The sequence below is a fragment of the Chloroflexus sp. genome (genome assembly GCF_034431535.1).
Classification (GTDB): Bacteria; Chloroflexota; Chloroflexia; order Chloroflexales; family Chloroflexaceae; genus Chloroflexus.
In genome coordinates, this window is record NZ_DAOUDC010000056.1 from 1 (window position 1) to 54,516 (window position 54,516).

The 54,516-nt window shown below is 58.6% G+C and carries 69 protein-coding genes (1 of these 69 only partly in view); 57 read left to right on the forward strand and 12 right to left on the reverse strand.

Annotation, left to right across the window (positions count from 1 at the left end):
• The 43 genes from U9R61_RS13950 to U9R61_RS14160 form a co-directional block, all read left to right on the forward strand.
• Window positions 1-92 (forward strand): hypothetical protein (locus U9R61_RS13950; RefSeq protein WP_322487988.1); only part of this gene is annotated, 92 nt, incomplete at its 5' end.
• A gap of 63 nt (window positions 93-155) precedes the next feature.
• Window positions 156-464 (forward strand): 30S ribosomal protein S10, encoded by a 309-nt coding sequence (rpsJ, locus tag U9R61_RS13955; protein ID WP_012258230.1) that lies wholly within the window; start codon window positions 156-158, stop codon window positions 462-464.
• A gap of 113 nt (window positions 465-577) precedes the next feature.
• On the forward strand, window positions 578-1,210 hold the full coding sequence (gene rplC, locus U9R61_RS13960) for a 50S ribosomal protein L3 (RefSeq protein ID WP_322489434.1): 633 nt from the start codon (window positions 578-580) through the stop codon (window positions 1,208-1,210).
• Between the two features lie 12 nt (window positions 1,211-1,222).
• Complete coding sequence (gene rplD, locus U9R61_RS13965) at window positions 1,223-1,891, forward strand: 50S ribosomal protein L4 (RefSeq protein ID WP_322489435.1); 669 nt, start codon at window positions 1,223-1,225, stop codon at window positions 1,889-1,891.
• A gap of 3 nt (window positions 1,892-1,894) precedes the next feature.
• Window positions 1,895-2,179, forward strand: a complete 285-nt coding sequence (gene rplW / locus U9R61_RS13970) for a 50S ribosomal protein L23 (RefSeq protein ID WP_298405814.1) — start codon at window positions 1,895-1,897, stop codon at window positions 2,177-2,179.
• A gap of 76 nt (window positions 2,180-2,255) precedes the next feature.
• Window positions 2,256-3,080, forward strand: a complete 825-nt coding sequence (gene rplB / locus U9R61_RS13975; protein ID WP_322489436.1) for a 50S ribosomal protein L2 — start codon at window positions 2,256-2,258, stop codon at window positions 3,078-3,080.
• 54 nt (window positions 3,081-3,134) lie between these two features.
• Window positions 3,135-3,422, forward strand: a complete 288-nt coding sequence (gene rpsS, locus U9R61_RS13980; protein ID WP_298405817.1) for a 30S ribosomal protein S19 — start codon at window positions 3,135-3,137, stop codon at window positions 3,420-3,422.
• Window positions 3,423-3,511: 89 nt separating this feature from the next.
• Entirely contained in the window at window positions 3,512-3,853 is a 342-nt protein-coding gene (rplV, locus tag U9R61_RS13985; RefSeq protein ID WP_066789237.1) for a 50S ribosomal protein L22, read from the forward strand.
• Window positions 3,854-3,868: 15 nt separating this feature from the next.
• The gene (rpsC, locus tag U9R61_RS13990) at window positions 3,869-4,597 is read left to right on the forward strand and encodes a 30S ribosomal protein S3 (RefSeq protein ID WP_322489437.1); all 729 of its coding nucleotides are present in this window, start codon (window positions 3,869-3,871) and stop codon (window positions 4,595-4,597) included.
• The gene (rplP, locus tag U9R61_RS13995) at window positions 4,584-5,039 is read left to right on the forward strand and encodes a 50S ribosomal protein L16 (RefSeq protein WP_322489438.1); all 456 of its coding nucleotides are present in this window, start codon (window positions 4,584-4,586) and stop codon (window positions 5,037-5,039) included. The genes rpsC and rplP overlap by 14 nt, the downstream gene beginning before the upstream one ends.
• Entirely contained in the window at window positions 5,026-5,232 is a 207-nt protein-coding gene (rpmC, locus tag U9R61_RS14000; protein WP_322489439.1) for a 50S ribosomal protein L29, read from the forward strand. The genes rplP and rpmC overlap by 14 nt, the downstream gene beginning before the upstream one ends.
• 18 nt (window positions 5,233-5,250) lie before the next feature.
• Window positions 5,251-5,520, forward strand: a complete 270-nt coding sequence (gene rpsQ / locus U9R61_RS14005; protein WP_416208855.1) for a 30S ribosomal protein S17 — start codon at window positions 5,251-5,253, stop codon at window positions 5,518-5,520.
• Between the two features lie 2 nt (window positions 5,521-5,522).
• The gene (gene rplN, locus U9R61_RS14010) at window positions 5,523-5,891 is read left to right on the forward strand and encodes a 50S ribosomal protein L14 (RefSeq protein ID WP_012258241.1); all 369 of its coding nucleotides are present in this window, start codon (window positions 5,523-5,525) and stop codon (window positions 5,889-5,891) included.
• The gene (rplX, locus tag U9R61_RS14015) at window positions 5,891-6,223 is read left to right on the forward strand and encodes a 50S ribosomal protein L24 (protein WP_322489440.1); all 333 of its coding nucleotides are present in this window, start codon (window positions 5,891-5,893) and stop codon (window positions 6,221-6,223) included. Before rplN ends, rplX begins: the two co-directional genes overlap by 1 nt.
• 56 nt (window positions 6,224-6,279) lie before the next feature.
• On the forward strand, window positions 6,280-6,822 hold the full coding sequence (gene rplE, locus U9R61_RS14020) for a 50S ribosomal protein L5 (RefSeq protein ID WP_066789250.1): 543 nt from the start codon (window positions 6,280-6,282) through the stop codon (window positions 6,820-6,822).
• 57 nt (window positions 6,823-6,879) lie between these two features.
• Entirely contained in the window at window positions 6,880-7,065 is a 186-nt protein-coding gene (locus tag U9R61_RS14025; protein WP_322489441.1) for a type Z 30S ribosomal protein S14, read from the forward strand.
• Window positions 7,066-7,120: 55 nt separating this feature from the next.
• On the forward strand, window positions 7,121-7,522 hold the full coding sequence (gene rpsH / locus U9R61_RS14030; protein WP_066789256.1) for a 30S ribosomal protein S8: 402 nt from the start codon (window positions 7,121-7,123) through the stop codon (window positions 7,520-7,522).
• An 18-nt stretch (window positions 7,523-7,540) separates the two neighbouring features.
• Window positions 7,541-8,104, forward strand: coding sequence for a 50S ribosomal protein L6 (gene rplF / locus U9R61_RS14035; RefSeq protein ID WP_322489442.1), 564 nt, complete (start codon window positions 7,541-7,543; stop codon window positions 8,102-8,104).
• Between the two features lie 194 nt (window positions 8,105-8,298).
• Entirely contained in the window at window positions 8,299-8,661 is a 363-nt protein-coding gene (gene rplR, locus U9R61_RS14040) for a 50S ribosomal protein L18 (RefSeq protein WP_066789261.1), read from the forward strand.
• A 29-nt stretch (window positions 8,662-8,690) separates the two neighbouring features.
• Window positions 8,691-9,227, forward strand: a complete 537-nt coding sequence (rpsE, locus tag U9R61_RS14045; RefSeq protein WP_066789264.1) for a 30S ribosomal protein S5 — start codon at window positions 8,691-8,693, stop codon at window positions 9,225-9,227.
• A complete protein-coding gene (gene rpmD, locus U9R61_RS14050) occupies window positions 9,227-9,424 on the forward strand; it encodes a 50S ribosomal protein L30 (protein ID WP_015941720.1) in 198 nt (65 codons plus the stop codon). Before rpsE ends, rpmD begins: the two co-directional genes overlap by 1 nt.
• A complete protein-coding gene (gene rplO, locus U9R61_RS14055; protein WP_322489443.1) occupies window positions 9,421-9,933 on the forward strand; it encodes a 50S ribosomal protein L15 in 513 nt (170 codons plus the stop codon). Before rpmD ends, rplO begins: the two co-directional genes overlap by 4 nt.
• A gap of 54 nt (window positions 9,934-9,987) precedes the next feature.
• On the forward strand, window positions 9,988-11,340 hold the full coding sequence (secY, locus tag U9R61_RS14060) for a preprotein translocase subunit SecY (RefSeq protein ID WP_322489444.1): 1,353 nt from the start codon (window positions 9,988-9,990) through the stop codon (window positions 11,338-11,340).
• 145 nt (window positions 11,341-11,485) lie between these two features.
• Complete coding sequence (locus tag U9R61_RS14065) at window positions 11,486-12,154, forward strand: adenylate kinase (RefSeq protein ID WP_066789272.1); 669 nt, start codon at window positions 11,486-11,488, stop codon at window positions 12,152-12,154.
• Between the two features lie 12 nt (window positions 12,155-12,166).
• On the forward strand, window positions 12,167-12,388 hold the full coding sequence (infA, locus tag U9R61_RS14070; protein ID WP_012258253.1) for a translation initiation factor IF-1: 222 nt from the start codon (window positions 12,167-12,169) through the stop codon (window positions 12,386-12,388).
• Between the two features lie 47 nt (window positions 12,389-12,435).
• Complete coding sequence (gene rpmJ, locus U9R61_RS14075; protein ID WP_012258254.1) at window positions 12,436-12,552, forward strand: 50S ribosomal protein L36; 117 nt, start codon at window positions 12,436-12,438, stop codon at window positions 12,550-12,552.
• Between the two features lie 95 nt (window positions 12,553-12,647).
• Window positions 12,648-13,028 (forward strand): 30S ribosomal protein S13, encoded by a 381-nt coding sequence (rpsM, locus tag U9R61_RS14080; protein ID WP_066789275.1) that lies wholly within the window; start codon window positions 12,648-12,650, stop codon window positions 13,026-13,028.
• 19 nt (window positions 13,029-13,047) lie between these two features.
• Window positions 13,048-13,461: a 30S ribosomal protein S11 gene (gene rpsK, locus U9R61_RS14085; protein WP_066789278.1), complete on the forward strand. Its 414-nt coding sequence runs from the start codon at window positions 13,048-13,050 to the stop codon at window positions 13,459-13,461.
• A gap of 207 nt (window positions 13,462-13,668) precedes the next feature.
• Window positions 13,669-14,289, forward strand: a complete 621-nt coding sequence (rpsD, locus tag U9R61_RS14090; protein WP_322489445.1) for a 30S ribosomal protein S4 — start codon at window positions 13,669-13,671, stop codon at window positions 14,287-14,289.
• Between the two features lie 44 nt (window positions 14,290-14,333).
• Window positions 14,334-15,287 carry a DNA-directed RNA polymerase subunit alpha gene (locus U9R61_RS14095; protein ID WP_322489446.1) on the forward strand — a complete coding sequence of 318 codons (954 nt, stop codon included), beginning with the start codon at window positions 14,334-14,336 and terminating at the stop codon, window positions 15,285-15,287.
• A 12-nt stretch (window positions 15,288-15,299) separates the two neighbouring features.
• Window positions 15,300-15,650: a 50S ribosomal protein L17 gene (rplQ, locus tag U9R61_RS14100; protein WP_322489447.1), complete on the forward strand. Its 351-nt coding sequence runs from the start codon at window positions 15,300-15,302 to the stop codon at window positions 15,648-15,650.
• Window positions 15,650-16,486: a tRNA pseudouridine(38-40) synthase TruA gene (gene truA / locus U9R61_RS14105; protein WP_322489448.1), complete on the forward strand. Its 837-nt coding sequence runs from the start codon at window positions 15,650-15,652 to the stop codon at window positions 16,484-16,486. Before rplQ ends, truA begins: the two co-directional genes overlap by 1 nt.
• Window positions 16,487-16,491: 5 nt before the next feature.
• The gene (rplM, locus tag U9R61_RS14110) at window positions 16,492-16,923 is read left to right on the forward strand and encodes a 50S ribosomal protein L13 (protein ID WP_066789289.1); all 432 of its coding nucleotides are present in this window, start codon (window positions 16,492-16,494) and stop codon (window positions 16,921-16,923) included.
• Window positions 16,924-17,015: 92 nt separating this feature from the next.
• Window positions 17,016-17,414, forward strand: a complete 399-nt coding sequence (rpsI, locus tag U9R61_RS14115) for a 30S ribosomal protein S9 (RefSeq protein ID WP_066789292.1) — start codon at window positions 17,016-17,018, stop codon at window positions 17,412-17,414.
• A gap of 93 nt (window positions 17,415-17,507) precedes the next feature.
• A complete protein-coding gene (gene rsmD, locus U9R61_RS14120) occupies window positions 17,508-18,086 on the forward strand; it encodes a 16S rRNA (guanine(966)-N(2))-methyltransferase RsmD (protein WP_322489449.1) in 579 nt (192 codons plus the stop codon).
• Between the two features lie 3 nt (window positions 18,087-18,089).
• A complete protein-coding gene (coaD, locus tag U9R61_RS14125) occupies window positions 18,090-18,575 on the forward strand; it encodes a pantetheine-phosphate adenylyltransferase (RefSeq protein WP_322489450.1) in 486 nt (161 codons plus the stop codon).
• Window positions 18,572-19,006, forward strand: coding sequence for a hypothetical protein (locus U9R61_RS14130; protein ID WP_322489451.1), 435 nt, complete (start codon window positions 18,572-18,574; stop codon window positions 19,004-19,006). Before coaD ends, U9R61_RS14130 begins: the two co-directional genes overlap by 4 nt.
• 70 nt (window positions 19,007-19,076) lie before the next feature.
• The gene (locus U9R61_RS14135) at window positions 19,077-19,610 is read left to right on the forward strand and encodes a DUF177 domain-containing protein (RefSeq protein ID WP_322489452.1); all 534 of its coding nucleotides are present in this window, start codon (window positions 19,077-19,079) and stop codon (window positions 19,608-19,610) included.
• 13 nt (window positions 19,611-19,623) lie between these two features.
• Window positions 19,624-19,809: a 50S ribosomal protein L32 gene (gene rpmF / locus U9R61_RS14140; RefSeq protein WP_322489453.1), complete on the forward strand. Its 186-nt coding sequence runs from the start codon at window positions 19,624-19,626 to the stop codon at window positions 19,807-19,809.
• Window positions 19,810-19,918: 109 nt separating this feature from the next.
• On the forward strand, window positions 19,919-20,923 hold the full coding sequence (locus tag U9R61_RS14145) for a beta-ketoacyl-ACP synthase III (protein ID WP_322489454.1): 1,005 nt from the start codon (window positions 19,919-19,921) through the stop codon (window positions 20,921-20,923).
• Between the two features lie 130 nt (window positions 20,924-21,053).
• A complete protein-coding gene (gene fabD, locus U9R61_RS14150; protein ID WP_322489455.1) occupies window positions 21,054-22,013 on the forward strand; it encodes an ACP S-malonyltransferase in 960 nt (319 codons plus the stop codon).
• Window positions 22,014-22,021: 8 nt separating this feature from the next.
• Window positions 22,022-22,768 (forward strand): 3-oxoacyl-ACP reductase family protein, encoded by a 747-nt coding sequence (locus U9R61_RS14155; RefSeq protein ID WP_322489456.1) that lies wholly within the window; start codon window positions 22,022-22,024, stop codon window positions 22,766-22,768.
• Between the two features lie 48 nt (window positions 22,769-22,816).
• Entirely contained in the window at window positions 22,817-23,566 is a 750-nt protein-coding gene (locus U9R61_RS14160; protein WP_322489457.1) for a 3-oxoacyl-ACP reductase family protein, read from the forward strand.
• 693 nt (window positions 23,567-24,259) lie between these two features.
• Here U9R61_RS14160 and U9R61_RS14165 read toward each other — a convergent pair.
• The 6 genes from U9R61_RS14165 to U9R61_RS14190 all read right to left on the reverse strand — a co-directional run bounded on the left by U9R61_RS14165 (window position 24,260) and on the right by U9R61_RS14190 (window position 31,743).
• Window positions 24,260-25,750 carry a phytoene desaturase family protein gene (locus U9R61_RS14165; RefSeq protein ID WP_322489458.1) on the reverse strand — a complete coding sequence of 497 codons (1,491 nt, stop codon included), beginning with the start codon at window positions 25,748-25,750 and terminating at the stop codon, window positions 24,260-24,262.
• 115 nt (window positions 25,751-25,865) lie between these two features.
• The gene (locus U9R61_RS14170; protein WP_322489459.1) at window positions 25,866-27,332 is read right to left on the reverse strand and encodes a CpaF family protein; all 1,467 of its coding nucleotides are present in this window, start codon (window positions 27,330-27,332) and stop codon (window positions 25,866-25,868) included.
• Between the two features lie 15 nt (window positions 27,333-27,347).
• Window positions 27,348-28,727: an AAA family ATPase gene (locus tag U9R61_RS14175; RefSeq protein WP_322489460.1), complete on the reverse strand. Its 1,380-nt coding sequence runs from the start codon at window positions 28,725-28,727 to the stop codon at window positions 27,348-27,350.
• Between the two features lie 161 nt (window positions 28,728-28,888).
• The gene (locus U9R61_RS14180) at window positions 28,889-29,710 is read right to left on the reverse strand and encodes a tetratricopeptide repeat protein (RefSeq protein WP_322489512.1); all 822 of its coding nucleotides are present in this window, start codon (window positions 29,708-29,710) and stop codon (window positions 28,889-28,891) included.
• Between the two features lie 50 nt (window positions 29,711-29,760).
• On the reverse strand, window positions 29,761-31,116 hold the full coding sequence (miaB, locus tag U9R61_RS14185; protein ID WP_322489461.1) for a tRNA (N6-isopentenyl adenosine(37)-C2)-methylthiotransferase MiaB: 1,356 nt from the start codon (window positions 31,114-31,116) through the stop codon (window positions 29,761-29,763).
• Between the two features lie 6 nt (window positions 31,117-31,122).
• Window positions 31,123-31,743 (reverse strand): hypothetical protein, encoded by a 621-nt coding sequence (locus U9R61_RS14190; protein WP_322489462.1) that lies wholly within the window; start codon window positions 31,741-31,743, stop codon window positions 31,123-31,125.
• A 236-nt stretch (window positions 31,744-31,979) separates the two neighbouring features.
• Here U9R61_RS14190 and U9R61_RS14195 point away from each other — a divergent pair, with 236 nt between their 5' ends.
• Window positions 31,980-33,236 carry a hypothetical protein gene (locus tag U9R61_RS14195; RefSeq protein ID WP_322489463.1) on the forward strand — a complete coding sequence of 419 codons (1,257 nt, stop codon included), beginning with the start codon at window positions 31,980-31,982 and terminating at the stop codon, window positions 33,234-33,236.
• Window positions 33,237-33,292: 56 nt separating this feature from the next.
• Here the strand turns inward: U9R61_RS14195 and U9R61_RS14200 are convergent, their stop codons facing one another.
• Window positions 33,293-33,622, reverse strand: coding sequence for a DUF4342 domain-containing protein (locus U9R61_RS14200; RefSeq protein ID WP_322489464.1), 330 nt, complete (start codon window positions 33,620-33,622; stop codon window positions 33,293-33,295).
• Window positions 33,623-33,994: 372 nt separating this feature from the next.
• Between U9R61_RS14200 and U9R61_RS14205 the strand changes: the two genes are divergently transcribed.
• From U9R61_RS14205 to holA, 3 genes are read left to right on the forward strand one after another with little or no spacing between them, the layout of a single operon-like run.
• Window positions 33,995-35,440 carry an NEW3 domain-containing protein gene (locus U9R61_RS14205; RefSeq protein ID WP_322489465.1) on the forward strand — a complete coding sequence of 482 codons (1,446 nt, stop codon included), beginning with the start codon at window positions 33,995-33,997 and terminating at the stop codon, window positions 35,438-35,440.
• A 16-nt stretch (window positions 35,441-35,456) separates the two neighbouring features.
• The gene (locus U9R61_RS14210; RefSeq protein ID WP_322489466.1) at window positions 35,457-36,602 is read left to right on the forward strand and encodes a hypothetical protein; all 1,146 of its coding nucleotides are present in this window, start codon (window positions 35,457-35,459) and stop codon (window positions 36,600-36,602) included.
• On the forward strand, window positions 36,574-37,533 hold the full coding sequence (gene holA / locus U9R61_RS14215) for a DNA polymerase III subunit delta (RefSeq protein ID WP_322489467.1): 960 nt from the start codon (window positions 36,574-36,576) through the stop codon (window positions 37,531-37,533). The genes U9R61_RS14210 and holA overlap by 29 nt, the downstream gene beginning before the upstream one ends.
• 72 nt (window positions 37,534-37,605) lie before the next feature.
• On the opposite strand, the gene rpsT is transcribed toward holA, so the two are convergent.
• Complete coding sequence (rpsT, locus tag U9R61_RS14220) at window positions 37,606-37,890, reverse strand: 30S ribosomal protein S20 (RefSeq protein WP_322489468.1); 285 nt, start codon at window positions 37,888-37,890, stop codon at window positions 37,606-37,608.
• A 102-nt stretch (window positions 37,891-37,992) separates the two neighbouring features.
• Between rpsT and murJ the strand changes: the two genes are divergently transcribed.
• Complete coding sequence (gene murJ, locus U9R61_RS14225) at window positions 37,993-39,564, forward strand: murein biosynthesis integral membrane protein MurJ (protein WP_322489469.1); 1,572 nt, start codon at window positions 37,993-37,995, stop codon at window positions 39,562-39,564.
• Between the two features lie 380 nt (window positions 39,565-39,944).
• On the opposite strand, the gene U9R61_RS14230 is transcribed toward murJ, so the two are convergent.
• Complete coding sequence (locus U9R61_RS14230) at window positions 39,945-41,426, reverse strand: phytoene desaturase (protein ID WP_322489470.1); 1,482 nt, start codon at window positions 41,424-41,426, stop codon at window positions 39,945-39,947.
• A 355-nt stretch (window positions 41,427-41,781) separates the two neighbouring features.
• Here U9R61_RS14230 and U9R61_RS14235 point away from each other — a divergent pair, with 355 nt between their 5' ends.
• The 6 genes from U9R61_RS14235 (at window position 41,782) to U9R61_RS14260 (ending at window position 47,218) form a co-directional block, all read left to right on the forward strand.
• A complete protein-coding gene (locus U9R61_RS14235) occupies window positions 41,782-42,516 on the forward strand; it encodes an SCO family protein (RefSeq protein WP_322489471.1) in 735 nt (244 codons plus the stop codon).
• A gap of 16 nt (window positions 42,517-42,532) precedes the next feature.
• A complete protein-coding gene (locus U9R61_RS14240) occupies window positions 42,533-42,694 on the forward strand; it encodes a hypothetical protein (protein WP_156525372.1) in 162 nt (53 codons plus the stop codon).
• Window positions 42,691-43,179, forward strand: a complete 489-nt coding sequence (locus tag U9R61_RS14245) for a cytochrome c oxidase subunit II (protein WP_322489472.1) — start codon at window positions 42,691-42,693, stop codon at window positions 43,177-43,179. The genes U9R61_RS14240 and U9R61_RS14245 overlap by 4 nt, the downstream gene beginning before the upstream one ends.
• 37 nt (window positions 43,180-43,216) lie before the next feature.
• Window positions 43,217-44,896 (forward strand): b(o/a)3-type cytochrome-c oxidase subunit 1, encoded by a 1,680-nt coding sequence (locus tag U9R61_RS14250; RefSeq protein WP_322489473.1) that lies wholly within the window; start codon window positions 43,217-43,219, stop codon window positions 44,894-44,896.
• 179 nt (window positions 44,897-45,075) lie between these two features.
• Complete coding sequence (locus tag U9R61_RS14255; RefSeq protein WP_322489474.1) at window positions 45,076-46,092, forward strand: ABC transporter ATP-binding protein; 1,017 nt, start codon at window positions 45,076-45,078, stop codon at window positions 46,090-46,092.
• A 16-nt stretch (window positions 46,093-46,108) separates the two neighbouring features.
• Window positions 46,109-47,218, forward strand: coding sequence for a dipeptide ABC transporter ATP-binding protein (locus U9R61_RS14260; protein ID WP_322489475.1), 1,110 nt, complete (start codon window positions 46,109-46,111; stop codon window positions 47,216-47,218).
• On the opposite strand, the gene U9R61_RS14265 is transcribed toward U9R61_RS14260, so the two are convergent.
• The 3 genes from U9R61_RS14265 to U9R61_RS14275 form a co-directional block, all read right to left on the reverse strand.
• Window positions 47,215-47,979, reverse strand: coding sequence for a protein kinase domain-containing protein (locus U9R61_RS14265; protein WP_322489476.1), 765 nt, complete (start codon window positions 47,977-47,979; stop codon window positions 47,215-47,217). The two genes, U9R61_RS14260 and U9R61_RS14265, sit on opposite strands and share 4 nt — an antisense overlap.
• 128 nt (window positions 47,980-48,107) lie before the next feature.
• Window positions 48,108-51,155, reverse strand: coding sequence for an ATP-binding protein (locus U9R61_RS14270; protein ID WP_322489477.1), 3,048 nt, complete (start codon window positions 51,153-51,155; stop codon window positions 48,108-48,110).
• The gene (locus U9R61_RS14275; protein ID WP_322489478.1) at window positions 51,152-51,841 is read right to left on the reverse strand and encodes a phosphoribosyltransferase; all 690 of its coding nucleotides are present in this window, start codon (window positions 51,839-51,841) and stop codon (window positions 51,152-51,154) included. Before U9R61_RS14275 ends, U9R61_RS14270 begins: the two co-directional genes overlap by 4 nt.
• Before the next feature lie 150 nt (window positions 51,842-51,991).
• Here U9R61_RS14275 and U9R61_RS14280 point away from each other — a divergent pair, with 150 nt between their 5' ends.
• From U9R61_RS14280 to U9R61_RS14290, 3 genes are all read left to right on the forward strand, one after another.
• Window positions 51,992-52,234, forward strand: coding sequence for a cyclic-di-AMP receptor (locus U9R61_RS14280; protein ID WP_322489479.1), 243 nt, complete (start codon window positions 51,992-51,994; stop codon window positions 52,232-52,234).
• A 6-nt stretch (window positions 52,235-52,240) separates the two neighbouring features.
• Entirely contained in the window at window positions 52,241-53,428 is a 1,188-nt protein-coding gene (locus U9R61_RS14285) for a glycosyltransferase family 4 protein (protein WP_322489480.1), read from the forward strand.
• 126 nt (window positions 53,429-53,554) lie between these two features.
• On the forward strand, window positions 53,555-54,516 hold the 5' portion of the coding sequence (locus U9R61_RS14290; protein ID WP_322489481.1) for an adenylate/guanylate cyclase domain-containing protein. The gene runs 310 nt beyond the window's last position; the window shows 962 of its 1,272 coding nt (coding positions 1-962); the start codon lies at window positions 53,555-53,557; the stop codon falls past the right edge of the window.

Sequence of the window (54,516 nt, forward strand, 5' to 3'; positions counted from 1 at the left end):
TGCCGGTGGCAATCGAAGAGGGTCTCCGCTTCGCCATCCGTGAGGGTGGTCGCACCGTCGGCGCCGGCGTCGTGACCAAGATCCTTGATTAGCAGAATGTGAACCGGAAACGGGGACGTGGTCTTTCCACGTCCCCGTCGATTGGAGAAAAAAAGATGGCTAAGCAAAAGGTTCGTATTCGCCTCAAGGCGTATGATCACAAGATCCTCGACCAATCTGCGCGCCAGATCGTCGAGGCAGCCGAGCGCACCGGCGCGCTGGTCGCCGGCCCGGTGCCGCTGCCGACCAAGATCGAGCGCTATAGCGTGATCCGGTCGGGGTTCATCGATAAAGACTCGCAGGAGCAGTTTGAGATTCGCACGCACAAACGATTAATCGATGTGCTCGATCCGAGCCAGCAAACGATTAATGCCCTGATGAAGCTCAATCTGCCGGCTGGTGTCGATATTGAGATTAAGCTGTAGAAGAAAAGCAGGCGTTGCGTGCCGCTGACGACGGCTTCGTTCTTGGTCAACGGCGGTGGCGCGCGCCGGAAAGGCAGCCGCTGCGCGAATGACGCATGCTGCGGAGGTACACTATGATTCACGGATTGTTAGGTCGCAAAGTCGGGATGATGCAGTACTTCACTGAAAAGGGCATGGCCATTCCGGTGACGGTTATCTCGGCCGGCCCCTGCATCGTCACCCAGATCCGCACGCCGGAGCGCGACGGCTACAGCGCGGTGCAGCTTGGCTACGAAGAGGTCGAGCCACGCAAGCTGACCAAGCCGCAACAGGGCCATCTCAAGGCGGCAGGCGGCACGATGTTGCGCTATCTGCGCGAGTTCAGCACCGATGATCCGCTGGCGCATAAGCCCGGCGAGGTGGTCACAGTCGAGCTGTTTAAGCCCGGCCAGAAGGTCGATATTGCCGGCAACTCGAAGGGACGCGGCTTTGCCGGCGTCGTCAAGCGGCACGGCTTCCGCGGCGGCCCCAAGACCCACGGCCAAAGCGACCGCCACCGCGCTCCCGGTTCGATTGGCGCCGGCACCACACCCGGTCGTGTGTGGAAGGGCCAGCGTATGGCTGGCCGCATGGGCGGCAAGCGCGTCACTATCCAGAATCTGGAAGTAGTCGAAGTGCTGCCCGAACAGAATTTGCTACTGGTGAAGGGCTCCGTTCCCGGCGCCCGCAATGGCCTGCTTCAGATCCGCAGAGCGGTGAAGGGCTAGAGGGGTAAAACGATGCAGGCAACACTCTACAATCAGGCCGGCGAACAGGTGGGCGCCATTGAGGTTAGCGATTATATCTTCGGCATCGAGCCGAATGTGCCGGTGATGCATCAGTATGTGGTGATGCAGAACGCGAACGCCCGCCTCGGTACGCACAATACTCGCGGTCGCGGCGAGGTCAAGGGTTCGACCCGCAAGCTCTACCGCCAGAAGGGTACCGGTCGCGCCCGCCAAGGCTCGATCCGCGCGCCGCATCACAAGGGCGGCGGTATTGCCCACGGCCCGCACCCGCGCTCGTATCGCGTCTCGATGCCGCGCAAGATGCGCCGGCTTGGCGTGCGCTCAGCGTTGTCGGCCAAGTTCGCTGCCGGCCAGATCCGGTTTGTGGATGCGTTGAGCTTCGAGCAGCCGCGCACCAAGGATTTCATCGCCTTCCTCAAGGCGCACGGCCTTGCCGATGCGAAGACGCTGGTCGTGATCGACAGCAAGAGCCCGGCGAATGAGAATCTGCGGCGCTCGGCCAATAATCTGCCGCAGGTGAAGACGCTGCTGGCCCACTACCTCAATGTACGCGATCTGTTGGTCTATGACCACATCGTTATGCCCAAAGCGGCGGTTGAGGTGGTCGAGAGTTATCTTGGCGAACGCACGCGCGTGGCGGCGCCGGCGCAGGAGGATTAAACTATGCTGACGCCGTATGATATTCTGATCCGCCCGCTGATCACCGAGAAGAATACCAGCTTGATGGAACTCAACAAGTATACGTTTGAGGTCCATCGCGAGGCGACGAAGCCTCAGATCAAGCGCGCGGTTGAGACCATCTTTAATGTGACGGTCACCAAGGTGCATACGATCAATGTGCGCGGGAAGCGCCGCCGGCGCGGCCAGTCGGTCGGTTATACCCGCGATTGGAAGAAGGCGATTGTGACGCTGGCCGAAGGCGATCGGATCGAGATCTTCGGCGCATAACGTCGCTGCTGAACAGAAAGCAGTGACCGGCACCGGTTCGCACTGATGAGCCGGCGCCGCCAGAGGGAGACAAAGTATGGGAGTTCGCATCTACAAGCCAACCTCGGCCGGTCGCCGCAATATGTCGGTCTCGACCTTCGAGGAGATTACCAAGAAGCGGCCAGAGCCGGGCTTGATCGAGCCGCTGCGCAAGAAGGCCGGCCGCAACAATCAGGGCCGCATTACGGTGCGCCATCGCGGCGGCGGCCATAAGCGGTTTTATCGCATTATCGACTTTAAGCGGAATAAGTTTGGCATTCCGGCCAAGGTGCAGGCGATCGAGTACGATCCCAATCGCAGCGCCCGGATTGCCCTGCTGGCCTACACTGATGGCGAGAAGCGCTATATCATTGCACCGCTCGGCCTCAAGGTCGGTGATACGGTGATGAGCGGCCCCGATGCCGAAATTCGCGTCGGTAACGCTCTGCCGATCAGCGCCATTCCGCTCGGCACCCAGATCCACAATATCGAACTAGAGATCGGGCGCGGTGGCGTGTTGGTGCGCTCGGCTGGCACTGCCGCCCAGTTGATGGCCAAAGAGGGTGATTACGCTACTGTCCGTATGCCTTCGGGCGAGATGCGCATGATCCACGTGCGCTGCATGGCTACCATCGGGCAGGTCGGCAATGTCGATCACCAGAACATTCGGATTGGTAAGGCCGGCCGCTCGCGCTGGCTTGGCCGCCGGCCGCGCGTGCGTGGAGCGGCGATGAACCCCCGCGACCATCCTCACGGTGGTGGCGAGGGTCGTGCGCCGCGTGGCATGAGCACGCCGAAGACAAAGTGGGGCAAGCCGGCCCGTGGCGTCAAGACCCGCCACAATCCGCGCTTCGATCGCTTTATTGTCCGCCGGCGCAAGTAAGGTTGCTCTGCCGGGTGGCGACCGTAGCCGCCCGGCGCCCTATGAGGAGGAACTATGTCCCGCTCGTCGAAGAAGGGGCCATACGTCGATATTCGATTGCTCGATAAGATTGAGGCGATGAACAAGGCCAATGAAAAGCGGGTGATCCGCACATGGTCGCGCGACTCGACCATCTTCCCGCAGATGATTGGCCATACCATCGCCGTCCACGATGGCCGCCGCCACGTGCCCGTCTACATTACCGAAAACATGGTCGGGCACAAGCTGGGTGAGTTTGCCCCCACCCGCTTCTTCCGCGGCCACGGCGGCAAGAAGGCCGATAAGCGCGGGAAAGTCAAGTAGCTCCCGCTTAAGTCCGATGGCATCAGACCAGAAACGTGGTAGAATAACACGCTTGTGGAGATGCGTCGGGTAGCGATACGAGAAGAGCAATGGAAGCAAAAGCTGTGACCCGCTATGTGCGAATCTCGCCGCTGAAGGTTCGCCTCGTGATGGATGTTGTGCGCGGCATGCCGGTTGACCGTGCATTGGCCACGTTGCGCTATATGCCGCAAAAAGCGGCTCGCGAGGTGGCTCGCACCCTCAAGTCGGCAATCGCGAACGCCGAGCACAACTTTGAGATGGATCGCGAAGAGCTGTACATTAAGACCATTTACGCCGATCAAGGCCCGGTCTTGAAACGGTTTATGCCGCGGGCGCGCGGGATGGCGAATCGCATCCGCAAACCAACCACCCATATCACGGTGGTGGTGGCCGATAAGTCGGAGTACTAGTAGAGGGAGGCTCGCTTGGGGCGCAAAGTACATCCGATCGGCTTCCGGCTCGGATATATCAAGGACTGGCAATCGAAGTGGTTCGCCAATGGCGAAGACTACACGCGCCAGCTTCATGAAGATATCGAGCTGCGCAAGCTGATCAGCAAAGAATTGCAGAGCGCAGGCGTGTCGCGGATCGAGATCGAACGCTCGGCTAATAAGATCGAGATTTCGGTCTATACGGCCAAGCCCGGGATCGTGATCGGCAAACGCGGCACGAATGTCGATACGCTGAAGAGCACGCTAGAGCGCAAAACGGGCAAGAAGATAAAGCTGAATATCAAAGAGATTAATCAGCCTGAACTTGATGCCCAGTTGGTGGCCGAGAGCATCGGCGAGCAGATTACCAAGCGTGTCAGCTACAAGCGCGCGATGAAGCAGGCCGTCCAGCGCGCGATGCGGCTGGGGGCGCAAGGCGTCAAGGTGCGCTGCTCGGGCCGGCTCGGCGGCGCCGAAATGTCGCGCGTCCATGAAGAAGCTGAAGGCCGCGTGCCACGCCATACGCTGCGCGCTGATATCGATTATGCGCAAGTGCATGCCCACACGACCTACGGCCGCATCGGTGTGAAGGTCTGGATCTACAAGGGAGAGGTCTTCCCCAACCAGACCGCGAAGGCGCAGGTCGAACAGCCGGCGGCGCCCGCGCCCGCACCCGAACGGCGTGAACGCCAGCCGAGGAGGAATAGCAATGCTTCTGCCTAAGCGCACGAAGTACCGCAAAATGCAAAAAGGGCGCAGCCCCGGCCTTTCGTACCGCGGCAATAATGTCGTGTTTGGTGAGTATGGCCTGATGGCGCTCGAACCAAGCTGGATCTCCAGCCGCCAGATTGAGGCTGCCCGCCGTGCGATCACTAATTATGTGAAGCGTGGCGGTAAGGTGTGGATCCGGATTTTTCCCGATAAACCCGTCACTCGCAAGCCCGCTGAGACCCGTATGGGTGGCGGTAAGGGTTCGGTTGATCACTGGGTGGCGGTAGTCAAGCCCGGCCGGATTATGTTTGAGCTAGCCGGTGTGCGCGAAGAGGTTGCCCATGAGGCCCTGCGCCGCGCCGCGCAAAAGCTGCCGGTGAAGTGCAAGGTCATCGACCGCGAAGAGCAGGGCACGCTGGCTACTGCCGAGGAGGTGAGCAGTGAAAACGAATGAGCTGCGCGCCCTCGATGATGCCCAACTGCACGCGAAGCTGGCTGAGTATAAAGTTGAGCTGTTTAATCTGCGCTTCCAAAAGGCGACCGGCAGCTTAGCCAATACCGCTCGGCCCCGTCAGGTCAAGAAGGAGATTGCGCGCATCCTGACCATCCTGCGCGAGCGCGAGTTGGCGCAGGCTGAGCTCGGCTAACGGATTATGGAGCAGAGCATGATGACCGCAGAACAAAAGCGCAAGACGACAAAGGTTGGCCGCGTCGTCAGCGATAAAATGGACAAGACAGTAGTGGTGGCGGTGGATTATCTCAAGCCCCATCCGCTCTATCGCAAGATTATTCGGCGGACGAAGAAGTTTCACGCCCACGATGAGGAAAATGCCTGCAAAGTGGGTGATGTCGTGCGGATCGAAGAGACCCGCCCGCTGAGCCGCACGAAGCGCTGGCGGGTAGTCGAAATTGTCAAGCGTGACGAGGGGGAGTAGCCATGATCCAGCCTCAAACACGGCTAAAGGTTGCCGATAATACCGGGGCCAAAGAGATCATGTGCATCCGGGTCCTCGGTGGTTCGCGGGTGCGCTATGGCCGGGTCGGCGATATCATTGTCGCATCGGTAAAGGTGGCAACGCCTGGCGGTCAGGTCAAAAAGGGTGATGTGGTCAAAGCGGTGATTATCCGCACGGCCAAAGAGTATGGCCGGCCCGACGGTTCGCACATCCGCTTTGATGATAACGCGGCGGTGTTGATCGGGAAAGAGAATAACCCGCGTGGCACCCGTATTTTTGGCCCGGTGGCCCGTGAGTTGCGCGAGAAGCAGTTTATGCGGATCGTGTCGCTTGCCCCGGAGGTGCTGTGATGCATGTGAAGACTGGTGATGAAGTGTTGGTGATCGCCGGCAAGGATAAGGGGCGCCGCGGCAAGATTAAGTACGCGCTGCCGGCGGTGAACCGGGTGGTGGTGGAAGGGTTGAATATCGTTAAGCGCCACCAGAAGCCGCGCGGCCCCGGTCGCGCCGGCGGGATTATCGAGATGGAAGCGCCGCTGCACGCTTCGAATGTGATGCTGATCTGCCCGAGCTGCGGGCGGGCCTCGCGCACCGGCAAGCGCTTCCTCGAAGAGACCGATCATAAGGGCCGCCCGCGCAAGGTGCGCTATTGCAAGGCCTGTGACGCCATTATCGATAAGTAGTCTATTTCAGGGCCGGCGCAGCTTAAGACTGACGCCAAGCCCCTGGAGAAAGAGCCATGACCGTTCGATTGCGTGAAAAGTATCAGAAAGAGGTCGTCCCCGCATTGATGGAGGAGTTTAAGTTCAAATCCATCATGCAGGTGCCGCGCCTCGTCAAAATTGTGGTCAATGTTGGCGTCGGCGAGGCGGTGCAGAATGCCAAGGCGATCGAGGCCGCGGTGAATGATCTGGCGACGATCACTGGCCAAAAGCCGGTGGTGACGCGGGCCAAGAAATCGGTGGCGTCGTTTAAGCTGCGCGCCGGGATGCCGATCGGTGCGATGGTTACGCTGCGCGGCGATCGGATGTACGATTTTCTTGACCGACTCTGCTCGCTGGCGCTGCCGCGCATCCGTGACTTCCGCGGCGTGAGCCGCAGTTCGTTCGATGGCCGCGGCAACTATAGCCTTGGTCTGCGCGAGCAGATCGTCTTCCCAGACATCGACTACGACAAAATCGACAAGATTCGTGGGTTAGAGGTGGCGATTGTCACCAGCGCGCCGAATGATGAGCAGGCCTATTCGCTGCTTAAGCGGCTCGGTATGCCATTTCGTGATTAGTTTGAACTAAGAGCGCGCAGTGCGCTGACTGGTTCAACGCTTTGAGGAGGTATTCCGTTGGCTAAGAAATCGTTGATCGTGAAGGCTCAGCGGCCGCCGAAATTTCAGGTGCGCGCCTACCATCGCTGCAAGATCTGCGGCCGGACGCGAGCCTATATTCGCAAGTTCGGGATGTGCCGTATTTGCTTCCGCGAGCATGCGTTGAAGGGCCTCATTCCGGGCGTCGTCAAGTCGAGCTGGTGAGTGCTGTGCGGCAATCAGAAACGTTTTTGACGCCCGACTTGTGAGGAGGCATACCGTGAGTGTGAATGATCCTATCGGCGATATGCTGACACGCATCCGCAATGCGTGCATGGCCCGCCATACAACGGTGACGATGCCGGCATCGAAGATGAAGATTGCAATTGCCGACATCTTGAAGCGGGAAGGTTTTATTCGGGATTACGCGGTGATCGATGATGGCAAGCCGTATAAGACCATTTCGATTACGCTGAAGTATATGTCCGACCGCCGGCCGGCAATTACTGGTCTGCGCCGGGTGAGCAAGCCGGGGCTGCGCATCTATACCAAGCGCGATGACATTCCGCGGGTGCGCGGCGGCCTCGGGCTGAGCATTCTCTCGACGCCGAAGGGTGTGCTCGCTGACCACGAGGCTTGGCGCGAGCGCGTCGGCGGCGAAGTGCTCTGCTACGTTTGGTAACGCGCACGGAGGAGTATCATGTCGCGAATTGGCAAACGACCGATTACCGTGCCGAAGGGCGTTCAGGTTACCATCGGCGAGCAGAACCTCGTGACGGTGAAAGGCCCGAAGGGTACCCTGACCCAGCAGTTGCACCCCGATATGCTGATTAAGCAGGAAGGGGATGTGATTACCGTCCAACGCCCTTCGGACGAGAAGTTGCACCGGGCTTTGCACGGCCTGACGCGCACCCTGCTTCATAATATGATTGTTGGGGTGACGCAGGGCTGGCAGCGGGCGCTCGAAATCAATGGCGTCGGCTACCGCGCCCAACTTGAGGGTAAGACGCTGGTGCTCAACCTTGGCTTTTCCCATCAGGTGCGCCTCGATCCGCCGCCGAACATTAGCTATGTCGTCGGTGAGCGCAAGTCGGCCAACGACCCGCTCGCGCTGACAGTGGTCGGGATCGATAAGCAACAGGTGGGTGAAGAGGCAGCGCGCATTCGCAGTCTGCGTCCGCCGGAGCCGTATAAGGGCAAGGGCATTAAGTACGTCGAAGAGAAGATCCGCCGCAAGGCCGGCAAGGCTGGTAAGGCGAAGTAGCCGGCTGGAAACGCGGCTAGCGGCATACGCGGTAACGATAGGATAGACAGGATTGGTTGGCAAGGCATCCCGTCCCTCTCTGTTATCCAGTCAGAAAGGGACGGATGCAGCGATACAACGCCACTGTTCTATCGTGATTGACCCAAGCGAGCGACGGGGGATAGAATCTCCGTTGCGGCAGTATTGAGGATAGTATGGGAAAACGAACACCACGTGAACTCCGGCTTCGCCGGCATAATCGCATCCGCAAGCGCGTGTCGGGCACCTCAGAACGGCCGCGGCTGAATGTGTTCCGCAGCCATGCCCACATTTACGCGCAGGTGATTGATGATACCGTCGGCCATACGCTGGTGGCCGCTTCCACCACCGAAAAGGGCTGGAACGGCACTCCGGACATGACCAAGACGCAGGAAGCGGCGCTGGTCGGCAAGTTGATTGCCGAACGAGCGTTGCAAGCCGGGATTACGAAGGTGGTCTTCGATCGCGGCGGCTATAAGTATCACGGACGGGTGAAAGCGCTGGCCGAGGCGGCCCGCGAAGCTGGTCTGAACTTCTAGTTGCCCAAGGGCAGCGTAGCGGAGGAACTGTGAAACGAGAACGTATCAACCCCGACACGCTGGAGCTCGAGGAGCGAGTCGTCCAGATCAACCGCGTGTCAAAGGTCGTGAAGGGCGGCCGGCGCTTCAGCTTCAGCACGGTCGTTGTGGTCGGCGATGGCAAAGGCCACGTTGGCATTGGCATGGGCAAAGCGGCAGAAGTGCCGGATGCGATCCGCAAGGGGGCCGAAGCGGCCAAGCGCAATCTGATCCGCGTACCGCTGGTGCATTCGACCGTGCCCCACGAGGTCGTGACGAAGTATGCTGCCACCAAAGTGATGCTGCGCCCGGCAGCCCCCGGTACCGGCGTTATCGCCGGTCGCGGCGTGCGCCCGGTGGTTGAGGCGGCTGGCATTAAAGACCTGCTCTCGAAGGTCTATGGCAGCAATAACCCGGTGAATGTCGTGAAGGCGACATTCAAGGCGCTAAGCGAGATGACCTCGCTGCAAGAGATGGCGCGTCGGCGCGACATGACGACGCAAGAGCTGATGGAACGCCGGACGCGGCGCGAAACGGAGGCGGCGTGATGGGTAAGCTGCGCGTAACGTATGTCAAAAGCGCAATCGGCTATGCGCGTGACCAGAAAGAGACGCTGGCCGCGCTCGGCTTGCGCCGATTGAATCAGAGTGTGCTCAAACCTGATAATCCATCGGTGCGCGGGATGCTGTTTAAGATTCAGCACCTCGTGAAGGTGGAAGAGGTTGAGGACGAGGTGCAGGCATGAAACTTCACGATTTGCGCCCCGCCGAAGGTTCGCACCGCAAGAGCAAGCGCATCGGTCGCGGCCACGGATCGGGCAAAGGCAAGACCGGCGGTAAGGGTATGATGGGCCAGAAGGCTCGCAGCGGGCCCGGGCCTTACCGCACCTTTGAGGGCGGCCAGAACCGGCTGGTGAAGCGCATGCCCTTCAAGCGCGGGTTTACGAACAAGTTCCGCATTGAGTATGAAGTGGTCAACGTTGGCAGCCTTGCCGATTGGCCGGTTGAGCTGGAAGTGACTCCGGAATCGCTGTTGGATCGCCGGCTAGTGCGCCGCAAGAAGATGCCGATCAAGATTCTCGGCGACGGCGAATTGAGCCAGCCGTTGGTGATCAAGGCGCATAAGTTTTCGGCCAGCGCCCGCCAGAAAATCGAGGCCGCCGGCGGAAAGGCGATCGATCTGACGTGGGTCGTCGAGCGCCCCTCGCGCTCGCGCGGGCCCAATCCGAGCATGCGCAACGCTCTCCAATCGTAATTGGTCAGTGCGGCGAGAACCCAGTTGTTCTCGCCGCCCACAGGAAGCATCACCATGCTGCAGGCTGTACTTCGCGCTATTCAGTTGCCTGATCTCCGGCGCCGCATCCTCTTTACGATCGGGATGCTGTTTCTGTTTCGCCTGATCGCGCATATTCCGGTGCCTAACATCAACCCGGTAACGCTCGAGCAGTTGCGGCAGGCGCTGGCAACTAACCAACTTGCCCAGTTGCTCAACCTGTTTGCCGGCGGCGCGCTGGAAAACTTTTCAGTGGCGGCGATGGGTGTCTACCCGTATATCACCGCCCAAATTATTATGCAGTTGTTGCAGCCACTCATTCCCGCGCTGCAAGAATTGCAAAAAGAGGGCGAACAGGGCCGCCTGCGCCTCAACCGCTACCAGTTGTGGCTGACCATTCCGCTGGCGTACCTGCAAGCCTACGGTCAGACGCTGACCCTTGAGCGCACGATTAACCCCAACAACGATCCTATTCAGTCGTTGTTCCGCACCCCGTTCGATCTGGGGGCGAATTTCTTACCGACCTTCACCGTGCTGACGACAATGGTCGCCGGTACGATGCTGTTGATCTGGCTCGGTGAACAGATCAACGAGCGCGGGATCGGCAACGGTATCTCGATCATCATCTTCGGCGGAATCGTGTCGCGGTTGCCCGGATTGATCATTCAGGGCTTCCAGATCAGCCAAGCCGGTGATTTCAGCACCATTCTTGGCCTGATCGGCTTTATCGCCATCGCGCTGTTGACGATCGTCGGCATTGTGCTCATTCAAGAAGGTCAGCGCCGTATTCGGGTGCAATATGCGCGGCGGGTGCGCGGCAACAAGGTCTATGGCGGCCAGAGCAGCTTCATTCCGCTGAAGGTGAATTCGGCCGGCATGATCCCGCTGATCTTCGCCCAAAGCATTATCATCTTCCCCGGCATCGTCGCGTCGTGGTTCTACCGGCCCGGCGCCGAAGGGATCGGGAATGCGATCGCCGGCTTCTTCTATAACACATTCAATCCGACCGGGCAGGGCGGCGGGATCGTCTACATGACGCTCCTCTTCTTGTTGACGGTTGGGTTTACCTACTTCTACACGGTGGTGATATTCACCCAGCAAGATCTGGCTGAGAACTTGCAGCGCAATGGCGGGTTCATCCCCGGCATTCGCCCCGGCAAAAAGACGGAGGAGTATCTGATGAAGGTGCTCAACCGGATCACGCTCGCCGGCGCGCTCTTCCTCGGCTTGATTGCGGTGTTACCCTTCCTCACCCAGTCGATCACGGGTGTGCAGATTGGGTTAGGCAGCACTGCACTGCTGATTGTGGTCGGTGTGGCAGTCGATACCATGCGCCAGCTTGAGGCGCAGTTGATTATGCGCGACTACGAGGGTTTCTTGACCCGGTAGACGTTGCACACGAACGGCAAAAAGTGTAGTACAATACAAGCCGTTGCTCGCCGGCATGCCGGTTGGGCAGCGTCTTTGTGAGACAGGCAGACGGTCATACCGTACAGGGTGCTGTGCGGTTCTGAAAATGAGCGAGCGCCGAGTCATGACCAACGTTATCTTGTTAGGACCGCCGGGGGCCGGCAAAGGCACACAGGCAAAGACCCTCGCCGATCGGACTGGTTTGACCCACGTCGCCAGCGGCGATCTCTTTCGCGCCGCGTTGCGTGAAGGAACCGAATTGGGCATGCTGGCAAAGTCCTATATGGATCGCGGTGAATTGGTACCCGATGAGGTCGTGATTCGGATGATCCTTGAGCGCATCCGGCAGCCGGACTGCGCCGCCGGTGTCATCTTCGACGGCTTCCCGCGGACCCAAGATCAGGCGCGGGCGCTCGAAGAGGCGCTTGCGGGTGACGGCGCTCGCATCGACGCCGTGCTCTTTTTGGCCGTGCCACAAGATGTGCTGCTGCGCCGAATTGCCGGTCGGCAGACGTGCCGCACCTGCGGCGCTATCTTCAATATCTATTATTTTCCGTCGCACCGACCGGGTATCTGCGACGCCTGCGGCGGCAAACTCTATCAACGGAGCGATGATTCGATCGAGACGGCGCAGCACCGGCTGGATGTCTACTTCGCCCAAACGATGCCGCTCATTGAGTACTATCAGCGGCAGGGCATCCTGCATGAGATCGATGGTCAACGTGAGATCGCGCTCGTGACAGAGGCAATGCTGAAAGCGCTGAGCCCGTATCTGGCGCCGGCGCAGCCGTAGGTTAGGAGGGATATGTCGAAGAAGAAGGACGTGATCGAGATGGAGGGCACGATCACGGAGCCATTGCCTAACGCAATGTTCCGGGTGCAGCTCGATAACGGGCATGAAGTGCTTGCTCACATCTCGGGCAAGATGCGGATGAATTACATCCGGATCTTGAAGGGTGACCGGGTATTGGTCGAGCTGTCGCCGTATGACCTGACCCGGGGACGCATTACGTATCGCTATAAGTAGGGGGCGCGACGCAGCACGGCGGCGTCCGCCGCCGCAAGGAGGCTGAAATGAAAGTGCGAGCGTCGGTAAAGCCGCGCTGCGAGTATTGCAAGGTGATTAAGCGTAAGGGCGTGATCCGGGTGATCTGCTCGCGCACACCGAAGCATAAACAGCGGCAAGGATAACGGCAGGCAATATCCGCCCGCTCTGACGGGCCGAGAAGGACGCTCCGCCAGCCGCATCCGGTTGGCGGAACCTATCAGTAGCGAAGAGGAAAGGCATGGCACGTATCGCCGGGGTTGATATTCCCCGCAACAAAAAGATCGAGATTGCGATCACTTACATCTATGGGATCGGCCGCTCGAATGGCATGGACATTCTGCGCAAGGCGAATGTGAATCCCGAGCGCCGGGTGCGTGATCTGACCGAGGAAGAGGTTGGCCGGATTCGCGAGATTGTCGATCGCGAGTATCGGGTCGAGGGCGATTTGCGCCGCGAGGTGCAGTTGAATATCAAGCGCCTAATGGATATTGGCTGCTACCGTGGCTTGCGCCACCGCCGTGGCATGCCGGTGCGTGGCCAGCGCACGCGCACCAATGCTCGCACTCGCCGCGGGCGGCGCGGTCAGGCGATCGGTATCAAGAAGAAGACCAAAAAGTAATTGCGATAAGGAGTGAGGCATGCCCGCGAAGGGAAAAGCGACCACGACGACGGCACGCCAGCGCGGCAAGCGCCGCGAACGCAAGAATGTGCCGCGGGGTCAGGCGCATATTCAGAGCACGTTTAACAATACGATCGTGACGATTACCGATCCGCAGGGCGCGGTGGTGTGTTGGGCGAGCGCCGGCCAGAGCGGTTTCAAAGGCTCACGCAAGAGCACGCCCTACGCTGCGCAGGTGGCCGCCGAGAACGCCGCCCGCAAGGCGATGGAAAACGGCATGCGGTCGGTTGAGGTGTTTGTGAAGGGCCCCGGCGCTGGCCGCGAGGCCGCGATCCGCTCGTTGCAGGCCGCTGGTTTGCAGATTACGGCAATTACCGATGTGACGCCCATTCCGCATAACGGCTGCCGCCCGCCCAAGCGCCGCCGCGTGTAAGCACAACGGTTCGGTGATGGGTGGCGACAAGGTACTCGTTCTGTCACTTCACTGTGAGACGACCGCAACTGGAACCGGAGGGCATTGTTCCCGGACGCCCACTGCGGTGGCGCGTGTAAGCAGCAGCGCCGGCGCCCATCTCACAGGCGTGCAAAGTGGAACGCAGCTTCCCTGCGTTCGTGATATTGACAAAGGATAAGGAAGACTATGGCGCGATACACAGGCCCCGTCGGTAAGGTGAGCCGGCGGCTGGGGATTGGAATCACCGAAAAAGGACAGCGCATTCTGAATAAGCGGTCGGATCCGCCGGGCCAGCACGGTGCTGCCGCCCGTCGCCGGCAGTTGTCCGACTATGGGATGCAATTGCGCGAAAAGCAGAAAGCAAAGTTTCTGTATGGCGTCCTCGAGCGCCAGTTCCGCCGTTTGTTCGAGCAGGCGTCGCGCCGCAGCGGCGTGACCGGCGAGTACTTGCTGAGCTTGCTCGAGCGCCGGCTCGATAATGTGGTATACCGGCTTGGGTTCGCCACGACGCGCGCGCAGGCTCGCCAATTGGTGAGTCACGGGCATATCGTTGTTGATGGTCGCAAGACAAATATCCCGTCGTATACCGTGAAGGTTGGGCAAGTGATCGCGGTGCGCCCGCAGAGCCGCAGCCGCACCTATTTTAAGAATCTGGTCGATAGCGGCGCGTTAAACAAGCACCGCGCCCCCGAATGGCTCCGGCTGAATGCCGCTGACCTCTCGGGTACGGTGGTCTCGCTGCCGCGCCGTGAAGATGCTGAGGCCGGGATCAACGAGCAGTTAATCGTCGAGTTCTATAGCCGGTAGTAGCTCCCGTCTGCGGGATGCAAACGAAGAAATGGGAGGCAGCCGTGCTCGATATCGCTCAACCAAAGATCGAGGTTGTCGAGACGACCGAGACCTTTGGGCGCTTTAAAATCGAGCCGCTCGATCCGGGCTATGGACATACGCTCGGCAACGCGCTGCGGCGCGTCTTGCTTACCGCCATTCCCGGATCGGCGATTACCCACGTGCGTATTGCCGGTGTCTATCAGGAGAGCGATACCATCTCCGGCGTGACCGAGGATGTGGTCGAGATCATTTTAAACCTGAAAGGCATCCACCTGCGTGGCCGCCACGAAGGCACGGCAACCGCGACGATCCGGAAGCAGGGACCGGGCATCGTGACGGCAGCCGATCTGGTCTTGCCAGAGGGGCTGGCGGTCGTTGATCCCGATCACTATATCTGCACCCTCGAACATGCGCAGGCGCAGTTTGAGTTGGTAGCAACGATTGAGCGCGGTCGCGGCTATCTGTCGGCTGATCAGCGCGGGATCCTGCCGCTGGGTGAGATTCCGATCGACGCGATCTTTACGCCAGTGCCGCGGGTGAATTATATGGTGGAAAACACCCGTATCGGCCAAGCAACTGACTTCGACCGCCTGATTCTTGAGGTGTGGACCAACGGCACCGTGCGGCCGGTCGATGCACTCGACTATGCGGCTCGGGTGTTGGTGCATTACAACACGACGATCGCGAATTTCAACCGGCTGGCCGCCGAACCGGAAGCTCAGAACGAAGCGAATGGGTTGGAGATTCCAGCGAGCGTCTATGACACCTCGATCGAGACGTTGGAACTTTCGACCCGCACATATAACTGCCTGAAGCGGGCCGAAATCACCAAGATCGGTCAGGTGTTGCAGATGGACGAGAAGGCGCTCTTGTCGGTGCGCAATCTCGGCCAGAAATCGATGGAAGAGATTCGCGATAAATTGATCGAACGGGGTTATATTCCGCGATTGCCTGCGAATGGGGCGTCGCGCTAAGGGGATACGACCATGCGACATCGACATGCCGGAAAATTGCTGGGGCGGTCGTATGAGCACCGCAAGGCGCTCTACCGTAACCTCATGATCGCCCTCATTGAGCACAAGAAGATTAAGACGACGCTGGCCAAGGCGCGCGCGGTCCAGCCTGAAATTGAACAACTGCTCTCGATTGCGCGCGAGGACACGCCGCATGCGCGCCGGATGGCGCTTTCGAAGCTGGCTAGCAAGGACGCGATGCGCAAGCTGTTTACTTTTGCGCCGACCACTTACGGCGGGCGCAATGGCGGCTACACGCGGATTACCAAGCTCGGCCCGCGCCGCGGCGATGGGGCTGAAATGGCCTTGATCGAGTTGGTCTGATGCGGACGATTGCGCTGCTGCTAGCCTATGACGGCGCCGATTTCGCCGGCTCGCAGTGGCAAACCAACATTCGCACGGTGCAAGGCGCGCTCGAATCGGCATGGGAGGCGCTGACGCAGGAACAACGCCGGATTGTGTTGGCTGGACGCACTGATGCCGGTGTCCACGCTTCTGGGCAGGTGGCGCATGTGCAAACGGACACTCGCCATTCGCTCGCTACCATCTGGCGTGGCCTGAATGCGCATCTGCCAACCGATTTGGCGGTGCAGAATGTCGGTGAAGTGCCGCGCGATTTTCACGCGCGCTTTAGTGCTCTGCAGCGTGAATATCGCTATCTGATCGATTGTGCGCCGGCGCCATTGCCGCAACTCCGCCATCAGGCGCTGCATTACGCAGGATCGCTTGATGTAGCAGCAATGACCGCAGCGCTTCGGTTACTGGAGGGAACGCACGATTTTGCCGCCTTCACGACGGCCACGCCAACCCAACGCTCGACGGTGCGGACGATGCACTGGACCCGGATCGTCGAGCGGGAGTGGTTTGACCGGCGGTTATTAGCCATCGAGCTAGCGGCAAATGCGTTTCTGCAACATATGGTGCGGATGATCGTCGGCACGCTGCTGCTCGTTGGGCGTGGGCGGATGACCGTCGATCAGTTTGGTGAGGTATTGGTCAGCCGTGATCGCCGGCTGGCCGGGCCAACCGCCCCAGCGCACGGGTTGACGCTCACGGCGGTGCGCTACCCGCCCGGCCTTATTCGCTGGGTTGAACCAATAGAACGGCAAAATGGCACGACGAAGGTCGAACAGCCTTCGTCCTACGTACACGAGGAATAGGTGCTGTGAAGACCTATCATCAGAAACCGTCAGAAGTGCAGCGCGACTGGTACGTCATTGATGCGAGCGGGAAGGTGCTCGGCCGGTTGGCGACGCAGATCAGTACGCTGCTGCGCGGCAAGCACAAGCCGACGTATACTCCGTCGATCGACGGCGGTGATTTCGTGATTGTGGTCAACGCCGAGAAGATTGTGTTGACCGGGCGCAAGCCGGATCAGAAGATTTACTATCGGCACACTGGGTATCCGGGAGGCATCAAAGCCACGCCGTACAAGATGATGCTGGCCAAGAGCCCGGATCGCGTTCTGCGGCTTGCCGTCAAGCGGATGCTGCCGAAGAACCGGATGGGCCGCCGGTTGCTGACCAAACTGCGCATCTACGCCGGGCCGAACCACCCGCACGCTGCGCAGCAGCCCAAGCCCTACATCCCGCGCTAGTGCAGCGTGGGCCGTTGGTACTGCAACTCGCGCCCTCGCGCGTTGATCACGAGCACGCGCCATACCCGGCGCACAGGTGGTGAGGAGAAGAAATGGAAGCCAAGCGCTACTATCAGGGCACCGGCCGCCGCAAGACGGCGGTGGCACGGGTGCGCCTCTTCCCCGGTAGTGGGGATTTTATCGTCAATGGTAAGAAGCCGGAAGACTACTTCGGCAATCGCGATCTGTTCCAGCGCAATCTACGGCTGCCGCTGGTGTTGACTAATCACCTCAACACGTTTAACGTACTGGTGAAGGTCAAGGGGGGTGGCGTGTCCGGGCAGGTCGGTGCGGTGCGGCACGGCATTGCCCGCGCCCTGCTCGATTACGATAGCGAGCTGCGCCCAACGCTCAAACAGGCTGGCCTGCTCACCCGCGACCCACGCGCGAAAGAGCGGAAGAAGGTCGGTCTCAAGCGCGCGCGCAAGGCACCTCAGTACACCAAGCGCTAACGCAGACATCAGCGATTATCGCAGCGATGCAAGCAGGCAGACGGTCCGCGACCCGGCCGTCTGCTATGCATTATCATTCACTGGGCGGTTGGCATGCGCGTGATCACCGGAAAAGCCAAAGGGCATCGCCTGAAAGCGCCGAAAGGGCTTGGCACCCGGCCCATGCTGGATCGAGTCAAAGAGGCGCTCTTTTCCGTGCTAGAAGGGTACGGGCCGATTCGCGGCACCGTGCTTGATCTCTACGCCGGCACCGGCTCGCTCGGCATCGAATGCCTATCTCGCGGGGCTGACAGCGCCGATTTCGTCGAGCGCAATGCGCACGTCTGCTCTATCATCGCCGAAAATCTGCGCCATACTCGTTTTGATCAGCAAGCGCGCATCCATCACATGCCGGTTGATCGCTTTTTGCACCGTCAGCGCGGCGTTGGACGCTATGATATAATCATTATGGACCCGCCGTATGCTGATCCAGAGATCGAGGCGACCATACAGCTCGTCGCGAGCAGTGGCGTTGGCAAAGAGGGCAGTTTGCTGATTGTCGGGCATTCGCCCCGCGTCACGCTCGCCGATGCGTATCCCGGTCTGCATCGGATCAAATTTCGCCGGCTGGGAGACTCCTGTTTTTCGATCTACGAACTCGCGACCACCGCTACGCCGGAACAAGAAGGGTAAGCCATGCGCATCGCCATCTATCCCGGCAGTTTCGATCCGGTCACTTACGCTCACCTTGATATCGCCCGCCGCGCTGCGCGCATCTTCGACCGGGTCATTATGGCCGTCTTCGATCGACCACAAAAGCGGTTGCTGTTTTCAACCGAAGAGCGCTTGCAATTGTTACGAGCGACGACCGCCGACCTCGCCAATGTGGAAGCGATGAGCTACCACATCCTCACAGTCGAATTCGCGCGTGAGGTTGGCGCATGCGCCATCGTGCGCGGCCTGCGCGCCGGGAGCGATTTTGAAGCTGAGTTCCAGATGGCGCAGGTCAATCAGACGATCGATCCCGAGATTGAAGTGGTGGTGTTGATGGCCGGGCGGCCATTCGCGCACATCAGCTCGACGGCTGTGCGTGAAATGGCGAGCCTAGGGCGCGATCCGGTGGAATTTGCGCCGCCGTTGGTTGTTGCGGCCTTACGGGAAAAGTTCGCGCAGAGGGGGTGATCGCCATCGAGCTGGATGATCTGATTGATGAATTGGAAGAGGTGATCGCTGCCGGAGTTCGCTTGCCCCTCAGCGGCGGGCGCACGCTGATTGATGAAGGTCGCGTGATCGAGATCATCGACCAGATGCGCACAGTCATTCCCGAAGAGATCCGGCGCGCCCGCCGAATTATCGCCGAGCAAGAGCAATTGCTCGCTGCTGCGCAAGCCCGCGTGCAAGAGGTGCTGAGCGAACGCGGTCTGTTGGCGGCGGTTGAAGCGGAGCGAGCGCGCTTGCTGCAACAGGCCGAACAGGAAGCCGCTGAGGTGCGAGCCGGCGCTGACGCCTATGCCCGGCAAGTATTGGAAGAACTCGATGAGCGGCTGAGCAAGTTGCTCACGAGTGTGCGGAATGGCTTGCATGCGCTGGATGAGCGCCAACCGGGCGCTTGACAACCCGCCACTCTCTCGCCTATAATTTGGCGCTTGTGGCGGGGCCAATGGCGCGCCACAGGTAAATATTATGACAGCTCTACGGTTTAACCTCGCGCAATTGCTGCGCGAAGAGATGGGAGCGCGACGTGATATCTCGTTTACCGAGCCGGCGCTGCAGCTCGATGACGATCTGACGTTGCGCAATATTAGCGGTCGCCTCCGTTTGACCCGCACGGCGGCTGGTGTGTACGCACAGGTGACTGTTCACGGCGTTGTCACCCTCACTTGCGTGCGCTCGCTTGAACAGTTCGATTATGAACTTGATCTCGACTTCAGCGATCAGTTTTACGCTGTGGTCGATGTGGTGAATGGGCACCGATTGCCAAAACCGGTGGAAGATGATCCGTTTATGCTCGATGAGCTGCACCATATCGATGTGGGTGAAGCGATTCGCAGCTACGCGCTGATCAGCTTGCCGATGAACCCGGTCGCGCCGGCTTACCGCGACCAACCGGTCAACTATACGGTTGAGTCGGAAGGCATTGAGGAAGACGACGCTCCAGTCGATGAACGCTTCGCTGCGCTGCGTGAATGGGCAGAGCGACAACGGAACCAAAACTGAGGAGTAACAAATCATGGGTGCAGTACCGAAACGAAAAGTATCGCGCCACCGGCGCGGTAACCGGCGGCAGCATCTGGCGTTGACACCGCCGGTTATGGTAACTTGCCCGCGCTGCGGCGAATTGATGCGGGCGCATCGCGTATGCCTGTCGTGCGGTTACTACAAGGGCCGGCAGGTCCTGAAAGTGAACGCTGAGTAGTCAGTTACGCTTGGATCGCGACACGTACAGGGTCCACAGGCATGAAGGGGGCTGCCTGCCGATCGGATCGGTTTGGCAGCCCTTCACCGTAGATAGAAAGGCCGTGAGGGTGAGCAGGGAACGTTACGCAGCAGTGATCGGCTGGGGTATGGCCGTCCCCTCGCGTGTGATCACGAATGATGAGCTGGCACAACGGATTGACACCTCTGATGAGTGGATCCGCACCCGTACCGGCATCCGTGAACGCCGAGTCGCTAGTCCCGGTGAGAGCACGTCAACCTTCGCAACCGCCGCCGGACGCGAGGCGCTAGCAATGGCAGGATTCGATGCGGCGACCATTGACACGGTGATCGTCGCTACCTGCACCCCTGATCGACCTTTCCCCGCGACCGCTTGCACGGTGCAAGCCCAGTTGCAAATCCCGCGCGCAACAGCGTTTGATCTAGCAGCAGCCTGTAGCGGTTTCGTCTACGGACTGACCGTCGCCACGAGCCTGATTAAAAGTGGGGTGAGCCGCCGCCTCTTGCTGATCGGGGCCGATATCTTTACCCACTATATTAACTGGGACGACCGCAACACCTGCGTCTTGTTTGGCGATGGCGCCGGCGCAGTGGTGCTAGAAGCGACCGATCAGCCGTCTGGCCTGATTGCTTCCAACCTGAGCGCCGACGGCAACCTCGAAGACCTGATGGCGGTTGATGCCGGCGGCACGCGCATGCCGCTCACTGCCGAGTTGCTGGCTGAAGGCCGGCAATATGTCTACATGAATGGGCGTGAAATCTTTAAGCACGCCGTGCGTGAGATGAGCGATTCAGCGATGCAGGTGGTGCAAGCGGCTGGGTTGACGATCGACGATATTGCGCTGGTCATCCCACACCAAGCCAATGTGCGGATTATTGATGCGGTCGCGCGCCGGCTCGAAATTCCGCCTGAGCGGGTGATGATCAATCTTGACCGGTATGGCAACACATCGGCGGCCTCCATTCCGATTGCCCTGTACGAAGCTGCCCAACAAGGCCGGATTACATCTGGCGACTATGTCTTAGTCACCGCATTTGGTGGCGGTTTAACATGGGGGTCGGGCGTGGTACGCTGGGGCCGTCCGGCGCAGTAAGGGGTTTGCTGGGCCGCTCGTTGCGGCCCAGCAGCTATAACGAGCTAACACAGACGATGAGCGGTCACGCTAGCGCAAGAGCCGAGGGGGAGGGCACGGCGCTGGCAGGGAAGGAGAAGGCGGGCCAACCATGAGTATTGCATGGGTCTTTCCGGGTCAGGGATCGCAGGTAGTTGGCATGGGGCGTGATTTGATCGCGGCATCGGTAGCAGCGCGCCAGATTTTTGCCACTGCGGACGAGACGCTTGATTTCGGGTTGAGTGAATTGTGCTTTAGCGGGCCAGAAACCGACCTCACCGCCACTGAGAATGCGCAACCGGCGCTCCTCACCACCAGCATGGCCCTCTTAGCCGCGATGCGCGAACTATTAGGCGACCGACTCGAACCACCGATTGCGGTCGCCGGCCACAGCCTTGGCGAATATTCGGCCTTGGTTGCAGGTGGTTCGTTGGATTTCACCACGGCGTTGCGCCTCGTGCGCCGCCGGGGCGAATTGATGGCCGCCGCTCACGATGGCAGCATGGCAGCCGTCATCGGGCTTGATGCCGGCATCCTTGAACAGATCTGCCAAGAGGTAAGCGCGGCGCTGCAACACCACAACCAATTGCACGGTACCGTGGTCATCGCCAATTACAATGCCCCTGACCAGCTCGTGATCAGCGGCAGTGTGGTGGCCGTGGAACACGCCAGTCTGCTCGCCAAAAGTCGCGGCGCAAAACGGGTGATTCCCCTCAAAGTCAGCGCAGCCTTCCATTCCCCCTTGATGGTCGAAGCCGCCGAAGGTATGGCACAGGCAATTGCCAGTGCGACCGTCCGTGATCTGGATATTCCGCTGATTGCCAATGTCACGGCTGAACCGCTCCGCGATGCCGATGATGTGCGGCGCGAGATGGTCGCGCAAGTGGTAGCGCCGGTACGTTGGATCGCGTCGGTACAGCACATGGTGGCGATGGGGGTCGAAACCTTCGTCGAGATCGGACCAGGAAGAGTATTGACCGGTTTGATTCGCCGGATTGCGCCTGCAGCACGCTTGATTAACGTCGCCACCTTCGAGGATGTACGGGCATTGACGACCATGCAACCGGTATAGAGAATGCTATGGAATTGCAGGGGCAGGTTGCCATTATTACCGGTGGCGCACGCGGGATCGGGCGCACCACAACCATTGAGCTGGCTGCTGCCGGGGCGCGCGTATTGATCAACTATCAGCGAAGCGCCGCGGCGGCTGAAGCTTTGGCGGCTGAAATTGTCGCCAATGGCGGTGAGGCGTTCGCTTATCAAGCCAACGTTGCCGATGAGCAGGCGGTCGAGCGGATGGTAGACGCGGCGCTAGAGCGTTGGGGCCGGATCGACGTGCTAGTGAATAACGCCGGCATCACTGCCGATGCGCCGCTAGCCCGCCTGCGCCCAGAGCAATGGCAACAGGTGATTGAAACCGATCTGACCTCAGTCTTTCTCTGTTGCCGCGCTGCGGTACCAATCATGCGCGCCGCTGGCTATGGCCGGATCGTGTCAGTCAGTTCGCTAGCGGCGCTAGCCGGCAATGTCGGCCAAACAAATTATGCCGCCGCCAAAGCCGGCATTATCGGCTTGAGCCGCTCGCTCGCCCGTGAAGTCGCCCGTGACGGCATTACCGTCAATGTGGTCGCTCCCGGTTATATCGAAACCGATATGGTGGAAACCGTGCCGGAAGCGTTACGGGCATGGGCGCTGCAAGCGATCGCGTTGGGCCGGTTTGGCCGGCCCGAAGAGGTCGCTGCCGCCATCCGGTTTCTCGTCTCGCCACGCGCTTCGTACATTACCGGCCATATCTTGACCATCGACGGCGGTTGGGTGATGCCGTAGGGTTATTGCGCGGCAATGACTGCACCACGGAACGGGATAGAAGCAACAATGATCGACTTCACCGGACAAGTAGCAATCGTTACCGGCGGGTCGGGAGGGATCGGGCAAGCGATTGTGCGCGGACTCGCCCGACATGGCGCGCGGGTGTTGGTAGGGTACCATCACGACGAGCCGGCTGCGGGCAGTATTGTTGCCGTGGCCCAATCGCTTGGCAGCGAAGCCGCAGCACTGGCAATCGATGTCCGCGAAGTTGACAGTGGGCCTGTGTTGGTGAATGCGGCACTCGAGCGGTGGGGCCAGCTTGATATCTTGATCAACAGCGCCGGCATCGCCGCTTATGGTCCGCTGAGCGAGATGAGCAGCGAGCGTTGGCGCCAAACAATCCAAACCAACCTCAGCGGGGTCTATCACACCTGCCGCGCCGCACTGCGCCCAATGATGCAACAGCGCTACGGACGGATTATCAATGTGGCGGCACTCTACGGATCCTCTGGCTTTCCCGGCCAAGCCGACTTTGCCGCAGCAGCCGGCGGGATCATCGGGCTAACACGCGCCTTAGCCCGCGAAGCGGCACCGTGGCAGATCACAGTCAACGCGGTCGCACCGGGAATGATCGAAACAGAGCTCGTGCAGACCATCCCCAAACCGATCCAAGAGTGGAGCGCGAATATCATCGCGTTACGCCGGTTGGGGAAACCAGAAGAGGTCGCCGCCGCCGTGCTCTTCCTTGCGTCGCCGGTAGCATCATATATCACCGGACAGACGCTGGCCGTCGATGGCGGCTGGACGATGGCGTAGGGGCGCAGCGTTCCCCTTATGCCAGCCTAAAAACGCAGATGCGGTAGTTGCCTACCGCATCGCGACTAAACGGATCAATTTAATTACCCGCCTACGTTAAACCCTCTCGGAAACCAACCGCCTCGAGAGTTCACCAGAGCGGCAAGAAGGTTCCCATCCACCGTACCCTCACAGGTCCTTTAGCTGCTCCGCCTTCAGCAGATTATGCGCCGGGCTAGCTTTTGCTATTGGATTATCTCACCATCTAGCGTGGGATAGCAGCTCCTTCTTACCCAACGCGGTGAGTTTGTTTGGGAGGCAACCGTACGGCTCGCAGAGCATCCGATTACTCAGCAGTAACCTGGCGCTTGTCTGTTCGTCCCCCCGACCCCATCATCTTTACCTTCTTTTTTGATGGCGGCCGTTTCCCCGAACTTACGCTTCATCTCTCTAGACTTACCCACACATAATTCTTTACATTAGAGGTGAAGCGCTTGCTTCCCGGTTGCACGTAAGTGGTTGGTTCCCCCTTCCGGTTTCTGATGTTCTCTCGAGGCTACGGCCTTATCATAGCACCCTGAAGGTCAAAAATCAAGTACTTAATCGTAACTTAACGATGATAAACCACAATTCTTTATGCTATCAGTCATCGGATGGTTAAAAAGCCATTAAATATTCGTCAGGCACAACTACAGGAGTGTAAAGGATTTTTGTTTACACCGGCATATCAGCCGCGATCCGGGCCGCTACTGCTTGCCCCGAAAGCAAGACTAACGGGATACCGCCGCCGGGATGGGTGCCGCCACCAACGAAGTACAAGCCGCGCACCCGGCGCGCGCGCAGGGGCGGGCGGGCAAAAGCGGCGAACGGGGAATTGGAGCTGATGCCATAGATCGCGCCAAAAGCGGCATTGTAGCGCTGCGCCAGATCGCGCGGCGTCCAGTGATGGGTGTAGCGAATAGCGTGGCGCAAACCGCGCAGGCCCATCGTCTCGAGTTTAGCGATGATGTGATCGCGGTAGGCCGGCAGCACGGCTTCCCAGTCGATCCGGCCATCGTCAGCCGGGGCATTCACCAGCACAAACAGATTCATGTGGCCGGGTGGGGCATGCGCTGGGTCGGAGCGGCAGGTTGCAGCGATATACACCGTCGGATCGAGCGCCGGACGGCGGTCGCGCACGATCGCCTGAAACTCAGCCGGATAGTCACCGCCAAAGAAGATGTTGTGGTGGGCTAACTGCGGAAAATCGCCTTCAACCCCTAAAAAGAGCACCACTCCGCTGTATGACGGTTCAATACGGGCAAGGCGGCGCGCCTCGCGCTGGCCACCGGGGATCAGCCGCTCGTAAGCGTATTGCGGATCGGCGTTCACCACCACTGCCACAGCCGGCAAGACCGTGCCATCGACCAGCCGCACTCCGCGCGCGCTGCCACCTTCAACCATGATCTCGGCCACCGGCGCGCTCGTGCGCAGCTCAACCCCTAGCTCCACAGCCAAACGGGCCAGCGCCACGGCCAATTGATACATCCCGCCGCGCACATACCAACCGCCTTCCGTCAGCTCGATATAGGCAATCAGGTTAAACGTGGCGGGTGACAGGTACGGCGATGAGCCGTTGTAGGTCGCATAGCGATTAAAGAGCTGGCGTAGGCGGGGGCTACGGAAGAACGAGCGCACCGCCGCATCAACGCTGCGGAGCGAATCGATGCGCAGGGCGTGGCGCGCCATCGTTGGCGTGATCAATTCGCGCAAACCATCAAACGGGCGCAGTAGAAAGGGGCCGGCCACCGCATCGTAGATACGGGCAGTATGGGCCATAAAGCGAAAGAAATTGGGCACATCAGCCGGGCTAATGCGCTCGATCTCTTGGATCAACTGGGGCAGTCGCTGCCACGCATCAAAGCGCGAGCCATCGGGCCAGAAATAGCGGCAGGTCGGCTCCACTTGCTCAAAGCAGAGGTAGTCATCCATCCGGCGGTTGGCGGCGGCGAACAGATCGCGGATCACCCACGGCATCGTCAACAACGACGGGCCAGTATCAAAGGTATACCCCTCGGCCTGATGGAGGTTCAGCTTGCCGCCTACACGTTCGTTCTTTTCACAAAGGATAACGCGCCGGCCTTGGGCAGCCAGCCGGATCGCCGCCGCCAAACCGCCCAAGCCGCCGCCAACGATGATCATCGGAAGTTGGGTTGGATGCGCCATAACGTGACACACAATACAACGCAAAGACGCTAAGACGCAAGCAATTGCCGGACGCTGATCGCAAACCACCCGGCCAACCCGCTGCGTCTGCGCGTCTTTGCGTGACGTTCACCGACTAAAACCGACCCCGCTGGCCCGGAATCTGCGCGCCGAAGATGCTCGGCGGCAGTTTGAAGCCGTGCTGTTCGAGGCGAGGGGTAAACTTAGGCCGCACACCGGTCGGGCGCAATTCGGAGATCAATTTACCCTCACCGGTCTTGCCGAGGATTTCGAGCTTAAAGATATCTTGCAGCACGACGGTATCGCCTTCCATGCCCTGCACTTCGGTAATGTAGGCCACTTTACGCGAACCGTCTTCGAGGCGGGTCTGCTGCACAATCAGGTCGATCGCCGACGCGATCTGCTCGCGGATCACCTTCAGCGGCATCTCCATCCCGGCCATCAAGGCCATCGTCTCCATACGAGCGATCGCCTCGCGCGGCGCATTAGCGTGGAGCGTGGTCAGCGAGCCATCGTGACCGGTATTCATCGCCTGCAACATATCGAGCGTCTCGCCGCCGCGACACTCGCCGATCACGATCCGCTCAGGGCGCATACGCAGCGAGTTGATCACCAGATCACGAATCGTCACCCGACCTGATCCGTCAATCTCTGGCGGTTTCGCTTCGAGGCGGACGACGTGATCTTGAGCCAACTGCAATTCGGCGCTGTCTTCAATCGTCACAATCCGCTCATCTTCGGGGATGAAGTTCGAGAGCACGTTGAGCAACGTCGTCTTACCGGAGCCGGTGCCGCCAGCGACCACGATATTCAAGCGCGAGACGACGCAGGCCCGCAGGAACTCGGCCATCTCTGGCGTCATCGAACCAAAGCGAATCAGATCTTCGACCTTAAGCTTATTCTTAGAAAACTTGCGGATCGTAATCGTAGAGCCATCGATCGCACAAGGCGGAATGATCGCATTAACACGCGAACCGTCGGGCAAGCGAGCGTCAACCATCGGCCACTTGCGGTCGATACGGCGGCCCAACGGGCGAATAATGCGGTCAATGATCTTCATCACGTGCTCATCCGAAGCAAATCGGACATCGGTCAGCTTGAGCTTGCCTTTTTGCTCGATGTAGACTTTGTATGGGCCATTGACCATGACCTCCGAGATGCTATCATCATCGAGCAACGGCTGAAGCGGCCCAAAGCCAAACAGCTCATCGCACACCATGGCGAAGAGCTTCTTGACATCTTGATCAGGCAAATTCACATTCGCCTGCTGATAGACGCGGGCAAAACGCTCTTGCAACAGCCGTTCGGTCTCAGGAGAGCGTTTCAGTTCGGTCTGATTACCTAAAGAAGCCTGAATCCGGTCTACAATCCAGAGCGACAGATCAAGCATGCGCTTCTGATCATTCGCCGGTGTTGCATCTTGCACCGCCGGGCGGGCTGGCGCGGCCGGAGCAGCGGCCGGGGGTGGCGGGGGCGGCGCCGGAGCGACCGTTGCTGCCGGAGCCGGCGGGGGAGGGGTGGCAACAGCCGGCGCAGGCTCGGGCTGAGCAGGATTACCGGTGAGACGTTTGAGCAGCGACATAGTGATCCAACCTCCTTAGCCGAGCTTGACAAAATACGCTTCGCAGGCGCGATCGATCAACTCGCGAGACATCGCCGGCGGAATACCACGGTATTTCGATTCATCCAATATCTGATCGCACAAATCACGCGGATGGCAGGAGCGCAGCTCGCGCCCAACTTTCATATAGTGTTCTTGGATGAGGTAGCGCAAACCATCATCGCTATACGGGATGCGTTTTTGTTTGCACACGAGCTGGAAGATCGCCCGAAACTCGGTTGGCGATGGGTTGGGCACTTCGATCTTGTGGCGAATACGGCGCAAGAAGGCATCGTCAACCAAATCTTTGGGGTTGAGATTGGTGGAAAAGACGATCAGCACATCAAACGGCACTTGAATCTTCTTGCCAGTCTGCAAGGCAAGGAAGTCAACCTTCTTCTCGAGCGGCACAATCCAGCGGTTGAGCAGATCTTGCGGGCGGCACTTCTGGCGGCCAAAATCATCGATCAAGAAGAGGCCGCCATTGGCCTTCATCTGGAACGGCGCTTCGTAGACCTTTGAAATCGGGTCGAAGATGAGCTCAAGCTGTTCGAGTTCAAGCTCGCCACCCACCATCACCCGCGGTCGTTTACAGACCACCCACCGCGCATCGGGATAGGTCGTGACTGGCGCTGCCACCGGCCCGCCAAACGGTGATGGCGGCGGCAGCTCGGCATGGCCAACTTCATTGACCTGCACGACCTGATGGTTAAGCGGATCAAAGACCTTGATAATCTGGCCGTCAATTTCAACGGCGTAGGGTATAATCACCAACCCGCCGAGCAGGTTTGCGATCCCCTCGGCAATCGTGGTTTTCCCATTACCGGGAGGGCCGTACAGGAAGAGCGAGCGGGCGGAATTGGCGGCTGGGCCAATCTTATCGAGCATCTTCTCGCTGACGACCAGATGGCTAAACGCCTTGCGAATCGTCGCCTGATCGATCACCAGTTCGCCGATGCTCTGGCGGAGGGTGATATCAACATACTGCTGCAATGGCACCGGGGCCGGGCCGGCGTACTGGTTCCGATCGATCACTTCGTGAACCTTATTGCGGCCCTTGCCAGTGATGACGTATTGGAACGAACGCTCGCTAAAACCGCCTTCAGCGCCGATGATATCGACATATTCTTCCAGCTTGAGAAACTCAAGCACCTTATCAATCACACCAAGAAAGGGCAGCTTAATGGTCTCTTCGAGCTTCTGACCAGTAATCGCGCCGGAAAAATAGATCACCTTCAGCACATGATCGGTCAGAAAACCCAGTGACAGACCCGTCTCAGCGATGGTGGCCGGCTGCGAGGGTATCTCAGGCATCCGTTGCGAAGGCGCGCTTGCTGGAGTGGCCGCCGGATTCACTTCGTGCAGACGGAAGCTCATAACCTACCCTTTCTGCCCTAGCGCCGGAAGAGTGAGGCATTGCGGCGATCTCCCGGTGCATACCGGTGAGACGCACGCCTGCTAGAGGTAGTATAGCGATCCACGGGGCGGAGCGCAAGGGGAAGCCGGCGTCAGCACAGAGCCTGACGCCGGCGCAGAGGTCACTCTTCCAGATGATCATCTTCGTCGGCGATATCTTGATCGATCTCATCGAGACCAATCTCTTCGTCTTCATCGCCGCCGATAAAGTCCTCATCAAGGGTTTCGGGCTCTTCAACCAACTCTTCTTCGTCGAGCACATCCTCATACTCATCGAAGCGGAACGAGGAGAGGACAGTAGCGCCTTCACCGAGCTTACCGGGGAAGGAGACGCGCCCACGCTGGCTGGGGTCTTGATAGATTTCGCGGATCAGAATCCGCACATTGCGCGAATCAGACTGCACCACCGCAGCGAGATAACGATTGCCGCCATTCATCAGCTCAAGGAGGCGATGGCTGAGTTTTGGTTCGATCCGGCCAATCAAATTGCCATCCAGATCGACGACATACACCATCTTGCCCTCAACGCGCAATTCCACCTTTTCGCCGGTAATGAGGGCATCGACAGCGGGGCCGCGCTGCACATCAACTAATGAGGTCAGGGCAGTGCGACCGGTTTCAGTAATAAACATGCGCATATCGATCTGCTGGCGGGTCGAGCGGGTCACCGGCGCTTCAGTGATACCACGCGCCAGCAGCGCCTCGAGGCGAGCGACATTCTTGCGCGCGATCGGATTGGAGGCATTCAGGCGCAGGGCGTTCTGATAGGCGCGGTGGCTCTCGGTATACTTGCCCAGCTCAAACAGCGCCTTTCCCAACCGGTTATACGTCTCGGCATCTTCGCTCACGCGCAACAACTGCTGGTTCAACTCAACCGCCTCTTGCCAGCGATTCAAGGCAGCCAATTCAATTGCCTTTTCTTGCAGGCGGCGGCGAATCCGCATCTTTTCATCTTGCTTTGACAAGGTCGTTCTCCTTGGGTTGGGCACTGAACCTATTGATCGAGTTGCGGTACACCCTGCAACGACCACGGGCTAGTCACGGTGATTTTCACCGACACCAATTGGCCGGTCAGATCGGCAGGATGGCTAAAGAAGACCAGTCGGTTACCGGGAGTGCGGCCACGCCACTTACCTTTGCTCTCGCCTTCGACCAAGACCTCAACCGTCTGGCCGAGGAAGCGAGCCATACGCTCGGTGGCAATTTGTTCTTGCAACTGTTCAAGACGGCGGCGACGTTCCTCTTTAACGTCGGGTGGCACCGCCAGCGCCGGATCCTGTTCTTGCTCGGCGGCAAGCGTTCCGGGACGCGCCGAGAAAGCTGCGATATGCACTTTATCAAAACCGATCTCGGCGCAGAGTTCCATGGTCTGGCGAAAATCCTCTTCAGTTTCACCGGGATGACCAACGATAATATCGGTGGTCAGCGAGATATGCGGAATCGCGGCACGAATCTTCGCGATCAACGACTTATAGCGGGCCACCGTATAGCCACGTCGCATCAGCTTCAGCACGCGATCAGAACCGGCCTGCACCGGTAAATTGATTTCCGGTTGACAACGCGGCAAGCGGGCCACCGTCTCGATCAAGCGGTCGGTCATCCAGGCCGGATGCGAAGTGAGGAAACGGAGCCGGAGCAAACCGGGGATAGGATCGACCGCTTCGAGCAGATCGGCCAGCTCAGGCCGTCCGGGGAGGTCGTGGCCCCACGAATCGACAATCTGGCCAAGGAGGGTAATCTCCTTGGCGCCGCGCGCAACGATCCGGCGCACTTCCTCGACAATCTCGGCCAAGGGGCGCGAACGCTCGCGGCCCCGGCGCAGCGGAATGACGCAATACGAGCAGGTCATATTGCAGCCATACTGGATCGGGACATGCACCGAGACCGGCGGATGGCGCCAATCGCGCACCGGCAAGGCCGGCTCATCGAGGGTATAGACCGGGTTGGGAGCAAGGGCGACCACCTCATCAACGGCGGAAGGCGAGACGAAATGATCGACCATTGGCAACTGCTCGGCGAAGATCGAGCGGTTATTAGGGCCAACCATACAGCCCCAAAGCACCACTTTGGTATCAGGATGAGCACGTTTCACCCGCACCAACTCGCCGAGCTTGCCCAGAATCCGCTCTTCGGCAGACGCACGCACACTGCACGAGTTGAGCACAATAAAGCTCGCCTCTTCGGGGCGGGCAGCCGGGCTATACCCCACCCCCTGCAAGGCGGCTTCCAACCGCTCGGAATCGGAGATATTCATCTGGCACCCCACCGTCCAGACGTAATAGCGCCGCTCGCGCGGCGTCTGATCACGATCGGGACGGGAGCGCTGATCGAAGAAGATCACGTCCTGCATGGAACCTTACCACACAATGACCGGCAAACCACACTCCACGCTCTGGCGCGCCGCTTCGCGGAGCGACTCAAGGCAGCGGAAGGCATCGGAGCGCGGCGAGACGCCGGCTTTGATCAACTGCGGCGCCAACTCAGACAACTCACGCAGCAACTGCACCGACGAGCCGAAGAAGGCTTGATCTTCTTCGCCCTCATCATCTTCAAACGGCAGATAGATCGGATCAGCGAAATCAACCGGCAGGTAATAGCTATGGATCCCCTGCAAGTTGATCAGATGGCGGTACCGGCTCGGCGCCAGCTCATCCCAAACATCGGTCACAGCGCGATCGAGATCCTCTTCGAGGACGGGGCCATCAGCGATAATCGGTGCCAAATCGTTGCCCCGCTCGAGATGGGCCGCCATGCGGGCTAACTGGTAGAGCGCACCCATCGTCTCGATCGAACCTTCCCACACCTCGACGCCGGGTTGGCTGAGCAGATCGATATCAATACCATACTCGCGCAGTTGATCCTGCACGGCAGCAACACTCTCGTACTGTTCTTCGTACTCGGCGCGATCCTCATCGGGCCGCACCATAATTAACGACGCAACCGCCAGATCGAGTTCGGCGGGAGCACGAGTAGACATAAGATTTCTCCTCACTGAGCGCACATCGCGCAGCTTTTAGTATACCACATCATTACCATTCTATCATTGGATCACTGCATAAACCACCCTTGATCAAAGATCACAGCCTTACACAGCCGACCGTGCGCTAGCCTCCCGACGATCGGCATCGACCATTTCACTATGGTAATGACCAATTATTAGCCTACTGCTATGCTAGAGGCAGTAAACGGAGTAGATACGATGCGAGAACAACGATGGCGATTGAACAGCAACGTTTACAGCCTCACCCACACCAAGGCACCGCCAATACCCGCGATGACCGAAAGCAACGCTGGTTTTCGCTAAGCCTCTTTGGAATACTTTGCCTCATCGTATTTATGCAAATCTACCTAGGAATACTTTTATTAGAACAATCAGAGATTCACGAATGGCTGCTTGGCGAATGGTTTATCAACTATCAAGGCGGCTTTGTCCGACGCGGGTTCATTGGCGAACTTTTATGGCAAATATCACATTGGTTAGCGTTCGATATTGTGAAGCTTACTATTATCTCACAAATCATCACGCTTAGCATCTTTGCAGTCCTAGTTTATCTACTGATCTATCAAGTAGAGGTTTCACCGTCTACTTTCATACTATTATTCTCACCTGCTTTTCTCCTCTTTATGATCTTCACGTGGCCGCACCTCGGCGTACGCAAAGAAATCCTATTTGGTATTCTCCTATGTCTACAACTGCTAGTTTTACGCAAATCAGCCTTACCCTTGATCATAGTACCATTGCTGATCAGCATTGGCACCATATTGATCATCCTATCTCATGAAATGCTTGTTTTATATCTACCCTACCTATTGATTGCCACTGTCAGTTATGAACAAGGATTCGGCCGGCTCTCACGGATGACGAGTCTGGCATTGTTACCAACCATCATCATTACCGGGCTGATTATACGCACGCCGCAGGTTCATCCCACCACCATCAATGCCATCTGCGCATCGCTTCAGACAACAATGCCACGGGACTGCTTAGAACAAGGGGAATTAATTGGCGCAATCGCATTTCTCGGCGCGACCACGCAGCAGGGCATCCAATTTACCCGATCGTATACCACTACTGAGACGACGATCGTCTATCTGATCACCGGCTTGCTTAGTATAGTCCCTATTATCGTAACGATTACAACCTATCGATTATGGCAACACTTGTCACGCAACACGCTTGCGTTCATCGGCGGTTTGTGGGGATTATCACTGCTCGCGACCGTGCCATTGTTTATCGTTGCAGCCGACTATGGCAGATTTATTAACATTCATGTCACTTGCACGACCCTTATCCTAGCGCAATTGATATACACCCGGCGCGCCGTGCTCCCGCCTACACTCAGAAACAACACCACACTGTGGATTGGAAGCATACTGTTCATTGTCAGTTGGCAATTACCAATGTGGCTGATGTTTGCCACTTACGAACGAGCCTTTCCATGGCTAGCATTGTTTGGTTGGAACAAGTAAAGGGCGGTTGCACGAACGCAACCGCCTGCACCAACGCTCGGCTCTAGGCTAAACGATCAATACCGCTCAAACACCGGCTCAACCACATCGATCGCGCGATCAAACTCCTCATCGGTCTCTGGTTCAGGTTCGCCAACAGCCCGCTCTAACCCAATGCTACGCACAATCTCAATCGTCACCCGCGGCATCTCGTCGGCAATCGCCTTAACGGCGGCCAACACGGGGCGAGTGGTGACGCCAGCCAGCATAGCGGGAACCCCGATCTCGATCAGGTCCTCACCGTCTTCATTCCGAATGATTAACTGCTGCACGCCCGGCTCATCAATCAGCTCGCGCACGCGAGCGAGCAAGCGCCAGCCATGAACGAGCTCAATCGCGATGTCCATGGTCCCCTCCTGCGCCGTGCTGGCGCTCTGTCTGAAATGTACTCCGCTATGGTACAGTGTAATTGCAGACTAGCACTTTGCGTGAAATGAACTCTTCACCGACAGTACAGACATTTTAATCATCAAATTTTGATATTTTTAGCATAACTTCTATGAATGCTATCAGAATCGTTATCTTGTATATCGTTTTATGTTAAACAATACTACATCGTACCAATGATATTCTGCTCATAGTCACAGGTTAGCATTGAGACATGCAGCCCTCCTCATCCTGCTGCGACTCAGCGCGCAAAACGTTTGACACTCAGGGCAGCGACGGCTTATAATGAGCGTGGATTCGTTGCCTTGTAAGCAGAGGAGCCGGCAAGCAGCATGAAACCCTCTGTTCGCACCCAAAACATTACTGTTGCGCTCGTTTCAACTCTGCTCATTGTGCTCCTTGCCCTCCAGCAGTTTCCAGTGGTAGCGGCGCCTTTAGCGCAGATTAATTTCGTATGGAATCCAACCTCAACGACCTCGTCAGGACAACCCGGCCAATCACTCATCACAGTCAGTGCAACCCTCCAAAATCAGGGGCCAACGGATGTCTTCAATCTCAGCGCCACACCGCCGTCCGGTTGGTCAGCAGTGACTATTGCCCCGAGCGCTTCGGTTACGATTAATGCCAACGCATCCCAAACCTTCACCTTTTTCTACTCGATCCCAACCACAGCAACCACCGGTACGTATGCAATTGATATCACGGCGGCGCGAGCGAGCACACCTAGCATTACCGCACTCTTCCGCATTGTGGTGAATGTGGTGGCGCCAACGATCACACCAACCGTAACACCGACCATCACGCCTACCCTGAGTGCGATCTGCTTTGATGGCTTTGAGCCAGACAACTTCCCGGCCCAAGCCAAGCGGATCGATGTGCAGATCGCGCAAGAACACGTCATTTGCCCGATCGGCGATGAGGATTGGCTGTATTTTGGCGGGGTGGAAGGGAAAGTGTACACCATTGATGTGCCGGTGATGAAACCGGGAATTGACCTATCATTGGAATTGCTCGACAGCAATCTCAACCGGGTGGCGTTCAACGACGATTTCTTCAATCGCGATCCGGCCAACCCCAACCCCGGCGACATTCGTCCGCGCATTACCGTGCGCATTCCAGCCAACGGAATCTATTACATCAGGGTGCGCGACACCGCTGGTCGCGGCGGGACGGATTACGCCTACGTAATCGCATTGCTCGATGAAAGCTATGGACCTACTCCAGCGCCAGTCGAGGCGGTCTGCCTTGATATCTTTGAACCAGATGGCTTGCCTGAACAAGCGCGGCTGATCACCTCGAACGAGGTGCAAGAGAACCGTCGTCTCTGTCCGACTGGCGATGCCGATTGGGTAACATTCTTTGCCAAAGCCGGCAAACGCTATGTCATCTATACTGATACTCGGCGCTACAGCGGCGCGAACACCGTCAACGACGATACGTTGGCCGGCGCAGATACGGTGTTGGTGCTAGCCGATCGCGATGGCGTCAGCATCCTCGATATCAACGATGACATGCCGGGTGGCAATACGCTTGACTCGCAGATCGAGTTTACGCCTAAAGTTGACGGGTTCTACTTCGCGCAGGTCAAGAACGTCGGTGATATTGGCAACCAATTCATTCGCTACGATTTGGTCTTGCTACTCTGCTTGCCCGGCCAGACTGACTGCCGGCGACCAGATGCACCGCTGCCCGGCTTGCCAGAGAATCCGGCAACACCACCAGCTACATCAACACCGATTAAGGCACCCATACCGATACCGCCAACCCCAACGCCATAGATGGATAGAGGTGTTGATGCCGGTTCGTACCTTGGACAGTACGGGGGTAGCAACTGAACTCATTGATCAGATCGGCCCCCGCCCAGCAACTTCGGCGGCGGAAGCGATGGCAGCCGCGCAGATCAATGCCCGCCTGCGACAGGCGGGCTTCAGTGTCGCAACCCATTCCTTACCCGCCACCGCGCATCCGGGCGCACGGCTTGCACCGGCAGCGGTTGGGTTGATGGCGGCGATCGGGTTGGCAGCTTGGCAGCCAGTAGTAGGCATGACGGTTGGCTTCTGGCTGATGGCGCTGCTGTTGGTTGATGGGATTTATGCGCCATTGCCACCGCTACGACAACGAGGGATCAGCCAAAATATCATTGCGGTGCGTCCGATCGAAGTAGCTGAAACTCAAACCCCGCCTCAACCACGCTGGCGGTTGGTATTGCTGGCGCCGCTGGATACGCCGCCGGTTTGGCGCGGTCTTGCGCGCTTGATTGCACCGACCTATGAGGGGTTGCTGGCCCGACTGGCACTCGGCAGTCTGCCACTGGCGATCGCCGCCATCCCCACTGCATCAGCGCTGCGCTGGACATTGACAATCGGCGCTTTCGCCGGTGCATTGTTGTTACTCTGGGCCACTCGCCGCCAGCTACCGCTCATGCAGCCCGATGGCGGGATTGCGGCCTTGGCGACGCTGATCATTGCCGGCCAAACCATCCCGCGCTTACAGCACGTGGAGGTTTGGGCAGTAGCTGTGGGCGCAGCCTACTGCGACCAAAACGGTCTCAAAGCCCTGATCGCGCGCTACCCCTTCGAGCCGGCCAATACGCTCATCATCGGCTTGGGACCGCTCGCGTGCGGGCAATTAGCCATTATCAGCCGCAGCGGCGTCTTCCGGCACGAGACAGCCGATCCGCTGCTGTACCGGCTGGCAATGGATGCCGACCGCGCCGAACCGGTGATTGATCTGGAACCACACACCCAAGCGGCGCGTGACGAACTGCTCTCACCATTGCGGCAGCGCGGATTTCGCACCTTGAGCATTCGCGCGATAGCGAACGGCGAGAACACCTTCACCCCTTTGTTAGCCGCACGGGCTGCCCGCTTGATTGCAGCCATTGCGTGCGCTCTTGATACTGAGACGAACGATGATTTACCTATTCTACGGGCCAAATGAGCTGGCCCGCAGCGAAGCGGTCGCTGAATTGCGGGCCAGCTTGCCGGCAGAGGTGGCCGATCTGAATATCAGCGTGCTTGATGGACGCAAACTCACCATCGAGCAATTAGTCGCCGCCTGTGAAGCGCATCCTTTTCTGGCCGATCGGCGGCTGGTGATCGTTTACGATGCGCTCAAGCATAGCAAAGTCGGCAAAGCGCGGGAAGAGCTGCGTGACTATTGCGAACGGACGCCGACGACATGCGATCTGGTGTTTGTGGAACAAGACGAGGTTGATCGACGGCACCTGCTCTTTACCTACTTGAGCAAACGCGGCGCGGTGCGTGAGTTTCCGCTGCTCAGCGGGCCAGAGTTATTGCGCTGGATCGAACGGCGGGCGAAATCGCTGCAAGCGACGATCGAGCCTGCCGCCGCGCAGCGGTTGGTTGATTTAGCCGGCAATGACAGCCGCGCGCTCGCAAATGAACTGGCCAAACTAGCTACGTATGCGGGGAGGGGCGGCACGATCGATCAAGCAGCGGTTGACCGGCTCGTCACCGACCAACAAGAGCAGAACCTGTTTACCTTCATTGATGACCTGAGCACGCGCCGGCTGGGTGCGGCGTTGCGCGGCGCGCGGGCATTGATCGAAGACGGCCAAGCGCCGCCGTATGTGTTGTTTATGCTGGCGCGCCAGATCCGGATTCTCTTGCACGTGAGGCAACAAGCCGCTCAGCGCCGCCGGCCTGACGACATTGCGAGCGAGCTGGGATTGAAGCCATTTGTTGCCCGTAAAGCTGCCGAGCAGGCGCGTAACTTTACGGCTGCCGAATTGGTTACCGCCCACGACCGGCTGCTCGAACTCGACCATGCGATCAAGACGGGAAAAATGCAGGCGGAAACAGCGCTCGAGCTATTTGTGGTCGAGATGTGCCAAGCGCAGCGGGGGTAGGGCTATCTAAGAAAAGACACGGGCGGGTTTGCAACCCGCCCATACCATTTGCTCATGCTCTACGGCGCTTGTTTATGCCGCTGAACCGGCTTGCGCGGCTAACACCACCCTCTTGGCCTTCTGGGCTAAGCGCGACTTCCGGCGAGCGGCGTTATTCTTGTGAATAATCCCCTTCACTGCAGCCTTATCAAGCGTGCTGTAGGCAAGGCGCAACGCAGCCTCATCAACCACGCCGCTAGCCAACACCAGCTCAGCCTTCTTGATTATCGTCTTCACCCGCGAGCGGTACGACTGGTTGCGCAGGTGCTTGCGCGCATCGCTCCGAATGCGCTTTTTTGCCGACTTTGTGTTCGCCAAGGTCAAACTCCTCGGATATAATTGGCGCGTTATTATGACACGTGAAACGGCGAGCGCTTGCGCGCCGCGCTAGCTCTGAAGTATAGCATAGGAACGCCAACCGTGCAACTGAGCGCCGTCTTGCGCCGTCTGAGTACCCAGCGCAACAGCCTGATCGTTATGGGCGGCTTTATTGTAAGCCGGCTGACCGGTCTGATCCGTGATATTGTCGCTTCATACTATTTCGGCACCTCGGCTGAGATGGCAGCGTATGGAGCTGCAATCAGCACGGTTGATCTGCTCTACCTCGTGATCATCGGCGGGGCGCTGGGCAGCAGCTTCATTCCGGTCTTTATCGAGGTGTGGGAGCGAGAACGGCCAGCGCGAGCGTGGGAACTGGCCAGTGCAGTAGTGACGTGGGCGCTGATTGTCCTCGCCCTCGCGAGCGCCGTGTTGTTTGTGGCTGCGCCGTGGCTGGTGCCGCTCTTGTATGGCGGGCAAGGATTTACGGCGGAAACGCTGGAGCTGATTGTAGCCTTGACCCGGCTGTTCTTGCTCTCGCCATTGCTGCTGGGGCTGGGAGGATTAGCGATGGCGGCGCTCAACGCGCGTGATCGCTTTACGATGCCTGCCTTAGCCCCCAGCATCTACAACCTCGGCATTACTGGCGGCGCGCTGCTAGCGCCATGGCTGGGCATTTGGGGCATGGCATGGGGAGTAGTGATCGGCGCGCTCGGATACCTGCTGATCCAGTTGCCAGCGCTGTTCGCACTCGGCATGCAACTGCGACCGCAGTTAGGCCGCCATCTACCTGAACTAGGCAAGGTCGCGCAGGCGATGGGGCCGCGCGTGATCGGGCAAGCGGCAGCCCACCTCAGCATCGTCGCAACGCTAGCGTTAGCCGCCCGCCTGCCTGACGGCGATGCCAAGCTCGCCGGGTTGCGTTGGGCATACCAGTTGATGCTATTGCCGTACGGCGTCTTTGCGCTAAGTTTGAGCACGGTCGCCTTTCCGCGACTGGCCCGGCTGGTGGCCGAGGGAAGGCTGGCCGAGCTGAGCGACGACGTGCGGATAACGCTGGGGCGCATCCTCTGGCTGACCTTGCCGGCGACCGCCGGCCTGCTCACCTTGGGGCCGGCACTGGCGCGCGTCTTGTTTGAACGGGGAGCGTTTGACAGCCTCTCGCTGAGCTACACTGCCGGCGCCTTAACCGGCTATGCGTTCGCCTTGCCGGCCTTTGCCGCCTCAGAAATCATGATCCGCACCTTCTACGCAATGCAGCGCACATGGCCGCCGGTGCTGATCGGAATTGGGCAAGTAACGATCAATATTGGGTTAGGCGTAACGCTGCTGGTGGCGGGGGCCGATGTGAGCGGGCTCGCGATTGCGTTCAGCATTGCCAACTCGCTCGAAGCGTTGGCCTTGGCGATTGTACTCGGGCGCACGTTACCGGGCCTCTGGCGAGCGCCGGCGCTTTGGCAGCGCTTGATGATAGCATTTGGCGCGAGTGTAGCGGTTGGGGTGCTGTGGTGGTATGCGCGCGAGCTGATCCCCGGCGGCACGCCGGCGACAGGTTATCACTGGCCGGACGATCTGGCCGGATTATTGCTTGGCTTGGTCGCGGCGGGCAGCGTTGGGGTCGTCATCTACGCTGCGTTAACCATCCTGCCGGATCGCCGTCGCCCGCTGGTCTGACCATGAAATGACGACATCCGGTTATCCGCCCCCCCCGACGGGTGCAAGGGCGGACAGAACGCACGAGCATAGATTTGGTTCATGGCTTTGCGATGCGCCGGTGTACCCTCACCCCCAGCCCCGCTCCAGCTGGCGCGGGTGCAAGGGTGGACAGAACCTCTGATCTGGAACCCGGCCCTGATGGGCCGGGTGGGGGTACGAAGCCCGCTCCGCGGGCAGATGGCCTGCGCTCGAGCCCCGCTCCCGCTGGCGCGGGAGCGGGGAGCGTAGCGCCGGGTTTTGTGGCATCGCACAACGATCAGTCGTTGTACTCAATCACATGTTCTGTCCGCCCCTCAACCCCTGAAGGACGGACAACTGTTTGGTTTGGGTAGAGTACGCTACGCTTCTTGAGCCACTAAATTAGCCACAATCGCGCCGGAAGCGATCACGCCGGGCAGACCAGCACCGGGATGGGTGCCAGCGCCGACGAGGTACAGATTGTCGATATCCTCCGAGCGGTTATGGGGGCGGAACCACGCCGACTGGGTGAGGATCGGCTGGATGGAAAAGCCCGCACCGAGATAGCTATTGAGCGCGTCGCGATAGTAACGCGGATCGACCATATGCTCGACCACGATATGGCGGCGCAGATCAGGCATATAGTGCTCTTCGAGGAACGACAGAATACCATCGCGCAGCCGCGGCCCGGCTGTGGCCCAATCGATCGGCGCCGCCAGATTAGGCACCGGCGTCAGTACATAGAGCGCCTCGTGCCCGGGAGGAGCCAGCGTCGGATCGTTGTGAGACGGGCGATGCAGATAGAGCGAGAAATCGTCGGCTAGCCGCTTCCGGTTGAAGATATCGTCAAGCAAACCCTTGTAGCGTTCGCTAAAGATAATATTGTGCTGCACCAAGCGGCCATCGTCATAGCGCCGGTTAATGCCGAGATAGATCACTGCCAGCGACATACTGTAGCGCATACGGCGCAGCCGGCGATCGGTCTGCACCTTGCGATAGCGCGGCGGGATCAGACGCATATATGTCTGCGGCACATCAGCATTCGAGACCACAATATCGGCGGGAAAGAGCCGGCCATCTTGGGTGCGCACGGCGCGAGCGCGGCGGCCATCAATCACAATCTCAACCGCCTTGGCATTGAGCTCAAGCTTGCCGCCGAGTTCGGTAAAGAGCTGCACCATCGCTTTGACAATAGCGCCGGTGCCGCCACGGGCATGGTAGACACCCCACTTGCGTTCGAGGTAATGCACCATCGCGTAAATCGAGGTAGAATCGAACGGATTACCGCCGATAAAGAGCGGATGGAACGAGAAACAACGGCGGAGGAAATCATCTTGGAAGAACTGAGAAACAAACCGGTAGACGCTCTGGTGTGATTTGAGGCGGATGAGGTCAGGCGCCACCCGCAGCATATCGCCGAAATGGAGAAACGGCTTATCGATCAGGCCAAACCCCTTCTCAAAGATAGGGCGAGTGCTGGCGATAAAGCGTTTGTAGCCTTCGACATCAGCCGGGTTCCACTGGCGGATCTGATCGAGCAGAGCTTGCTCATCATCGCCATACTCAAGGTAGCGACCCTCGTGATTAAAGAGGCGATAGTAGGGCCGGCATGGTTCAAGAGTAAAATAATCTTCGCGCCGTTTACCGGCCAACTGCCACAACTCATCGAACATAAACGGAGCAGTAATGACCGTCGGCCCGCTATCGAAGGTATAGCCCTTGGTCTGATAGACATAGGCGCGGCCACCGGGCCGATCGCGCTGTTCGAGGATCGTCACCGCGTGACCTTGGGCCGCCAAACGGATCGCGGCGCTGAGGCCGCCAAAACCACTACCAATAACCACAATCTGCTTTGACGCCATACCACTATCACCTTTTGCGACACAACACGGCGCGCCGGAACGCCGCTCAGGAACCGGCCATGCCAATTGTAGCCGGGAACCGCCGTCCATGCAGAGAGAGTTTGTCGGCGCAGCGTAAAGAGACGATAACCAGGCGGGGGTGACGGAGGCGATGCACCTACCCATACTAACAATTCATTGTAGCAATCAGATTTCGTCATACTGGAATTATTTGTATATCGTGTACACATTCACTGTGAATAGAAAGATGAAAAGTTGCGGCTCTGCAACCATTCGTTATAACCGCTTTACTCCGCTGCAACCGATCGCTAGGTATACTCGGCTTGCAAGCGATTGTAGCTAGACGGATCGCACCATGCGGCTAGGGGTAGCGCTCGGTTCAACCACAACTCAGCAAGGAAGCCACGCTGCAACTGCACAACGCGCTCAGCGTTGGTGGATAGGATTAGGCATCGTCCTGTTGAGCGGCCTCTTAGCAACCTTCTTGTGGTTTGTAATTGCCCGCCCGGTCAAAGTCTTGCCACGCGGCGAGCAATTCCCCCCATTTTCGTTGACCGATCAGCGCGGCAGCCGGCTGCTCGACAGTGATCTGCGCGGGCGGATGGTGTTTGTCAGCCTGATGCATAGCCGGTGCGGCGACGAATGCGCCGAGCAGACCAAGCGCCTGCTCGAACTCCGGCAAGAACTGCAACGCAGCGGACGGCTAGGCAGCGATGTGCTGTTTCTCACCATCACCCTCGATCCGGCGCATGACACCCCAGCCGATCTTTCGGCATTGGCCGGCCACCTCGGCGTCGATCCGCAAAGTTGGCGGTTCGTCACCGGCGATCCGCGCGAGATCAAGATGGTCGTCGGCGGCGGGTTAGGCGTGTACTACACCGAACCCGACGCCAACGGCAAGCTCTACGCCGAACGGCGGACATTTTTGATCGATCCCAGCGGGATGATCCGCACCTCGTATCCAGCCGAAGGGCCGCCGCTGGCCATCGCGCTACGCGACATCGATCTGCTCACGCGCGAAATGGGCAGCCAAGGAGCAATGCGGTTCGTGTACGAGGCGTCTCATCTTTTTGTGTGTTATCCGGAATAGCCTTAAGGAGGAAAGGATGTCAAGCTACCGCCGCCCATCGGATGACGAGCATGAAGACGATCATGAGCCGCCGCGCGGCGCGCTGATGATCACGTTAGGGTTCTTGCTGGCGATGAGCATTCTGTGGATGCAGGTCTATCTAACCCTGTTGAACAACGGAGGGATACCGGCGTCATGAAAGACAAGAAGTTTATCAGCTATCTGTTTGAGGTGGCGTGGATCCTGCCCAGCGTCGCGATCCCGGTCTCGATGCTGGTCGCGATCCTCATTACCGCCTTTGCGGTTGGCGTGCGGGTTCCCACCACAGCAGGGCGGGTCAGCGTCAGCGCTGTGGCTGCCGGGACCGATGCCACCTTTAGCCAGACCGGCCTGCGCGAAATTGCGCCCGGTCGCTATGAAGCCATCATCACGGCACAGACCTTCATGTTCACGCCGAACAAAATTGAAGTGCCGGCTGGGTCAAAGGTCACCTTTATTCTCACTAGCAAAGACGTAATCCACGGCTTCAAAATCGAAGGAGCGCCGATCAACGTAATGGTGATCCCCGGCCAAGTCTCACGGGTTACTGCCACCTTTGACAAACCGGGTGAATATCTAGTTGTCTGCCATGAATATTGCGGGGCCGGTCATCATGTGATGCACGGCACGATTGTCGTCTATTAAATAAGGCGCCGCTTGGCTGAAATCTAAGGAGAGTTGCATGGCTAGTATTGCAGCACGCGCCCGCCCGGTGGCAATCAGCACCGATCTCAGTGTTGAGCGCAAACTTACCGGGATCAATATCTTTATCGCATTCGCTGCGCTCGCTGTTGGCGGCTTAATGGGTGTACTCCAGATCCTGCGCTACAACGGCTTGGATCTCTACACCCCATCAAAACCGCTCCTCCCCGGTGGGTATTATCAGGGACTGACCGTCCATGGTGTTTTGAATGTATTGGTTTTTACAACATTCTATATTATTGGCTTTTTGACTTATATCTTTACCAAGAGCTTGAATCGCCCGATGGCGAGCAGCCGGCTGGCATGGGCGACGCTCTGGGTGATGGTAACAGGTCTGGTGTTGGCGGCTATCCCGCTGTTGACCAACAACGCCACCGTGATGTTTACCTTCTACCCGCCGCTGAAGGCTGATGCGCTCTTCTACATCGGCTTGACGCTGGTGGTAGCTGGCACGTGGTTATTGTTGGTGAATATGATCCTGACGCGCAATGCGTGGCTAGCGGACAATCCCGGCCAGCGCACGCCACTGCCAGCATTTATGGCGATTGTGACTATGCTGATGTGGACGATCTCGACCATCGGCGTGGCGAGCGAGATGCTCTTTTTGGTCATTCCGTGGTCGCTAGGGCTGATTGGCGGCACCGATCCGGTGCTGGCGCGTACCCTGTTTTGGTTCACCGGCCACCCGATCGTCTACTTCTGGCTGTTGCCAGCGTACATCTCGTGGTACACCCTCGTACCGGAACAGGCCGGCGGCAAGCTGTTCAGCGATCCGATGGCGCGGGTCTCGTTCATTCTCTTCCTGATCCTGTCGCTGCCAATCGGTATGCACCATCAAGTGACCGATCCGGGCATTTCCGAGATGTGGAAGCTGGTGCATGCGGTCTTCACCTTTGGCGTGTTCTTCCCCAGCTTGCTCACCTTCTTCAACGTGGTCGCGTCGCTAGAGTATGCGGGCCGGCGCAACGGTGGCGAAGGGTGGCTGGCATGGATCTTTAACTTGCCATGGGGCAAGCCCGAAATCTCGGCCCAAATTGTGGCGATGATGCTCTTTGCCTTCGGCGGCATCAGCGGGTTGGTGAACGCCTCGTACAACGTCAACCTCGTAGTGCATAACACGGCATGGATTTCGGGTCACTTCCACTTGACAGTCGGCACAGCAGTGGCACTGAGCTTCATGGGCATCACTTACTGGCTAGTGCCGCACCTCACCGGGCGAAAGCTGTGGAGCCGCGGGTTGGCGGTGGCGCAGCCGTGGCTCTGGTTTGTCGGTATGGGTCTCTTCTCGCACTTCATGCATGAGCTGGGCTTGCGCGGCATGCCCCGCCGCACCGACATCGGCGGCGCGCCGTATGTGCAGGATGAGTGGCGGTTCTTCCTCTTCTTTGCCATGATCGGCGGTCTAATCATGTTCGTGAGCGCTATCTTTTACTACCTCAACATGATTATGACGCTGACCCGCGGCAAGAAGCTGGCTGAAGCGCCCGATTTCACCTTCGCCAAGGCGCTCTCTGGCCCTGAAGATGCGCCCAAGATTCTTGACCGGCTGTTGGTGTGGGTAGCAATCGCAGCGATCATTCTGATTATCAATTACGTGCCGACCATCCTTAACATCTTGAACACAGCGACATTCGATGTGCCGGGTCGCAGGGTCTGGTAACGAGTGCTCGCATCCCATTCACGCATCGGAGCGCCGCACGATTGTGCGGCGCTCTGAGTTTCCTTGACACTGACCGGTTTTCTGTGGTACTATCCCTCATATCCGCACTATCAAAGGTAAACATAACAAGGTAACGGCCATGCCCGCACACCATGAGGGCAACGAGACAGAGGATTCGTATGGCCCCATTGCTCGAAGTTCGCGATCTACGCACCTATTTCCATACGCAAGACGGCATCGTCAAAGCGGTTGACGGTATCTCTTTTTATGTCAATCGAGGTGAAACACTCGGCATCGTCGGCGAGTCGGGTTGTGGCAAATCGGTCACATCCCTCTCGATTATGCGGCTGATCCCAACCCCGCCGGGTAAGATTGCCGGCGGCCAGATTCTGTTCGACGGCGAGGATCTGTTGCAAGCCAACGAAGAGGAGATGCGGAATATTCGCGGCAACCGGATCGCGATGATCTTTCAAGACCCGATGACGTCGCTCAATCCGGTGTTGACGATTGGCCGGCAGATCACCGAGTCACTCGAGTTGCACCTCAAGTTGACCAAGAAAGAGGCGCGTGATCGCGCAGTCGAGTTGCTCGATATGGTGGGCATTCCTTCGGCCAGTAAGCGGCTCGATAACTATCCGCACCAATTTTCGGGCGGGATGCGCCAGCGGGTCATGATTGCGATGGCGCTCTCGTGCAACCCCGAACTGCTGATCGCCGACGAGCCGACCACCGCGCTCGATGTGACGATTCAGGCTCAGATCCTTGAATTGATCAACCGGTTGCGCGAAGAGTTGGGTACGGCGGTGATTTTGATTACGCACGACCTTGGCGTCGTTGCTGGCATGACTGACCGGGTGACGGTGATGTACGCCGGTAAGGTGGTCGAAGAAGGCCCCACCAACGAAATCTTTGCCAACCCGCGCATGCCGTATACGATTGGCTTGTTGCGCTCGATCCCGCGGCTAGATGAAGAGCGAGGCCGGCGCTTGACGCCGATCCGCGGCTTGCCGCCGAATTTGATCGATCTGCCGCCGATCTGCCCCTTCAGCCCGCGCTGCGACTATGCGCGAGAGGAATGCCTCACCAGCGCGCCGGCACTGCGCAGTGTGGGCCAACACCATCGGGCAGCATGCCATTTCGATATTACGATTGAGACCCCGATTCCCCAGCAAGTAACCGGCGACGTTGCGGCTTGACGAGGCGAGGCATTTCATGGCTACGTTGGCACAATCCTCTAGCAAACAGTTGATCGAAGTAAAAGACCTGCACATGCATTTCCCGGTCACACGGGGGATCATCTTTCAGCGGCGCGTAGGCACGGTAAAAGCGGTTGATGGCGTCAGTTTCACCATCAAGCGCGGCGAGACGCTCGGGTTGGTGGGCGAGTCGGGCTGCGGCAAGAGCACGACTGGGCGGGCAATTTTGCAATTGTATCGCCCCACCAGCGGGCAAGTGCTCTTTCAGGGCACCGATTTGACCAAATTGCGCGGCAATGACCTGCGCCAAATGCGCCGCCGGGTGCAGATGATTTTCCAAGACCCTTATGCTTCGCTCAACCCACGCATGACGGTCGGCGACATTATTGCTGAGCCGATCCGGGTGCATAAGCTGCGCGAAGGGCGCGCGGTGCGCGAGCGGGTAGAGGAGCTGTTACATTTAGTTGGTCTCAACCCAGCGTTTGCCAACCGCTACCCGCACGAGTTTTCCGGCGGCCAACGGCAACGGATCGGGATTGCGCGCGCGTTGGCGGTCGAGCCGGATTTCGTGGTCTGCGACGAGCCGGTCTCGGCGCTTGATGTGTCGATTCAGGCGCAAGTGGTCAATCTATTGGAAGAGTTGCAAGACAAACTCGGGTTGACCTATCTGTTTATTGCGCACGATCTCAGTGTGGTGAACCACATCTCTGACCGGGTGGCAGTGATGTACCTCGGCAAAGTGGTCGAGTTAGCTGAGGGGCCAAAACTCTATTCGATGCCACTGCATCCGTACACGCAAGCGCTGCTCTCGGCGGTGCCGATCCCGGATCCGAAAGTGGAACAGCAACGCCGGCGGATCATTTTAGAGGGTGATGTACCGAGTCCGCTCAACCCGCCGTCAGGCTGCCATTTCCACACCCGCTGCCCGATTGCCATCCAGAAGTGCCGCGAAGAGGAACCACCGTTTGTCGATTACGGCAACGGCCATTTTGCCGCTTGTTGGCGCGCGCGCGAAAGCGCAACGCTGATGCCGGAAGTGGCGCGGAAACAAGCCGAAGCCATCACCGCGCGGATTGCGGCTGATATTGGTCGGGTCAAGAGCATTACCCACGAGCAGGATCGCTAAGCCATATCTTTGCTCAATGCGCGCACCCGCAGGGCGAGAGCGAGCGCAATCGCGGCTGCCGGCGGACGCCGCGCGGGATCAAGCATACAGCAAGCGGTTATCAGATCAACGATGTGCGGATCAGCAGGCGTATCGCCGAACAGATCGCCTAAGATCTGGCCAAACGCAAAGATATCGGCGGCAGGCGATGGTACAGCGCCGATGCGCCGTTCCGGTGCAATATAACGATTCGGGGTAATGCCGCCAAGCGCGAGCGCCTCACTACTCAGCCGTCCTAGCGCCAAACCGCTGATGGCCAGCCGAAACCCGGCGCGATAGCGCACATCAGGGGTCAAGAGCAGAGCGGCAGGACGGAGATCGCCATGCACGACATGAAACCGGTGGGCATACGCTAAGGCTAGCGCTGCCTGCCTGAGCAAATCAAAGATGGTGGCAGGCGGCGCAGACACTCGTCGCAACCACATCGGCAGCGATCCAGCCGCCATATACTCGCTAGTGATAAAACCATACCCATGCCATTCCCCACTCTCGCTGATGCGCAGGATATGCGGATGGCGGAGCGCAGTCGCAATCCGCGCTTCATGGTGGAAGAGCGCGCGTAATTCAGTAACATAATCAAACGAGGCGCGCCACAAGCGCACAGCGCATAGTTTACCGCTGCGCAGATCGCTGGCCCGATAGACATCGCTGTACACCGATGAGGCGATCAGCGCTTCGATCTGGGCATGCCCGATAGTATCCCCGATCTGTGGTCGCACCATAGCCCCCTTGCCGGCAACCACACCACGAGGCATTCGCCACCGCGGATCAGTTTAGGTTCACCGCATACGCACTCACCATAAAAACGAGCAAGAACGCCAAGAATGTTTACCAAACCATTCCCTAGCATTTACGCGACATACAGCGCTGCTTCCCGTTCGGCCACAACCGCGCGGGCCTCAACAATTGCGGCTAGCAAGCGTTGGCGGCCACCGGCTTCGGCAAGGGCTTGCGCTTCGGCCAGCACGGCGCGCGCCTCGGCTACGGGCAACAGCGGCGCGAGCCACACCCGGATTTGCGCGGCCAGATGACGGGCGCCAAGGGTATCGGCTTGGGCCAGCGCCGTTGAGAGATAGTGAACGGCGCACGTGGTTTCACCGCGGCGGGCGGCCACCAAGCCGAGATTCGCCGTGAGACCGGCTACCCGTTCAGGGATACTGAATTGATTGGCGAGCGCTAATCCATGTTGGAAGCGAGCGGTAGCCGTCTCCAGATCACCCTGCGCCAACGCCACTTCACCGGCGGTCGAGAGAAGATATGGCATAACCGAGAGCAAACCGCCTTCTTCAGCCAGGCTCAATGCGGCGGTGATCAGGGTCGCGGCAGCAGTGATGTCACCGAGTAGCAGACGATGATACGCCTGATTATTGCGAGCCAATACCCGCCACGTCAGCGCACTATCACCGGACTCGTCAGCAATCTGCTGGGCCATCTCGTAACGAGCAATGGCAGTAGTGAGGTCACCCTGCTGGGCGGCAATATTGCCTAGCTCAAACGAGACCTGGGCCAGAGCAGATGCTTCAGCCGTCGGGCAAGAGCGTAACACCGCTTCGGCCATCATTAACTGTTCGGTGGCAGCAACGAGATCAGCACCTTCCAACGAGAGCGCCGTCCCCCAGAGAAAGAGGGCTTCTGCCCGTTGACGTGGATCGATATCAGGATCGATCTGGCTCACCAACATAATCACATCGGCATAGCGACCTTGCGGGATCAGGGCGTGGGCAAGCGCTAACCGCGCGACAACGGCTTCTTGCGGTGTTGGTGCCACACTCATCGCTTCACGGAAAGCTTCGGCAGCCAACTCCACTGCACCGGCATATAGCCGAGCATAGCCGAGTTTACGCAAGACGGTAGAGCGTTGGGCCGGCAGCACACCGTCTAACGCTTTGTGATAAAACTCTGCCGCTTCCGGCCATGCTGCCAACGCAGCGGCTCGTTCGGCGGCCCGCAATGCATAGCCGGCAGCCCGTTCCGGCCAGCCACCCTTAACAAAGTAAAACACCATTTGTCCGGCTACCTCGTCGATCTGATCGCGATATAACACCTCCAAAGCTTCACCTACGCGCCGGTGTAGCATACGATGACGCAACTCGCCGAGATTCCGATAGACCACTTCCATCGTCAAGGGATGATCGAAACGGAACCGACCATCACTGAGCGGCACCACCAAACGAGCGGCCAGCAATTCATCGAGAGCGTCCAGCGTTGCCTCTTCGGAAAGCGCAGCGACCTTCATGACAACAGCAAAATCGAAATCACGACCCACGACAACCGCCGCATCGAGCACGCGCAGGGCCGCACCTGACAACCGACTGAGGCGCGCTTCGATGAGATGATACACATTCTGCGGAACTACCGATTGAGCCGAGAATGCTCTTAGATCGACCATACCATTGGGTGTCAGCCAACCGGCAGTACGCGCGTGGCGCACCAGTTCAGAAACGATATACGGATTCCCTTCTGCGTTACGCTCCAACCAATCGGTAAGTGGATGGGCAAAGGCCGGACTGAGCTGGCGGGCAATCGCCAGAATCGCAGACGGTGCCAGCCGTTCAAGTACGACACGCACGAGGCGCTCTTCCCGGATTAAAGCACGGATGAGGTGAGCAAGGGTGCTACGCGGTTCGGGAGGGCGAGTCGTAGCGATAACCGTTAATGCGACATCGGTACTACGTCGCAACAGATAGCCAAGCAAGCCTAAGGTACTCGTATCAGCCCACTGAAGATCATCGATCAGGAGGTACACCGGTCGCTGACGGGTCAATTCGCGCAAGAAGCGGGCAATAGCTTCCCACAATCGCGCTTCATCGGGTGGTGTAGCCGGCGGTAGAGCCAGATCGGGCACCAACCGACCCAGTTCATGCCACCAGATCGGAGCCAACAGCAATCGACTGTGCAGCGCAGGCCATTCAGGCCGCGCTACCAACGCAGCAAGAGCCGTGCGGATAGGATGGTAGGGTAAATTCTGTTCAAGTTCACGGGCACTCCCGCTCAGCACTAGGCCACCGCAACGGGCCAGAAACTCCTCGGCGAGTCGCGTCTTACCAATCCCAGGCACACCTTCAATCAGCAGTAAACGACCGGGCTGGGCTTCTGTTTGTAACAATGACAGTTCGGTATCACGGCCAATAAAGGGCAGCACACCGTTCGGCGATACCGTGCCCAAACGCACCGGAGCCGATGCACCGGGAAGAGTATCGGTAATAATCGCATCATACAGCGCCTGCGTTTCGCGCATCGGTGGCACACCCAACTCTTGGTCAAGCAGATCGCGAAACTGCTCAAACCGACGGATAGCACCGACCCGATCACCGTTCAGATACGCCAAGCGCATCGCATCACGCTGCACATCCTCTTGTAGCGGATCGATGCTTAACGTCACATCAAGGGCATGCAGCGCAGCCGCCAAATCGCCGTGCTGTTCATACAAACGGGCCAGCCGCAACCAACCGCGCCCAACCAGCACCCACGCTTGTTCACGCACACCGGTGAGCCACGACTGAAACGGCTCACTGTCGGGCAGATCAAACCCGGCCAACACCTCGACGGCATGTGTCGGCAATGCCGACGTTAACATCTGTACCGTTGCGTGCGGATCGACAAGTACGGCTTGCAGCGTGCGCAGATCAACCGTTGCTGTCAGCGCCAATTGCTCATCATCGGCAACCAACGCATCACCGACGACTTGCCGAACGGTGTAGAGCGTTGAACGCAGCAGTTGTTGGGCAGAGCTGCGTTCGTGGTCGGGCCACAACAAGGTCAACACCTGCTCCCGCCGCACCGGCTGCGTATGTGTTGCAAGGTAGTAGAGCAGTGCCCGACTGCGCCGGCGCGACAATACGACCGGCTGATGGTTACGCAATACTAGCGGCGAACCCAAAAGCTGAACAGTAATCATGCATTTTCTGGCGATGATGCAGTACTCGGCAAACGACTAGCCTGCAACAAACGTCGCACCTCATCATCACTCGTTTGGCTAAAGTCTTCGTACCAATAACTCAGAGCATAAAACGGTTCAATCACCATCACCGCGATCACATCATCGGCTACCGAGCGTAACATCTGCACGGCTGCTTTGCTGGCGACCGGCACGGCTACGGCGATCCAACGTAGATTCTGTAATCGCACACATTTTACTGCCGCATGCATCGTGGCACCGGTCGCCAAACCATCGTCGATCAGAATCACCGTTTTATCATGCAACTCAGGTGGCGGGTTCAGACCGCGATACGCACGAGTACGCCGCTCAATCTCGGTCTGTTCGAGGACCGTCACCTCCTCGATGACGTGAGGAGGAATGTTCAACTCAGCGATGATATCGTGATTCAAGACGCGCGCCCCCTGTTCGGCAATCGCACCCATTGCCAACTCTGGCTGGCCAGGCACCCCCAACTTGCGCACCAGCAATACATCGAGCGGCGCATGCAGCGCCTGCGCCACTTCGTAGGCGACCGGCACACCACCGCGGGGCAGGGCCAGAACTTGGAGGCGAGGCCGGTCAGCATAATGGCTTAAGGCCCACGCCAAAGCCCGCCCGGCTACGCGCCGATCAGGAAAGCGATGCGGAATAACCGGTGCTGGCATAGCGAACCCCCTTTCGAGCATCAAGGGCGAACCGCTGATCACGATCATAACACAGGCAACGTTGCCCAACAATAGGAAAACGATTGACGGCAGGGCCGCCTCTTCGTATAATCTCGGCAGCAAGATGTGGCAGCATGCGAAAGGGCAGATATGAAGTTGATTGTCTTCGTGGTCGAAGATGCGAACGCCGATGCCGGCGTTGACGCGCTGGTCGCCGCCGGGTTTCGAGTGACACGGCTGGCGACGACCGGCGGCTTTTTGCGCCGGGGAAACACAACGCTGCTGGCGGGCGTGGAAGATGCGCAAGTTGATCGCGCGCACGAGATTATGCAACGGGCAGCGCCGGGAACGCTGGCGATCACGATGGATCTTGAGCGGTACGAGCGGCTGTAGGCACCTGTGCGTATCCTGTATCTTGCTTCCGGCATTCCGGTGCCGGGCACATTGGGCGGCAGCATTCACACGCTGGAAGTCGCGCGCGGTCTAGCCCAACGCGGCCATGACGTGCATGTGGTGGCAGCCAGCCGTGAGCTGCCGCTTAGCCATCTGCGCCTCTGGCCAATGATCCGGCTCGCAGGGCGGCCCTACAACGGGTTCACGCTGTACCAGCAAGACCTGCCCAAACTGCTGAGCTTACTCGGCGTGGAGGCGGTCCTGCGGTTGGCGCGATCGTTACGGCCCGATCTGGTCATCGAGCGTTACTACAACTTCGCCGGAGCCGGCATGATCGCAGCGCGGCGGTTAGGTATTCCAGCGATCCTCGAAGTGAATGCCCTGATGGTCGATCCACCCGAAATCGCCAAGCGCCAGCTCGACGATACGTTGGGAGGGCCATTCCGACGCTGGGCCGAGCGGCAGTGCCACTGGGCAGATCGGATTGTGACGCCGTTGCACACAACGGTACCGGCTAGTATTCCACGGACAAAGATCGTTGAATTGCCATGGGGCGCAAACGTCGAGATGTTCAGGCCGCCGGCGGCGCCGCCTCCCGGCCCGCCCAACATTGTGTTTATCGGCTCATTTCGGGCATGGCACGGCGTGCAAGACTTCGTGCGCGCGGCGCGGCGCTTGATTGAACGCGGGCACGCCTACCACTTCACGCTGATCGGCGACGGCCCTGAACGTGCCGCCGCCGAGACGTTGGCTGCACCATACCGGCAACGGTTCACCTTCACCGGCGCGGTGCCGCACGAACGGCTGCCGGAACTACTGGCGCAGGCTCACCTTGGGGTTGCACCCTTCAACACCGCACCACATCCTGCCTTACGTGCTGCCGGCTTTTTCTGGTCACCACTCAAAATCTACGAGTACATGGCCGCCGGTCTGCCGGTCGTCACGGCGGCGATCCCGCCGCTAAACACTATCATCCGGGAAGGGACGGAAGGGGCGCTCTTCCGGGAAGGCGATATCGCCGATCTGGCCACCGCCATCGAGCGCGTGCTGGCCGACCCGGCAGCGGCGTTTGCGATGGGGCAACGGGCGCGCGCGCGCGTCGTCGCCGAATTTTCGTGGCAACGGCACTGCGCCGAGTTGGAACAAATCGGTAATGAGCTAATTGCCACGCGATGCCGCCTCACAAGTGCATAACACGACCTTCATCACATACTCATTAATCATTAAGTAACTTCCAAGAATGTTGTGGTACCTTAACCGACAACGATCATTGAAGATGTTGTGTCCCATGCACACTGCGATGCCACCAAGGAGCCAACAATGCACACGATACCCAATCTGATCGAACGTCGGCTCGACGGTACCTTTATCACCCGTTATTTCCTTGAATTGTTCGGCAACTCAATCCATTTCGCGCTTGCCAACATATTACTCGAGTCACTTCTTAAGTATCAAGATCGATATTTTCTCTCATTTGACCCTTACGTCCTGCTGCTCAGCAGTCTCGTCCAAGGATATTTTTTGACCACCTACGGCCAGCAGTCGGCTTACTACCGCTTCATCGGTAATCTCATTGCACCACTTATGTACAGTATGATAGAGTTTTTACTGGAAGGGCCGGTATTTTGGGAGGCACTCAATCACCAAGCCTATTTGCTCTTTGGTTTTTTGATCGGGCTGGTACAATACCTGCAAGCAATTAATAAACACAAACAAACGAATCACATTCTTACCATCATTGAAAATATCTTTCGTACCGGTATTATCTTCTTGATGTACTATATTTTCGAGAGTAAGACCAATCCGAGCCAAACTGACACGATTACCGCATTTTTTGCCGATGCTAGTCATCAATTCATCGGTTTGTCACTGCTCTTTTTTGGCATCGCCATTGGATTAGCCAACGCAACAAGCCGCCATTATCTCAATCTCCTGCGAGACATCACGGCAAAGCTGAAAATATTTTCGGAATGGCTGCTAGGACGCGACTTACTCAATGTTTCGCTCACTCAACCTGAACGACTACACCAGCACCGTCAGCAACGAACCATCATGTTTGTCGATATTCGCGGTTTCACCCAATGGAGCGAAACACGTTCGCCGGAAGAGGTCGTCGAACTACTCAGCCACTATTATCAAGTGGTCGAGCAGATCATGCACGGACATCACGTCATTAAATGGAAATTATCGGCTGACGAGACGATGGCAATCTTTGCTCAGCCCCTTGAAGCAGTACGGGCTGCCGCCGAGATCCAACGACAGATCACACCGCTCCTCGCGCC

Bases quoted from the DNA above. Each gene is read 5' to 3' on its own strand.
- rpsJ (WP_012258230.1), top strand. From the start codon at position 156: ATGGCTAAGCAAAAGGTTCGTATTCGCCTCAAGGCGTATGATCACAAG.
- rplC (WP_322489434.1), top strand. From the start codon at position 578: ATGATTCACGGATTGTTAGGTCGCAAAGTCGGGATGATGCAGTACTTC.
- rplD (WP_322489435.1), top strand. From the start codon at position 1,223: ATGCAGGCAACACTCTACAATCAGGCCGGCGAACAGGTGGGCGCCATT.
- rplW (WP_298405814.1), top strand. From the start codon at position 1,895: ATGCTGACGCCGTATGATATTCTGATCCGCCCGCTGATCACCGAGAAG.
- rplB (WP_322489436.1), top strand. From the start codon at position 2,256: ATGGGAGTTCGCATCTACAAGCCAACCTCGGCCGGTCGCCGCAATATG.
- rpsS (WP_298405817.1), top strand. From the start codon at position 3,135: ATGTCCCGCTCGTCGAAGAAGGGGCCATACGTCGATATTCGATTGCTC.
- rplV (WP_066789237.1), top strand. From the start codon at position 3,512: ATGGAAGCAAAAGCTGTGACCCGCTATGTGCGAATCTCGCCGCTGAAG.
- rplP (WP_322489438.1), top strand. From the start codon at position 4,584: ATGCTTCTGCCTAAGCGCACGAAGTACCGCAAAATGCAAAAAGGGCGC.
- rpsQ (WP_416208855.1), top strand. From the start codon at position 5,251: ATGATGACCGCAGAACAAAAGCGCAAGACGACAAAGGTTGGCCGCGTC.
- rplN (WP_012258241.1), top strand. From the start codon at position 5,523: ATGATCCAGCCTCAAACACGGCTAAAGGTTGCCGATAATACCGGGGCC.
- rplX (WP_322489440.1), top strand. From the start codon at position 5,891: ATGCATGTGAAGACTGGTGATGAAGTGTTGGTGATCGCCGGCAAGGAT.
- rplE (WP_066789250.1), top strand. From the start codon at position 6,280: ATGACCGTTCGATTGCGTGAAAAGTATCAGAAAGAGGTCGTCCCCGCA.
- rplF (WP_322489442.1), top strand. From the start codon at position 7,541: ATGTCGCGAATTGGCAAACGACCGATTACCGTGCCGAAGGGCGTTCAG.
- rplR (WP_066789261.1), top strand. From the start codon at position 8,299: ATGGGAAAACGAACACCACGTGAACTCCGGCTTCGCCGGCATAATCGC.
- rpmD (WP_015941720.1), top strand. From the start codon at position 9,227: ATGGGTAAGCTGCGCGTAACGTATGTCAAAAGCGCAATCGGCTATGCG.
- rplO (WP_322489443.1), top strand. From the start codon at position 9,421: ATGAAACTTCACGATTTGCGCCCCGCCGAAGGTTCGCACCGCAAGAGC.
- secY (WP_322489444.1), top strand. From the start codon at position 9,988: ATGCTGCAGGCTGTACTTCGCGCTATTCAGTTGCCTGATCTCCGGCGC.
- U9R61_RS14065 (WP_066789272.1), top strand. From the start codon at position 11,486: ATGACCAACGTTATCTTGTTAGGACCGCCGGGGGCCGGCAAAGGCACA.
- infA (WP_012258253.1), top strand. From the start codon at position 12,167: ATGTCGAAGAAGAAGGACGTGATCGAGATGGAGGGCACGATCACGGAG.
- rpmJ (WP_012258254.1), top strand. From the start codon at position 12,436: ATGAAAGTGCGAGCGTCGGTAAAGCCGCGCTGCGAGTATTGCAAGGTG.
- rpsM (WP_066789275.1), top strand. From the start codon at position 12,648: ATGGCACGTATCGCCGGGGTTGATATTCCCCGCAACAAAAAGATCGAG.
- rpsK (WP_066789278.1), top strand. From the start codon at position 13,048: ATGCCCGCGAAGGGAAAAGCGACCACGACGACGGCACGCCAGCGCGGC.
- rpsD (WP_322489445.1), top strand. From the start codon at position 13,669: ATGGCGCGATACACAGGCCCCGTCGGTAAGGTGAGCCGGCGGCTGGGG.
- rplQ (WP_322489447.1), top strand. From the start codon at position 15,300: ATGCGACATCGACATGCCGGAAAATTGCTGGGGCGGTCGTATGAGCAC.
- truA (WP_322489448.1), top strand. From the start codon at position 15,650: ATGCGGACGATTGCGCTGCTGCTAGCCTATGACGGCGCCGATTTCGCC.
- rpsI (WP_066789292.1), top strand. From the start codon at position 17,016: ATGGAAGCCAAGCGCTACTATCAGGGCACCGGCCGCCGCAAGACGGCG.
- rsmD (WP_322489449.1), top strand. From the start codon at position 17,508: ATGCGCGTGATCACCGGAAAAGCCAAAGGGCATCGCCTGAAAGCGCCG.
- coaD (WP_322489450.1), top strand. From the start codon at position 18,090: ATGCGCATCGCCATCTATCCCGGCAGTTTCGATCCGGTCACTTACGCT.
- U9R61_RS14135 (WP_322489452.1), top strand. From the start codon at position 19,077: ATGACAGCTCTACGGTTTAACCTCGCGCAATTGCTGCGCGAAGAGATG.
- rpmF (WP_322489453.1), top strand. From the start codon at position 19,624: ATGGGTGCAGTACCGAAACGAAAAGTATCGCGCCACCGGCGCGGTAAC.
- fabD (WP_322489455.1), top strand. From the start codon at position 21,054: ATGAGTATTGCATGGGTCTTTCCGGGTCAGGGATCGCAGGTAGTTGGC.
- U9R61_RS14155 (WP_322489456.1), top strand. From the start codon at position 22,022: ATGGAATTGCAGGGGCAGGTTGCCATTATTACCGGTGGCGCACGCGGG.
- U9R61_RS14160 (WP_322489457.1), top strand. From the start codon at position 22,817: ATGATCGACTTCACCGGACAAGTAGCAATCGTTACCGGCGGGTCGGGA.
- U9R61_RS14165 (WP_322489458.1), bottom strand. From the start codon at position 25,750: ATGGCGCATCCAACCCAACTTCCGATGATCATCGTTGGCGGCGGCTTG.
- U9R61_RS14170 (WP_322489459.1), bottom strand. From the start codon at position 27,332: ATGTCGCTGCTCAAACGTCTCACCGGTAATCCTGCTCAGCCCGAGCCT.
- U9R61_RS14175 (WP_322489460.1), bottom strand. From the start codon at position 28,727: ATGAGCTTCCGTCTGCACGAAGTGAATCCGGCGGCCACTCCAGCAAGC.
- U9R61_RS14180 (WP_322489512.1), bottom strand. From the start codon at position 29,710: ATGCGGATTCGCCGCCGCCTGCAAGAAAAGGCAATTGAATTGGCTGCC.
- miaB (WP_322489461.1), bottom strand. From the start codon at position 31,116: ATGCAGGACGTGATCTTCTTCGATCAGCGCTCCCGTCCCGATCGTGAT.
- U9R61_RS14190 (WP_322489462.1), bottom strand. From the start codon at position 31,743: ATGTCTACTCGTGCTCCCGCCGAACTCGATCTGGCGGTTGCGTCGTTA.
- U9R61_RS14195 (WP_322489463.1), top strand. From the start codon at position 31,980: ATGGCGATTGAACAGCAACGTTTACAGCCTCACCCACACCAAGGCACC.
- U9R61_RS14200 (WP_322489464.1), bottom strand. From the start codon at position 33,622: ATGGACATCGCGATTGAGCTCGTTCATGGCTGGCGCTTGCTCGCTCGC.
- U9R61_RS14205 (WP_322489465.1), top strand. From the start codon at position 33,995: ATGAAACCCTCTGTTCGCACCCAAAACATTACTGTTGCGCTCGTTTCA.
- U9R61_RS14210 (WP_322489466.1), top strand. From the start codon at position 35,457: ATGCCGGTTCGTACCTTGGACAGTACGGGGGTAGCAACTGAACTCATT.
- holA (WP_322489467.1), top strand. From the start codon at position 36,574: ATGATTTACCTATTCTACGGGCCAAATGAGCTGGCCCGCAGCGAAGCG.
- U9R61_RS14230 (WP_322489470.1), bottom strand. From the start codon at position 41,426: ATGGCGTCAAAGCAGATTGTGGTTATTGGTAGTGGTTTTGGCGGCCTC.
- U9R61_RS14235 (WP_322489471.1), top strand. From the start codon at position 41,782: ATGCGGCTAGGGGTAGCGCTCGGTTCAACCACAACTCAGCAAGGAAGC.
- U9R61_RS14240 (WP_156525372.1), top strand. From the start codon at position 42,533: ATGTCAAGCTACCGCCGCCCATCGGATGACGAGCATGAAGACGATCAT.
- U9R61_RS14245 (WP_322489472.1), top strand. From the start codon at position 42,691: ATGAAAGACAAGAAGTTTATCAGCTATCTGTTTGAGGTGGCGTGGATC.
- U9R61_RS14250 (WP_322489473.1), top strand. From the start codon at position 43,217: ATGGCTAGTATTGCAGCACGCGCCCGCCCGGTGGCAATCAGCACCGAT.
- U9R61_RS14255 (WP_322489474.1), top strand. From the start codon at position 45,076: ATGGCCCCATTGCTCGAAGTTCGCGATCTACGCACCTATTTCCATACG.
- U9R61_RS14260 (WP_322489475.1), top strand. From the start codon at position 46,109: ATGGCTACGTTGGCACAATCCTCTAGCAAACAGTTGATCGAAGTAAAA.
- U9R61_RS14265 (WP_322489476.1), bottom strand. From the start codon at position 47,979: ATGGTGCGACCACAGATCGGGGATACTATCGGGCATGCCCAGATCGAA.
- U9R61_RS14270 (WP_322489477.1), bottom strand. From the start codon at position 51,155: ATGATTACTGTTCAGCTTTTGGGTTCGCCGCTAGTATTGCGTAACCAT.
- U9R61_RS14275 (WP_322489478.1), bottom strand. From the start codon at position 51,841: ATGCCAGCACCGGTTATTCCGCATCGCTTTCCTGATCGGCGCGTAGCC.
- U9R61_RS14280 (WP_322489479.1), top strand. From the start codon at position 51,992: ATGAAGTTGATTGTCTTCGTGGTCGAAGATGCGAACGCCGATGCCGGC.